47 protein-coding genes and 1 other RNA gene (2 of these 48 running past the window's edge) are annotated in these 57671 nt (G+C 60.0%); 19 read left to right on the top strand and 29 right to left on the bottom strand.

The genetic code is table 11. The annotated features are described in order from the left end of the window. A protein-coding gene (locus tag INT12_RS03280; RefSeq protein ID WP_102617623.1) for a protein NO VEIN domain-containing protein crosses the window boundary here: on the bottom strand, positions 1-410 show its beginning. The gene continues 580 nt to the left of window position 1, outside the view; the window shows 410 of its 990 coding nt (coding positions 1-410); the start codon lies at positions 408-410; its stop codon lies off the left edge, out of view. Between the two features lie 286 nt (positions 411-696). Between INT12_RS03280 and INT12_RS03275 the strand changes: the two genes are divergently transcribed. Continuing rightward, positions 697-1269 carry a recombinase family protein gene (locus INT12_RS03275; protein ID WP_102617622.1) on the top strand — a complete coding sequence of 191 codons (573 nt, stop codon included), beginning with the start codon at positions 697-699 and terminating at the stop codon, positions 1267-1269. A gap of 50 nt (positions 1270-1319) precedes the next feature. Here INT12_RS03275 and INT12_RS03270 read toward each other — a convergent pair whose 3' ends face one another. The 9 genes from INT12_RS03270 to INT12_RS03230 all read right to left on the bottom strand — a co-directional run bounded on the left by INT12_RS03270 (position 1320) and on the right by INT12_RS03230 (position 14483). Beyond that, a complete protein-coding gene (locus INT12_RS03270) occupies positions 1320-2306 on the bottom strand; it encodes a DNA-processing protein DprA (RefSeq protein ID WP_226925972.1) in 987 nt (328 codons plus the stop codon). A 2-nt stretch (positions 2307-2308) separates the two neighbouring features. Then, positions 2309-3562 (bottom strand): HAD hydrolase-like protein, encoded by a 1254-nt coding sequence (locus INT12_RS03265; RefSeq protein WP_102617620.1) that lies wholly within the window; start codon positions 3560-3562, stop codon positions 2309-2311. A gap of 73 nt (positions 3563-3635) precedes the next feature. Then, a complete protein-coding gene (locus INT12_RS03260) occupies positions 3636-4778 on the bottom strand; it encodes a protein kinase family protein (RefSeq protein WP_102617619.1) in 1143 nt (380 codons plus the stop codon). A 461-nt stretch (positions 4779-5239) separates the two neighbouring features. After that, positions 5240-5336: signal recognition particle sRNA small type (ffs, locus tag INT12_RS03255), an RNA gene on the bottom strand. Between the two features lie 133 nt (positions 5337-5469). Beyond that, positions 5470-6639, bottom strand: coding sequence for a putative zinc-binding metallopeptidase (locus INT12_RS03250; protein ID WP_193039806.1), 1170 nt, complete (start codon positions 6637-6639; stop codon positions 5470-5472). A 117-nt stretch (positions 6640-6756) separates the two neighbouring features. Then, positions 6757-9123: an NAD-dependent DNA ligase LigA gene (gene ligA / locus INT12_RS03245; protein WP_193058758.1), complete on the bottom strand. Its 2367-nt coding sequence runs from the start codon at positions 9121-9123 to the stop codon at positions 6757-6759. 86 nt (positions 9124-9209) lie between these two features. Beyond that, the gene (zipA, locus tag INT12_RS03240) at positions 9210-10073 is read right to left on the bottom strand and encodes a cell division protein ZipA (protein WP_017845234.1); all 864 of its coding nucleotides are present in this window, start codon (positions 10071-10073) and stop codon (positions 9210-9212) included. Between the two features lie 259 nt (positions 10074-10332). Further along, positions 10333-13821, bottom strand: a complete 3489-nt coding sequence (smc, locus tag INT12_RS03235) for a chromosome segregation protein SMC (RefSeq protein ID WP_126585495.1) — start codon at positions 13819-13821, stop codon at positions 10333-10335. Positions 13822-13823: 2 nt separating this feature from the next. After that, positions 13824-14483 carry a GntR family transcriptional regulator gene (locus INT12_RS03230; RefSeq protein WP_017845232.1) on the bottom strand — a complete coding sequence of 220 codons (660 nt, stop codon included), beginning with the start codon at positions 14481-14483 and terminating at the stop codon, positions 13824-13826. 280 nt (positions 14484-14763) lie between these two features. Here INT12_RS03230 and xdhA point away from each other — a divergent pair, with 280 nt between their 5' ends. The 4 genes from xdhA to guaD all read left to right on the top strand — a co-directional run bounded on the left by xdhA (position 14764) and on the right by guaD (position 20933). Beyond that, the gene (gene xdhA / locus INT12_RS03225; protein ID WP_017845231.1) at positions 14764-16209 is read left to right on the top strand and encodes a xanthine dehydrogenase small subunit; all 1446 of its coding nucleotides are present in this window, start codon (positions 14764-14766) and stop codon (positions 16207-16209) included. Beyond that, positions 16202-18601 (top strand): xanthine dehydrogenase molybdopterin binding subunit, encoded by a 2400-nt coding sequence (gene xdhB / locus INT12_RS03220; protein WP_193058757.1) that lies wholly within the window; start codon positions 16202-16204, stop codon positions 18599-18601. Before xdhA ends, xdhB begins: the two co-directional genes overlap by 8 nt. A gap of 175 nt (positions 18602-18776) precedes the next feature. Beyond that, positions 18777-19616, top strand: coding sequence for a xanthine dehydrogenase accessory protein XdhC (xdhC, locus tag INT12_RS03215; RefSeq protein WP_017845229.1), 840 nt, complete (start codon positions 18777-18779; stop codon positions 19614-19616). A gap of 12 nt (positions 19617-19628) precedes the next feature. After that, positions 19629-20933 carry a guanine deaminase gene (gene guaD / locus INT12_RS03210; RefSeq protein WP_193039803.1) on the top strand — a complete coding sequence of 435 codons (1305 nt, stop codon included), beginning with the start codon at positions 19629-19631 and terminating at the stop codon, positions 20931-20933. Positions 20934-21061: 128 nt separating this feature from the next. Here guaD and INT12_RS03205 read toward each other — a convergent pair whose 3' ends face one another. Continuing rightward, entirely contained in the window at positions 21062-21826 is a 765-nt protein-coding gene (locus INT12_RS03205) for a GntR family transcriptional regulator (RefSeq protein ID WP_046382440.1), read from the bottom strand. Between the two features lie 226 nt (positions 21827-22052). Between INT12_RS03205 and INT12_RS03200 the strand changes: the two genes are divergently transcribed. Further along, positions 22053-23243 carry a benzoate/H(+) symporter BenE family transporter gene (locus INT12_RS03200; RefSeq protein ID WP_046489409.1) on the top strand — a complete coding sequence of 397 codons (1191 nt, stop codon included), beginning with the start codon at positions 22053-22055 and terminating at the stop codon, positions 23241-23243. Positions 23244-23280: 37 nt separating this feature from the next. On the opposite strand, the gene INT12_RS03195 is transcribed toward INT12_RS03200, so the two are convergent. Beyond that, positions 23281-23625, bottom strand: coding sequence for a YggL family protein (locus INT12_RS03195; RefSeq protein WP_017845225.1), 345 nt, complete (start codon positions 23623-23625; stop codon positions 23281-23283). A gap of 237 nt (positions 23626-23862) precedes the next feature. Here INT12_RS03195 and dacB point away from each other — a divergent pair, with 237 nt between their 5' ends. Next, on the top strand, positions 23863-25323 hold the full coding sequence (gene dacB / locus INT12_RS03190) for a D-alanyl-D-alanine carboxypeptidase/D-alanyl-D-alanine-endopeptidase (RefSeq protein ID WP_017845224.1): 1461 nt from the start codon (positions 23863-23865) through the stop codon (positions 25321-25323). 57 nt (positions 25324-25380) lie between these two features. On the opposite strand, the gene INT12_RS03185 is transcribed toward dacB, so the two are convergent. Then, positions 25381-27765, bottom strand: coding sequence for a diguanylate cyclase (locus INT12_RS03185; RefSeq protein WP_193039802.1), 2385 nt, complete (start codon positions 27763-27765; stop codon positions 25381-25383). 139 nt (positions 27766-27904) lie between these two features. Continuing rightward, complete coding sequence (rlmKL, locus tag INT12_RS03180; RefSeq protein WP_017845222.1) at positions 27905-30175, bottom strand: bifunctional 23S rRNA (guanine(2069)-N(7))-methyltransferase RlmK/23S rRNA (guanine(2445)-N(2))-methyltransferase RlmL; 2271 nt, start codon at positions 30173-30175, stop codon at positions 27905-27907. 530 nt (positions 30176-30705) lie between these two features. Between rlmKL and rmf the strand changes: the two genes are divergently transcribed. Further along, positions 30706-30921, top strand: coding sequence for a ribosome modulation factor (rmf, locus tag INT12_RS03175; protein WP_002553055.1), 216 nt, complete (start codon positions 30706-30708; stop codon positions 30919-30921). Between the two features lie 124 nt (positions 30922-31045). Here rmf and INT12_RS03170 read toward each other — a convergent pair whose 3' ends face one another. The 5 genes from INT12_RS03170 to sctC all read right to left on the bottom strand — a co-directional run bounded on the left by INT12_RS03170 (position 31046) and on the right by sctC (position 34872). After that, entirely contained in the window at positions 31046-32074 is a 1029-nt protein-coding gene (locus INT12_RS03170) for a quinone-dependent dihydroorotate dehydrogenase (protein ID WP_017845221.1), read from the bottom strand. 86 nt (positions 32075-32160) lie between these two features. Continuing rightward, on the bottom strand, positions 32161-32622 hold the full coding sequence (locus INT12_RS03165) for a transglycosylase SLT domain-containing protein (RefSeq protein ID WP_193039801.1): 462 nt from the start codon (positions 32620-32622) through the stop codon (positions 32161-32163). 7 nt (positions 32623-32629) lie between these two features. Continuing rightward, a complete protein-coding gene (locus tag INT12_RS03160; RefSeq protein WP_026139810.1) occupies positions 32630-33007 on the bottom strand; it encodes a winged helix-turn-helix domain-containing protein in 378 nt (125 codons plus the stop codon). Positions 33008-33175: 168 nt separating this feature from the next. After that, positions 33176-33391 carry a FliM/FliN family flagellar motor switch protein gene (locus INT12_RS03155; RefSeq protein WP_017845218.1) on the bottom strand — a complete coding sequence of 72 codons (216 nt, stop codon included), beginning with the start codon at positions 33389-33391 and terminating at the stop codon, positions 33176-33178. 14 nt (positions 33392-33405) lie between these two features. Beyond that, positions 33406-34872, bottom strand: coding sequence for a type III secretion system outer membrane ring subunit SctC (gene sctC, locus INT12_RS03150; RefSeq protein ID WP_193058768.1), 1467 nt, complete (start codon positions 34870-34872; stop codon positions 33406-33408). A 273-nt stretch (positions 34873-35145) separates the two neighbouring features. Between sctC and INT12_RS03145 the strand changes: the two genes are divergently transcribed. The 5 genes from INT12_RS03145 (at position 35146) to cobA (ending at position 40848) form a co-directional block, all read left to right on the top strand. Further along, positions 35146-36372, top strand: a complete 1227-nt coding sequence (locus INT12_RS03145; protein WP_079444505.1) for a CmpA/NrtA family ABC transporter substrate-binding protein — start codon at positions 35146-35148, stop codon at positions 36370-36372. A 13-nt stretch (positions 36373-36385) separates the two neighbouring features. Next, complete coding sequence (locus INT12_RS03140) at positions 36386-36961, top strand: ANTAR domain-containing response regulator (RefSeq protein ID WP_017845215.1); 576 nt, start codon at positions 36386-36388, stop codon at positions 36959-36961. A 235-nt stretch (positions 36962-37196) separates the two neighbouring features. Next, positions 37197-38408, top strand: coding sequence for a nitrate/nitrite transporter (locus tag INT12_RS03135; RefSeq protein ID WP_017845214.1), 1212 nt, complete (start codon positions 37197-37199; stop codon positions 38406-38408). Continuing rightward, positions 38408-40078 (top strand): bifunctional protein-serine/threonine kinase/phosphatase, encoded by a 1671-nt coding sequence (locus tag INT12_RS03130; RefSeq protein WP_108524765.1) that lies wholly within the window; start codon positions 38408-38410, stop codon positions 40076-40078. The genes INT12_RS03135 and INT12_RS03130 overlap by 1 nt, the downstream gene beginning before the upstream one ends. A gap of 26 nt (positions 40079-40104) precedes the next feature. Continuing rightward, complete coding sequence (cobA, locus tag INT12_RS03125) at positions 40105-40848, top strand: uroporphyrinogen-III C-methyltransferase (RefSeq protein ID WP_017845212.1); 744 nt, start codon at positions 40105-40107, stop codon at positions 40846-40848. A 60-nt stretch (positions 40849-40908) separates the two neighbouring features. Here the strand turns inward: cobA and INT12_RS03120 are convergent, their stop codons facing one another. The 8 genes from INT12_RS03120 to ppsA form a co-directional block, all read right to left on the bottom strand. Beyond that, the gene (locus INT12_RS03120; protein WP_017845211.1) at positions 40909-41892 is read right to left on the bottom strand and encodes an OmpA family protein; all 984 of its coding nucleotides are present in this window, start codon (positions 41890-41892) and stop codon (positions 40909-40911) included. Positions 41893-41999: 107 nt separating this feature from the next. Further along, positions 42000-42590, bottom strand: coding sequence for an RNA polymerase sigma factor SigX (sigX, locus tag INT12_RS03115; RefSeq protein WP_017845210.1), 591 nt, complete (start codon positions 42588-42590; stop codon positions 42000-42002). Between the two features lie 87 nt (positions 42591-42677). Continuing rightward, a complete protein-coding gene (locus INT12_RS03110; protein ID WP_017845209.1) occupies positions 42678-43502 on the bottom strand; it encodes a mechanosensitive ion channel family protein in 825 nt (274 codons plus the stop codon). Positions 43503-43504: 2 nt separating this feature from the next. Next, positions 43505-43750: a hypothetical protein gene (locus tag INT12_RS03105; protein WP_005790375.1), complete on the bottom strand. Its 246-nt coding sequence runs from the start codon at positions 43748-43750 to the stop codon at positions 43505-43507. Between the two features lie 86 nt (positions 43751-43836). Beyond that, positions 43837-44832, bottom strand: coding sequence for a zinc transporter ZntB (locus INT12_RS03100; protein ID WP_102617606.1), 996 nt, complete (start codon positions 44830-44832; stop codon positions 43837-43839). 25 nt (positions 44833-44857) lie between these two features. After that, the gene (rraA, locus tag INT12_RS03095; RefSeq protein ID WP_193039800.1) at positions 44858-45349 is read right to left on the bottom strand and encodes a ribonuclease E activity regulator RraA; all 492 of its coding nucleotides are present in this window, start codon (positions 45347-45349) and stop codon (positions 44858-44860) included. Between the two features lie 188 nt (positions 45350-45537). Further along, positions 45538-46527, bottom strand: coding sequence for an alpha/beta fold hydrolase (locus INT12_RS03090; protein WP_126585503.1), 990 nt, complete (start codon positions 46525-46527; stop codon positions 45538-45540). Positions 46528-46632: 105 nt separating this feature from the next. Continuing rightward, entirely contained in the window at positions 46633-49008 is a 2376-nt protein-coding gene (ppsA, locus tag INT12_RS03085; protein WP_026139809.1) for a phosphoenolpyruvate synthase, read from the bottom strand. Positions 49009-49186: 178 nt separating this feature from the next. On the opposite strand from ppsA, the gene INT12_RS03080 reads away from it, so the two are divergent. After that, on the top strand, positions 49187-50005 hold the full coding sequence (locus INT12_RS03080; RefSeq protein ID WP_017845204.1) for a pyruvate, water dikinase regulatory protein: 819 nt from the start codon (positions 49187-49189) through the stop codon (positions 50003-50005). Positions 50006-50115: 110 nt separating this feature from the next. Here the strand turns inward: INT12_RS03080 and INT12_RS03075 are convergent, their stop codons facing one another. After that, positions 50116-51540: a PLP-dependent aminotransferase family protein gene (locus INT12_RS03075; protein WP_046489386.1), complete on the bottom strand. Its 1425-nt coding sequence runs from the start codon at positions 51538-51540 to the stop codon at positions 50116-50118. 160 nt (positions 51541-51700) lie between these two features. On the opposite strand from INT12_RS03075, the gene INT12_RS03070 reads away from it, so the two are divergent. The 5 genes from INT12_RS03070 to INT12_RS03050 are packed head-to-tail and all read left to right on the top strand — an operon-like array spanning position 51701 to position 57179. Further along, a complete protein-coding gene (locus tag INT12_RS03070; protein WP_162231523.1) occupies positions 51701-52594 on the top strand; it encodes a DMT family transporter in 894 nt (297 codons plus the stop codon). Between the two features lie 23 nt (positions 52595-52617). After that, positions 52618-54480 (top strand): molybdopterin-synthase adenylyltransferase MoeB, encoded by a 1863-nt coding sequence (gene moeB / locus INT12_RS03065; RefSeq protein ID WP_193039799.1) that lies wholly within the window; start codon positions 52618-52620, stop codon positions 54478-54480. Between the two features lie 23 nt (positions 54481-54503). After that, positions 54504-55418: a PLP-dependent cysteine synthase family protein gene (locus INT12_RS03060; protein ID WP_017845200.1), complete on the top strand. Its 915-nt coding sequence runs from the start codon at positions 54504-54506 to the stop codon at positions 55416-55418. 37 nt (positions 55419-55455) lie between these two features. Then, on the top strand, positions 55456-56448 hold the full coding sequence (locus INT12_RS03055) for a serine O-acetyltransferase (RefSeq protein WP_017845199.1): 993 nt from the start codon (positions 55456-55458) through the stop codon (positions 56446-56448). Between the two features lie 2 nt (positions 56449-56450). After that, entirely contained in the window at positions 56451-57179 is a 729-nt protein-coding gene (locus tag INT12_RS03050) for an alanyl-tRNA editing protein (protein WP_104902640.1), read from the top strand. A 73-nt stretch (positions 57180-57252) separates the two neighbouring features. Here the strand turns inward: INT12_RS03050 and INT12_RS03045 are convergent, their stop codons facing one another. After that, positions 57253-57671, bottom strand: partial view of a DUF4200 domain-containing protein gene (locus INT12_RS03045; protein WP_193039798.1) — the 3' end only. Its footprint extends 553 nt past the window's final position; only the last 419 of its 972 coding nucleotides appear in the window; the start codon falls outside the window, past its right edge; its stop codon occupies positions 57253-57255.

The raw sequence follows: 57671 nt of genomic DNA, 5'->3' as shown, positions 1-57671 counted from the left end.
TGATCCGGAGCTAGCAGCCTCGCCTTACTAAGCGGCGCCTGAATTTGATACTCCACGACTTGATCGGTCGAACGCGAAATCTTGAAATGGTTGCATTCACGGTGAACTAAGGCATTCCGATACCAGCCCGCCACGTATGTCACTCCATCACGGGGATTTCGAGCGACCCACACGACAGTAACACCAGCCAACTTCTCATCTTTATTAGTAGCGCCAAGCCTTCTCAAGTCGATACGTGCCGACCGTGGTACGTACCCATATAGTTTTCCCCTGTGCGGGAGGAAGTTCCAAGCCTCATGCCCATAATCATGGGTCTTTAGCCAGCCGTGTCCCCCGATAGTGGGATCGTTATCTAACCCTTGGTAGGACACCATCCATCCAACGTTTACAAACAACAGAGGTTCTTCCATTGGACTTGCCTTTTATTGATTGATGGTGACGGATTGGTCGTAAATAGCGGAAGCGCGCTGAAAGGTAGCTTAAAGCCATCATGACGTCCATGCCTGCAGTTGATCTCGGTAGCCTTCATCTACCGAATAAAGGCCATCGCTACGCGTCGTAAGCAAACGCATCACCAAACGACCGTTTAGTGATGCGCAGAATTAGTGCTCGTAAAAGTATCAACAAAATAAGGTTGAGGATATAGCGATACCAAGCTACAGTGATACCACGTTTAATGATACGTGAGCGCACCCCATGTCCCGCACATTCCTATACTGTCGTGTTTCAACTTCCAATCAGTTCACTGCAAACCAAGTGCAAGAAGTGAGAGCAGCCGGATTCGACGTACAGGCAAGCAGGGTAATTGAAGAAGTCATATCGGGTAGCATCGCGGCTAGTGAACGCCAAGGGTTTCAAAAACTATTGGATCGTATGGAAACAGGTGACGTACTGATCGTGACCAAGCTGGACCGTTTGGGCCGAAACGCAATGGATGTGCGTCAAACCGTTGAACACCTAGCTGGAATTGGAATTCGCGTCCATTGTCTAGCATTAGGCGGCGTAGACCTGACAAGTCCGGCAGGCAAGATGACGATGCAGGTTTTGAGCGCTGTAGCAGAGTTTGAACGTGACCTGCTGATAGAGCGCACACAGCAAGGGTTGAAACGTGCCAAAGCTGAAGGAAAGAAGCTTGGTCGTCCCATAGCTGTGAAAACTACGGTTGAAGTCCAGAAATTGAAAGCCAGGGGGTACATTCAAACACAGGCTGCAGCGGAATTAGGGATCGGCATTGCAACGGTTAAACGTCACTGGAACACTGAAGCCTGAAGCCTTTCCCACACAACTAGACTATTAGTTTGCCGAAAATTAAAAACTCACTAATCAAGAAAGTCAAGACCATACTTTGAAGTACCACCAACGTACTTTTCCAGCTCAATTATTTTCGGATAATCTTCTTTACTTTCAACAATATGAAGTCTTTGCAAATCCGCAGCATCACAGTTCAACAAAGAAGCTTTTTCATTAGTATCATTTGACGCAAATAACATATTTGCTTGAATTTTAGGCTCTGCCGCTTGCCTATCAAGCTCGGTAGGAAAAGGAACAGCTAACCAGCGACCATATTGAAGTGCGGCACGAGAAGCATGTAGACTGCCCCCTTTTATATCCGACTGAATCATAACGACACCCTGTGCCAAGCCAGCTTGGGTCCTATCTCGCTTTACAAAATGTGCAGGAATTGCTGCACTCCCAAACCCATACTCGCTGATTAGTGCACCGCCAGACTCAAGTATTTCAGAGGCGAGCTTCTTGTTGCTACCTGGTGATATTGTCTGGAGCCCATGAGCCAAAACCGCAATGGTGTGTCCCCGCGCAGCTACCGCAGTTTGATGAGCAATAGTGTCGCACCCCAGTGCTAGGCCGCTTACAATACTCCAATCATTCTTGACAAAGAAACTTGTAATCCTTTCGGTGATTAATGACCCATGACGCGTTGGATGCCGAGTCCCGATTATCGCAACAGACTTCTCAGGACTTTGATGCAGTGTTCCTTTAACATAAATTATATACGGGGCATCCTTTGTAAACCTTAGCAGTGATGGATAATCAGAATCAAGGACGCTCAAAATACGGCAATTTGATTCTTCGGCTTGACTTACCTGATAACGAACTTGCTCTAAAGCCATCTTCCAAGAGCCTGAGACTTCAAGAGATTTTTTTAATTTCGACAAAGAGTTTGCAATAACACCGACATCTTCCTCCAAAAAACTTGGAAACTTTGAAATCTGATGCAAGGAAGCAGGCCCTATACCCTTTAGCAACGATAGGGCCAACATTCTTTCTGTCTTTTGAGAAATCACCATTATTAAACTGAAACCGCCTTCGCTAAGGAAATCAGAACAACGTCTACTGCACCAGCATCTCTCAAATAATGCGAGGCATAGAACAATGTGGCCCCCGTGGTGACGACGTCGTCAATTACTATATATCGTTTTCTGTGGGGCGAATACCCCGGCCGGACAATCATGTGATCCCTTACATTGATAAATCGATCTTTTGCCCCCAGATGCTCCCCATGATTGGAACGCATCCCTTCGGTATATGCGAAGACGTCAGGAATAAACTCTAGATTAACACTACCGAAAATTCCAGTAAGCGGGGCGCTGGCATGAGACTGAGAAAGTTGTGCTAATAGATTTTCAAGACGTGGCGTTCTTCCCACGCGAGCGGGAATCACAGTTACAACCACTGGATTTCCGACTTGGACACCGATATCACTCCCTATACAAACCCGTAAGCTTTGAATCCAGTGCGGGGGAAAAATAATAGCGTTTTTATTTGCTTCAATCTCATGTGAAACCGGATGCCAGTTTCGCCTCGTAGCTAAAAGATCATCATTACGAAATCTTCTACCAAGCACTGAAACCTTCACGAACTTTTTATCATCACCAGACTTATCGAAATGATTAATAACCTCAACCCTTTGCGGTGTTCCAACAGGATTATTCGATTTATAATATTCCAGCTTTTCCAGTAATGGCCAACCGTCTACGGGATTTTCAAGGAAAATGGGTAAATGTTGGGGATCACCAATCATTGCATCGGGAAGTCGTTCGATAACGTAATAATTATCCGAAATATGCCGTTCTGGCCATGTGGTCGTATCAGCAACAGCCCACACACCTGCAGCATATGCAGCATTAATGTCTACCTTGCCATCACCTATCATTACCACTGCTGAAACGTCAGTTATACCTAAAGAAGCCATTGAACGCTGAATCCCATCAGGCGAAGGCTTAGGCCGAACACCATCATCAGCAGTCACTATAGAATCCCAATGAAAATCAGGATAAAACAACGACAATAACGTATGAGTGTAAACTTTAGGAGCACGTGTAAAAACACCAAATTTCAGAAGCGGATATTTCTCCTTCAGCCAAACTAAAAACCCCAATGTATATACGACACGCTGCGGGCGCTCCAAAGCCTTTGCACGAAGTCTATTAATATAATCTAAGGGTTGTTCGCCTTTATATTCAAACCCACGAAATCCATCTTCGAGGTCATTTGTCTCGAGCAAGGTATTATCGAGATCAAAAATCAATAGCTGAAAGTGCATCCGTGCAACTCCTTATGAGAAATTAATTACAAAATAACTCTACAATAATAAAGCCACAGCAAAAACATGATAATCAGAACGGAATATCATCATCAAAAGAACTAAAGTCCGGAACAGGTCGTGACTTATATCTTTCTACCGCATCCAATTTTGCGTAGATATTGGCCTCTATGATATTTCTTTTTTCCTTTCCAGAATCATCCAAGAGCATCAAAAACTCTTCAATCACATGCACTGACATAAGACTTTTCTTACTGTAATAGTATCCACCATTCACGAAGCACTTAACCACCGCCGCATTAGAAGGCACTTGACTTTCAAGCATCACACTATTGTAGACATTCCGCAAACGCACCGAGAACTCATCTACATCGAAGTATTTTGCATCAGAAACGATTTTTGAAACTACTGACACCAAGCCACGGGAAAACGACTGATAAGTGGACTTCTCATAATCTGTGAACGTTACAGATGCTGCTGTATTCGTTAAAGCGGCCTCTCTAACACTAGCGAACGAATCAATACGATCATCCTGCAATCGCTTGGTCATACCCTCAACTAAAGCTGCATGCTTGAACGAGATAATTGAGTTTTCACGTACAATTTTTTCGAACAGCTTGCCTACAAAATAAACTTCGGTGGCATGAGAATATAACTTATCCCCAAACTCTGCAGGAAGTTCACACCACCAATTCAACGAAATACTTTTATCAAAGTCTACGCTTTCAAGTACTTTTTTCCCAAACCCAAAATCGATAACCTTAACAATACCTTCATTTGTAACCATCAGATTTGACGGCCGAACATCACGATGCAAAATATTGCGAGATTCCAAATGAGCAAAAGCATCAACAACCTGTAAAAACACTTCATTTATATTTTCAGGATGTTCTGTTAAGTACACTTCAACATCAACGCCTTCAACATACTCCATGAATATGAAGCCACTGAATTTTTCCGGATACAGCATATAATTAAAAACACGCACAACATTAAGGTGATGGAGAGAATAAAGGAGCTTTATCTCACCAACAAAACCTTTATATAAAACCTCTTTCCACTCGATAAACATTGGTGAATATTTTTTACATACAAAATATTCATCAATCACATCATCGTGCAATAAAACCGTCCTACCACACGCCCCCTGACCCAACTCTTTCCGAAGGATAAAACTCCGACCTAATGGAAACTGAATTCTTTTATCAATATCCATAGGACTTACCGTTAGCAGAGCTACCAGAGTATCTTATTGATTGCTTTAACTTGCATGGACTCTTACTTGCACATCGTAAACGACATACACCGTAGGGCAAGATTCCAAGTAGAAACCTTATTAAGACTTTTATGCTGATACAAACATCACAACCAAAAAATTTGGGGATAAGTGACACGTTTCGCATTCAGCAGTCCTCGCCAAATGAATATCGAAGGGTGGATCAGTGGAAGCGAGATATGCCGGAAATACCCGTTCCCAATGCGTCTAGAGATTAACAGCATCCGAAAGATAACGAAATGCCATCACGGCTTCGAGTCAGCTTAAATCAACGTACTTGTTTTTTGGCTCAGGTATTATGACGAGCAGCGCACCAAATTGGTGTGCTTAAACGCTGTCACACTTCGAGATTTTTAACTGACAAATCCTTGTAGAATCAAGGATTTAGAGATAGGAGGCAACCCCACCAGCCACACCCCGGCACACAATGTTCCCGCTGTGGCTGCTGCCTTCCGGCTCTGACCAGGTTCACGGGTAATCGTTGCGGGGGGACCGATGGGGTCACCATAACGACGCTGGCCTCTCGGCAAGCCGCGCCATTGTACCGATCTGATCGGAAGTTACAACCGTTAGTACGGGATTAAAAAATGAAGAGGTTCAAGCACTTGCCCTAACCGTCCGGATCTCTCCTTCATGCCTGTGCCTGCAGGGCCTCATCTGCCCTGCCGCCCTCTTCCTGGATGACCAGGTGAATGAAGTGCAGCTTGGCGATCACTGCCGGTGGCAGTATGAAGGGGTAGAAATCCGGCTGGCCCATGGCGCGGGACAGTTCGTTGAGCATGCCGGCCAGTTCGATCCAGGCGTTGACGAATGACAGGAACGCCGCGCCGCCGGGGTGTTCGGGGTCGTAGAGGGTGGTGCGGGGGAACGGCTGGTAATCCAGGTCCATTTCGCGGGCGCTCATGCCGAAGCCCAGGGCGGTGTCGACGGCGTCCATCATGTGCAGGTAATGCGCCCAGGTTTCGGCCCAGTCTTCCCAGGGGTGCATGGTGGCGTAGGCGCTGACGCAGGTGTGGTGCCAATCCGCGCGCGGGCCGTTCTGGTAGTGCTGGTCGAGGGCGTCGGCGTAACTGGCGCGTTCGTCGCCGAACAGGTGGCGAAACGCTGGAAGCCAGTGGCTGTTGGCGATCAGCCGGTCCCAATAGTAATGGCCGACTTCATGGCGAAAGTGGCCGAGCAAGGTGCGGTACGGTTCGCGCATCTGCACGCGGATTTTTTCGCGGTGGGCATCGTCGGCTTCCTTGATGTCGAGGGTGATCAGGCCGTTGGCATGGCCGGTGGTCGGCGCGTTGCCTTCCAGGTCGATGCCAACGAAGTCGAAGGCCAGGCCGTTGTCTTCGTCGACGCTTTTGGGCACGACCTGCAAACCCAGGCTGATCAGTTGCGCCACCAGCCGGCGTTTGGCGGTCTCGACCTTGCCCCAGCGCTCGGGGTTTTCTGCGATCGACAGGTCGGGAATGGTGCGATTCAGACTGCACGCCACGCACAGCGCGGCGGTGCTGTGGGCGGGAATCAGCCAGTTGCAGGCGGCCGGGCTGTCGAGGTTGGCGCAGCGGCGGAAAGCGCCGGCGTCGGGGTTGTCGTCCAGCAGCCAAGTGTCGGCGACCGGGCCCGCGTGCAATGAAGACAGGCGGCTTTGTTGCGGTGGGTAGCCGAGCAGCGCCGAGCAGGCCAGGCATTGGCTGTTGCGAAAGAACAACGACTGGCCACACCGGCACTGCCAGACCTTGCTGTTGCGCGAGGATTCGGCCATGAACGGTGCGGCGATGCGCGAACTGAGTTGCTCGAAGAAGCGGTACATGGCGATCTCTCCCGGGGTGACGAAGACTAGATCATTTCGCGCCCGGGATCGTTCCACTTTCTTCGAAGGGCCGCTTCGCAGCCCAGCGGGAACAAGCGCCCGCGCCACAGGAAGTTGTCAGACAGTGATGTTGTGCCGAGCCAGAAAGTCCACGAAGGCGTCTTCGTCCAGAACCTTCAGGCCCAGTTCGCCGGCCTTGGCCAACTTCGAACCGGCACCCGGCCCGGCCACCACGCAATAGGTTTTCGCCGACACCGAACCGGCCACCTTGGCGCCGAGGCTTTCGAGCTTGTCCTTGGCCACGTCGCGGCTCATCCGCTCCAGCGAGCCGGTCAGCACCCAGGTGTGCCCCGCCTCCGGCAAACCTTCGATCACTGTTTTCGCGCTCTGCCAGTGCATGCCGAATTCCTCGAGTTGCTGCTCGATGGCCAGGGCACACTGGGCGTGGTCGGGGTTATCGAAGAACTCGCGCACGGCCTTGGCCTGCTTCTCGGGCAGCGCCTGGCGCATATCGAGCCAGTCGGCCTTGATCACGCCTTCGAGGGAGCCGAACTTGTCCGCCAGTTTCTGCGCGGCGCCGGGGCCGACGCTGGGCACGTTGAGTTTGTCGAGCAAACCGCCGAGGGTGGTGCTGGCGGCGAACTCCGCGGCCAGGTCGCCTTGGTCCTGCAGTTGCAGGCCGCACTTGTCCGGCGCCAACAGCGCGCCGATCACGTCCTGGTTGTGGCGGTCTTCAAAGAAGCTGTGGATCTCGTGCGCCACTTCCAGGCCCACGTCCGGCAGGTACGTCAGCACTTCCGGCAAAGCGCGCTGCACGCGCTCCAGGGACGCCAGGGAGCGCGCCAGCACCTTGGCGGTCTCCTCGCCCACGTCGGGAATGCCCAGGGCGTAGATGAAACGTGCCAGGGTCGGCGTCTTGCTGTGTTCGATGGCGCTGATCAGCTTCTTGCTGGAGACATCGGCAAAGCCTTCCAGGTCGATGATCTGTTCGTACTTGAGCATGTACAAATCCGCCGGCGAGGCGATGAGTTTTTCGTCGACCAGTTGCTCGATGGTCTTGTCGCCCAGGCCGTCGATGTCCATCGCCCGGCGCGAGACGAAATGGATGATCGCCTGCTTGAGCTGCGCCCCGCAGGCCAGGCGACCGACGCAGCGGTACACCGCGCCTTCGCTGACGGTTTCCTTGCCCTTGCTGCGCTTGACCAGTTGCGTGCGCTCGACGTGGGAGCCGCACACCGGGCAGCTTTCCGGGATATGCACCGCGCGGGCGTGTGCCGGGCGGCGCTCGGTGACCACCGAGACGACCTGCGGGATCACGTCCCCGGCGCGGCGGATGATCACCGTGTCGCCGATCATCAGGCCCAGGCGCGCCACTTCATCCATGTTGTGCAGGGTGGCGTTGGACACGGTCACACCCGCGACCTTGACCGGTTTCAGCCGCGCCACCGGGGTGACGGCGCCGGTGCGGCCGACCTGGAATTCCACGTCGAGCAACTCGGTCAACTCTTCCATGGCCGGGAATTTGTGCGCGATCGCCCACCGCGGCTCGCGAGCGCGGAAACCCAGTTCGCGCTGGGAGGCAATGCTGTTGACCTTGAACACCACGCCGTCGATTTCATAGGGCAGGTTGCTACGCCGCTCGCCGATATCGCGGTAGTAGTCCAGGCATTCCTGGATGCCCTTGGCCAGTTTCAGCTCATGGCTGATCGGCATGCCCCACTTCTGCAACTGCTGCAAATTGCCGATGTGGGTGTCGCTGATATCCGCCGTCACCTGGCCAATGCCGTAGCAGCAGAACTCCAGCGGGCGGCTGGCGGTGATTTTCGAATCCAGCTGGCGCAGGCTGCCGGCGGCGGCGTTGCGCGGGTTGGCGAAGGTCTTGCCGCCGACTTCCAGTTGCGAGGCGTTCAGGCGCTCGAAACCGGCCTTGGACATGAACACCTCGCCGCGCACTTCCAGGGTCGCCGGCCAGCCGCTGCCGTGCAGCTTCAACGGGATATTGCGCACGGTACGCACATTCACGCTGATGTCTTCGCCGGTGGTGCCGTCGCCCCGGGTGGCGCCGCGCACCAGTTCGCCGTTCAGATACAGCAGGCTGACCGCCAGGCCATCCAACTTCGGCTCGCAGCTGTATTCCACCGCAGCACCGCCGCCAAACAGGTCACCGGCCGGCAGGTCGAGGCCTTCGGTCACCCGGCGATCGAACTCGAGCATGGTGGTTTCATCGAAGGCGTTGCCCAGGCTGAGCATCGGAATCTCATGCTTGACCTGAGTGAACGCCGACAACGCCGCACCGCCGACCCGCTGCGTCGGCGAATCACGCGTGACCAGCTCCGGATGCTCGGCCTCCAGGGCCTTGAGTTCCTGGAACAAGCGATCGTACTCGGCGTCCGGAATGCTCGGCTCGTCGAGGACGTAATAACGGTAGTCGTGCTGATCCAGTTCAGCGCGCAATTCGAGGATGCGGGTGTGGGCGGCGGTCATGGGTGTTCTCTCATAAAGCAAAAGAGCAGCCGAAGCTGCTCAAATGTTGGTGCGCTTATTCTATCGACAACGCTTGAGGCCAAACCTCAGCGTTTCTGTGTCAGGGCGCGACGCTCGAACTCGACGATGCGCTGACGGTAGTGTTCGATGGTCTGGGCGGTCAGGACGCTGCGCTGATCGTCCTTCAGTTCGCCGTTGAGCTCCTGGGACAGTTTGCGCGCTGCGGCAACCATCACGTCGAAGGCCTGTTTCGGATGACGCGGACCCGGCAGGCCGAGGAAGAAGCTCACCGCCGGGGTGCTGAACAGGTCGATATCGTCCAGGTCGAAGGTGCCCGGCTTGACCGCGTTGGCCATCGAGAACAGCACTTCGCCATTACCGGCCATGCTTTCGTGGCGGTGGAAGATATCCATCTCGCCAAAGCGCAGGCCGCTTTCCAGGATGTTCTGCAACAGTGCCGGGCCCTTGAAGCCAGCGGCGTCGCGGCAGATCACGCTGATCACCAGGACTTCTTCGGCGGCCGGCTGATCGTTCACCGACTGGCGCGGCGCACTCTTGGCCGGGCTCTCGTCAGGGAAATCGTCATCGCGGCTGCTGAAGCTCGGGCCGTCGTCCACGCCCAGGTTCAGGTCGCCCTGATGCGGCTCGGCGGCGGCGGCACTGCCACGTTTGCCACGCTTGGAGGACGGCTCGCGGGCTTCGCGCACAGGGGCGCTCATGGACGGCAAGTCATGTTCGTCCAGTTGCGGTTCCTTGTGGGTATCCAGCACACGGGGCGGCCCCAGCAGCTCGGCGCTGCCGTCGTCGTCGGGCAAGTTGGACAGGTTGCGGTCCAGACGGAACTTGAGCTTGCCCTTGCCGCCGCGCATACGGCGCCAGCCATCAAAAAGAATACCGGCAATGACAATAATGCCGATGACGATCAGCCACTCGCGCAGACCGATTTCCATGTAATCCCGTGCCTCTAATAAAAAATGCTGAAAAATAAGGGGTTTAGCACCGTGCAAACCGCTTTAAAACGTGGCGCCAACTCTATGTTCTGACTGACGTTTTGCCCACGCATACGAAAAATTGACATTAAACTAGCACGACCAAAGATAACTTTACACCGTCTGTCAAAATGCCTTGAACAAATATGCCAATTTGCCACTTTCGTCAGACCGGTAAACCGCCCTACATCGCGCTGATAATCTTCGCTGCCGGCATGGCTCAGGAATCCACCATCGCCATCGCCTCTTCGACATCCACCGCCACCAATCGCGAACAGCCCGGCTCGTGCATCGTCACCCCCATCAACTGATCCGCCATTTCCATGGCGATCTTGTTGTGGGTGATATAGATGAACTGCACGGTCTGGGACATCTCTTTGACCAGGCGTGCGTAACGTCCAACGTTAGCGTCATCCAGTGGCGCGTCAACTTCATCGAGCATGCAGAACGGCGCCGGGTTCAACTTGAAGATGGCAAACACCAGGGCCAATGCGGTCAGGGCTTTTTCGCCGCCGGACAACAAATGGATGGTGCTGTTCTTCTTGCCCGGAGGCCGCGCCATGATCGTTACCCCTGTATCGAGTAGATCTTCGCCCGTCAGTTCCAAGTAAGCGCTGCCGCCACCGAAAACTTTTGGGAATAACGCCTGTAAACCGCCGTTAATCTGATCAAAGGTATCTTTGAAGCGGTTGCGGGTTTCCTTGTCGATCTTGCGGATCACGTTTTCCAGGGTGTCCAGGGCTTCCACCAGATCGGCGTCCTGAGCATCCAGATAACGTTTACGCTCGGACTGTTGCTGGTATTCGTCGATGGCGGCGAGGTTGATCGCACCGAGTCGCTGGATACGCGCGGCAATCCGCTCAAGTTCTTCTTCGGCGTCTTTCTCGTTGGCCTGGGCGGTCAGGGTGTTGAGCACGCCGTGCAGGTCGTAGCCGTCTTCGAGCAGTTGGTCCTGCAGGGTTTTGCGGCGCACGGTCAGGGCTTGCCATTCCATGCGCTGTTGTTCGAGCTGGCCGCGAATCAGTTGGGATTGCTGCTCGGCCTGGGTGCGGCGTTTTTCCGCGTCGCGCAGTTCGCGGTCGGCGTCTTCCAGGGCGATTTGTGCGGTCTTGAGTTCTTCGTCGACGGTCATGCGCTTGTCGAGCAGCTCTTCGAGCTTGAGCCGCAACTCTTCCAGGGGCGCTTCACCCTCCTCCAGGTTGAGGCTCAGTTGCTCACGCTTTTCGGTCAGGCGCTCGGACTGCATCTCCAGGCGCTCCAGGGCCTGGCGCGTGGAATCGTGCTGGGCGCGCAGGGAGCCGAGGCGCACCGCCAACTGGTGGGCGTGGTCCTTGTGCTGGCGCGCTTCCTGGCGGACCCGGTCGAGGCGTTCGCGCAGGCTGTCGCGCTGGGCCAGCAGCAATTCGCGCTGCTCGGTGTCGACGGCCATGCTGTCGAGGGCTTCCTGCAATTGCAGGCGCGCCTCGCCGATCTGTTCGTGTTCGAGGGCGCGCTGCTCGCCCATCTCGGCCACTTCTTCGTCGAGGCGTGTGCGGCGCAGGGTCAGTTGCTCGACCTTGGCCTTGCTCGCCGACAACTGGGCTTTCAATTCGCCCTGCTGGCGCGCTTCGTCCTGCAACAGGCGGCGCAGGTGTTCGCGGCCGGTCTCTTGCTGGCGCTGGGTGGCGCGCAGGGTCTGCAGTTCGGTTTCCAGGCTTTCCAGGGTGGCTTCGCGCTCTTCACGCTCGGCGATCAGCTTGACGATTTCCTGGCCACGGGCCAATACGCCACTTTCCGCCTCACTGGCGCGGCGCACCCGCAGGAAGTGGCGGCCGACCCAATAGCCGTCGCGGCTGATCAGGCTTTCGCCGGCGCCCAGTTGACCGCGCTGGGCCAGCGCCTGCTCCAGGGATTCCACCGGTTTGACCTGGCCCAGCCACGGCGCCAGGTCAAGCGCGGCCTCGACTTTATCCAGCAGGCTGCCCGGCACACGCGCGCCATCGGCGGCGGGGCTGAGCAAGCGCAGATCGCCCTGGGCAAAACCGGCCAGGTCGAAGCCGGCAAAATCATCCACCAGCACCGCTTGCAGGTCGGCGCCGAGCACGGTTTCCACCGCCAGTTCCCAACCGGCCTCGACCTTCAAGCCCTCCGCCAGACGCGGGCGTTCGGCCAAGTGCTGGTCACGCAGCCATTCGGCGGTGCCGGTGCCAGGGTCCAACGCGGCCTGCTGCAAGGCTTCGAGGGACGCCAGGCGCCCGTTGAGCCGCTGCAGATCGCCCTGGGCCTGTTGCTGGGCCTGGGTCGCCTGTTGCAGTTGCTGACGCAATTGCTCCAGGCGCTCCACTTGCTGTTCTTCGCTGGCTTCCAGCTCTTCGAGGGTCATTTCGCTTTCGGCGAGTTGCTCGCTCAGCTCCAGGATCGCCGCGTCTTCCGGGTCGGCGGCGAGCAGCACACGCTCTTCCTGCAAGCGACGCTGGCGCTCGGCCAGGCGCTCCATGCTGGTTTCCAGTTGCTGGATGCGCGACTGCTGCACCTCAGCCTGGCGGCGCGGTTCGGCGGAGCGCAGGTTGAAGGTGTCCCACTGCTCCTGCCAACCGTGCATGGTGGTCTCGGATTCTTCCAGGGTGGCGGCAGCTTCTTCGGCAGCGGCGCTGGTGACTTCCTGTTCGGGGGTGAGCATGTCCAGCTCTTCGCCGAGGGTCAGCAGCAAGGTGCGGTCGTGGCCGAGGTGGGACTCGGTCTCCAGGCGCGCGCGCTCGGCTTCCTTCAGATCGTCCTGCAACTGGCGCAGACGTTGCTGGCCGTGCTGGATGCTCTGCTCGACCCGGGCGATGTCGCCGCCCACCGAATAGAAGCGGCCCTGCACCAGATTGAAGCGCTCGGACAGATCATGATGCCCGTCGCGCAGGCGCTCGATGCTGGCGTCGGCGTTGCGTTGTTCGGCCACCAGGGCTTCGAAGCTGATTTCCTGGGTGCCGATGATCGCTTCGCGCTGGCCGACCTGATCGTTCAGCGCCTGCCAGCGCAAGGCCGACAGTTGTGCCTTGAGCTGACGTTCTTCGCCCTTGTATTCCTGATACTTCTCGGCGGCCTGGGCCTGACGGTGCAGGCGCTCCAACTGGCGCTCCAGCTCTTCGCGCAGGTCGGTCAGGCGGGCGAGGTTTTCATGGGTGCGGCGGATACGGTTTTCGGTCTCGCGACGGCGTTCCTTGTACTTGGAGATGCCGGCAGCTTCTTCGATAAAGTTACGCAGGTCTTCGGGCTTGGCTTCGATCAGCTTGGAGATCATGCCCTGTTCGATGATCGAGTAGCTGCGCGGGCCAAGGCCGGTGCCGAGGAAGATATCGGTGATGTCCCGACGGCGACACTTGGTGCCGTTGAGGAAGTAACTGTTCTGGCTGTCGCGCGTCACTTTGCGGCGGATGGAAATTTCCGCGTAGGCCGCGTATTCGCCGACCAGGGTGCCGTCAGAGTTATCGAACACCAGTTCGATGCTGGCCTGGCTCACCGGCTTGCGGCTGGTGGAGCCGTTGAAGATGACGTCGGTCATCGACTCGCCACGCAAGTTTTTTGCCGAGCTCTCGCCCATCACCCAGCGCACGGCATCGATGATGTTCGACTTGCCGCAGCCATTGGGCCCGACCACCGCCGCCATGTTACTGGGGAAGTTCACCGTGGTCGGGTCGACGAAGGATTTGAACCCCGCCAGTTTGATGCACTTGAGCCGCACGCTTAGGCGTCCGCCAACGCAGCGATCACCAGCGAGCAACTGCGCTGGCCGTAGGCCGACAGCACCAGGCGAATCTGCGGCAAGTCACGGGCGAGCACGGCGGCGAGCAATTGCTCGAACAGCGCGAGGTATTCGCTCATGGAGGCCTTGCGTTGATCCAGGGCCAGGTAATAGGCGCGGTTCATCGCCGGCTGCAGGTTCTCGACGGTTTCCTGCAAATACGGATTGTTGGCGAAGGGGTACGCGGCACGCATCACATTGAAGCTTTCTGCGACGAAGGCGCGGATGTCCTGGCGTTCGAAATTGCTCACCAGGCGCTGCTGGATCTGCACGAACGGCGCCATGTCGGCCTGGGTCTGCCAGCCCTGCGCCACCGCATTGCCGAGCAGGATGTACAGCTCGGCCATCAACGTACACAGGCTCTGCACCTTGTGCGCGGTGAGTTCGGTGACGTGGGCGCCACGGCGCGGCAGGATCGCGATCAGGTGGCGACGTTCGAGGATCAGCAAGGCTTCACGCACGGAGCCGCGGCTGACGTTGAGTGCCAGCGTAACCTTCTGTTCCTGGATCCGTTCCCCAGGCTTGAGATCGCCGCGAATGATACGTTCGGCGAGGTGGTGAGCGATTTGCTCGGCGAGACTGTCCGGCGCCTTGAACGTCATGTTTTCCCTTCAAAATCTTCTATCGATACAAGCGCGCCAGTGTAGCGCAAATGCCCGCTGATGGCGCTCGGCCCACCTTCAAGAATTTGGCATGAAATAAGCAACGATGAACCGCCAGAAGCCCCCAAAAACGCCGGTTCCAGAAGACTGGACCATAATTGATAGGGTTGTGACCGCACTTTCTTGACCTTTAGGTCAGAAAATCATTGACCGAAAAGTCAGACATGACTAGATTCGGCGCAAAGCGGTTAACAACAATAATGAGTCTGCGAGGCCTTCCGTGATCCAGTTTTTACTTAACCAGGAACTCCGTAGCGAGCACGCCCTGGACCCCAACCTGACCGTGCTCAACTACCTGCGCGAGCATGTGGGCAAACCCGGCACCAAGGAAGGCTGTGCCAGCGGCGATTGCGGCGCCTGCACCGTGGTGGTTGGCGAACTGCACAGCGACGAGCAGGGCGAGCGGATTCGCTATCGCAGCCTGAATGCGTGCCTGACGTTCGTGTCGTCGTTGCACGGCAAACAGTTGATCAGCGTCGAAGACCTCAAGCACCAGGGCCAACTGCACAGCGTGCAACAGGCGATGGTGGAGTGCCACGGTTCGCAATGCGGCTTCTGCACCCCCGGTTTTGTGATGTCGTTGTTCGCCCTGCAAAAAAACAGCGACGCGCCCGACCGCGACAAAGCCCATGAAGCCCTGGCCGGCAACCTGTGCCGCTGCACCGGCTATCGCCCGATCCTCGCCGCCGCCGAACAGGCCTGCTGCAACAAACCCCAGGATCAGTTCGACAGCCGCGAGGCCCAGACCATCGCCCGCCTCAAGGCCATCGCGCCGACGCACACCGCTGAACTCAACAGCGGTGACAAACGCTGCCTGGTGCCGCTGACCGTCGCCGACCTGGCCGACCTCTACGACGCCTACCCCCAAGCCCGCCTGCTGGCCGGTGGCACCGACCTGGCGCTGGAAGTCACGCAGTTCCACCGCACGCTGCCGGTGATGATCTACGTCGGCAATATCGACGAGATGAAGCGCATCGAGACGTTCGACGATCGCCTGGAAATCGGCGCCGCCGCCGCCCTCTCCGATTGCTACACCGCGCTGCGCCACGAATACCCGGACTTCGGCGAACTGCTGCAGCGCTTCGCCTCCCTGCAAATCCGCAACCAGGGCACCCTGGGCGGCAACATCGGCAACGCCTCGCCGATCGGCGATTCGCCGCCGCTGCTGATCGCCCTCGGCGCGCAGATCGTGCTGTGCAAGGGCAACGTCCGTCGCACCCTGGCGCTGGAAGATTACTTCATCGACTACCGCGTCACCGCACGCCAGGACAGCGAGTTCATCGAGAAGATCATCGTGCCCAAGGGCCACACGCGGTTCCGGGCGTACAAGGTATCCAAGCGCCTGGACGACGATATTTCCGCGGTGTGCGCGGCGTTCAACCTGAAGATCGACGACGGTGTGATCAGCGACGCCCGCGTCGCCTTCGGCGGTATGGCCGCCACGCCCAAACGCGCACAGCACTGCGAAACCGTGCTGATCGGCGCGCCCTGGAATGCCGCCACCGTGGAGCACGCCTGCGCCGCCCTGGCCGAGGATTTCACCCCGCTGTCGGACTTTCGCGCCAGCAAGGAATACCGCCTGCTCAGCGCGCAGAACCTGCTGCGCAAATATTTCATCGAGCTGCAAACGCCGCACATCGAAACTCGGGTGACCGCCTATGTCTAACCATCACGCGGTGGCAAAAACCCAGGCCGAACTGGCCGAGCTGTTTTCTCAGGACCTGACCTCCGGCGTCGGCCGCAGCGTCAAGCACGACAGCGCCGCCAAGCACGTATCCGGCGAAGCGCAGTACATCGACGACCGCCTGGAATTCCCCAACCAGTTGCACCTGTATGCGCGCCTGTCCGACCGCGCCCACGCCAAAATCCTCAACATCGATACCGCGCCCTGCTACGCCTTCGACGGCGTGCGTATCGTCATCACCCACGAAGACGTGCCGGGGCTCAAAGACATCGGCCCGCTGCTGCCGGGTGATCCGCTGTTGGCCATCGACACCGTGCAGTTCGTCGGCCAGGTGGTGCTGGCCGTGGCCGCCCGCGACCTGGAAACCGCGCGTAAAGCGGCGCTGGCCGCAGTGATCGAATACGAAGACCTGGAGCCGGTGCTGGACGTGGTCGAGGCCTACCGCAACCAGCATTTCGTGCTGGACAGCCACACCCATCAACGCGGCGATTCGGCGACAGCGCTGACGGCCGCGAAGCATCGCATCCAGGGCACGCTGCATATCGGAGGCCAGGAACACTTCTACCTGGAAACCCAGATTTCCTCGGTGATGCCCACCGAAGACGGCGGCATGATCGTCTACTGCTCCACGCAAAACCCCACCGAGGTGCAGAAGCTGGTGGCCGAAGTGCTCGACGTGTCGATGAACAAGATCGTCGTCGACATGCGCCGCATGGGCGGCGGTTTCGGCGGCAAGGAGACTCAGGCCGCCAGCCCGGCGTGCCTGTGTGCGGTGGTCGCGCGCCTTACCGGGCAGCCGACCAAGATGCGTCTGCCGCGCGTCGAAGACATGCTGATGACCGGCAAGCGCCACCCCTTCTATATCGAATACGACGTCGGCTTCGACGACAGCGGGCGCTTGCACGGCATCCAGCTGGAGCTGGCGGGTAACTGCGGCTGTTCGCCAGACCTGTCGAACTCGATTGTCGACCGCGCCATGTTCCACGCCGACAACGCGTATTACCTGGGCGATGCCACGGTCAACGGCCATCGCTGCAAGACCAACACCGCGTCCAACACCGCGTACCGCGGCTTCGGCGGCCCGCAAGGGATGGTCGCCATCGAAGAAGTCATGGACGCCATCGCCCGTCATCTGGCCCTCGACCCGTTGGCGGTGCGCAAGGCCAACTATTACGGCAAGACCGAGCGCAACGTCACCCACTACTATCAGACCGTCGAGCACAACCTGCTCGAAGAGATGACCGCCGAGCTTGAGGCCAGCAGCCAATACGCCGAGCGCCGCGAAGCGATCCGCCGCTACAACGCGCACAGCCCGATCCTGAAAAAAGGCCTGGCGCTGACCCCGGTAAAATTCGGCATTTCCTTCACCGCCAGCTTCCTCAACCAGGCCGGCGCGCTGATCCATATCTACACCGATGGCAGCATTTACCTGAACCACGGCGGCACCGAGATGGGCCAGGGCTTGAACACCAAGGTCGCGCAAGTGGTGGCCGAGGTGTTCCAGGTGGACATCGACCGTGTGCAGATCACCGCCACCAACACCGACAAGGTGCCCAACACCTCGCCGACCGCCGCCTCCAGCGGTGCCGACCTGAACGGCAAGGCCGCGCAGAACGCCGCCGAAACCATCAAGCAACGCCTGGTGGAATTTGCCGCGCGCCACTACGCGGTGAGCGAAGCGGACGTGGCATTCCACAACGGCCATGTGCGCGTGCGCGAGCAGATCCTGAGCTTTGAAAGCCTGATCCAGCAGGCGTATTTCGCCCAGGTGTCGTTGTCGAGCACCGGCTTCTACAAGACCCCGAAAATCTTCTACGACCGCAGCCAGGCGCGCGGTCGGCCGTTCTACTACTTCGCGTTCGGCGCGGCCTGCTGCGAAGTGATCGTCGACACCCTGACCGGCGAATACAAGATGCTGCGCACCGACATCCTCCACGACGTCGGCGCTTCGCTGAACCCGGCCATCGACACTGGCCAGGTCGAAGGCGGCTTTATCCAGGGCATGGGCTGGCTGACCATGGAAGAGCTGGTGTGGAACGACAAGGGCAAGCTGATGACGAACGGTCCGGCCAGCTACAAGATCCCGGCCGTGGCCGACATGCCCTTGGATTTGCGCGTGAAGCTGGTGGAAAACCGTAAGAACCCGGAAGACACGGTGTTCCATTCCAAGGCCGTGGGTGAGCCGCCGTTCATGCTCGGGATTGCCTCGTGGTGCGCGATCAAGGATGCGGTGGCGAGCCTGGGTGACTATCGCCACCAGCCGAACATCGATGCGCCGGCGACGCCTGAGCGGGTGTTGTGGGGCTGTGAGCAGATGCGGCAGTTGGCTGCTGCGAAGGCGGTTGAGGCTGAAACCGAGATGGCTTCGCTGTAAATCGAGGTGCTGCCATCGGGGGCAAGCCCCCTCCCACATTTTTCACCTGTGAATACATTCAAGTATGGGAAGGGGCTTGCCCCTCCCACATTTTTGATCTGTGAATACATTCAAGTGTGGGAGGGTGCTTGCCCCCGATGACGGTAGAACTGACAACAGAAATGTTGAGGTAGACATGAACAACTGGATCAGCGCCCTCGCCAACCTGCAAAACCAGGGCGAACCCTGCGTACTGGTGACAATCATCGAAGAGCTCGGCTCCACGCCGCGCAATGCCGGTTCGAAGATGGTCATCAGTGCCGCACACACGTTCGACACCATCGGCGGCGGGCACCTGGAATACAAAGCGATGCAGATCGCCCGCGACATGCTCGCCCGCGGCCAGCAACACACCCATCTGGAGCGCTTCAGCCTCGGCGCGAGCCTGGGCCAGTGCTGCGGCGGCGCGACCGTGCTGCTGTTCGAACCCATGGGCCAGGTGCAGGCACAGATCGCCGTATTTGGCGCCGGCCACGTCGGCCGCGCCCTGGTGCCGTTGCTGGCGAGCCTGCCGTGCCGGGTGCGCTGGATCGATTCGCGCGAGCAGGAGTTCCCGGAACACATCCCACCGGGCGTGCGCAAAATCGTCAGCGAAGAACCGGTCGACGAAATTGCCGACCTGCCCGCGGGCAGTTACTGCATCGTGATGACCCACAATCACGCGCTGGACCTGGAACTCAGCGCCGCCCTGCTCAAGCGCAATGACTTTGCCTACTTCGGCCTGATCGGTTCAAAGACCAAGCGCGTCAAGTTCGAGCACCGCCTGCGGGATCGCGGCGTCGACGCCGCACAACTGCAACGCATGCGCTGTCCCATGGGCCTTAGCGAGGTGAAGGGCAAATTGCCGGTGGAAATCGCCATCTCCATCGCCGGCGAAATCATCGCCACCTATAACGCCCATTTCGGCCAACACACCGCGAGCGCCGAACCCATTGCCCAACTGCTGCCGGCTTCGCGTCGCAGCCAAGCTATCTAAATTGAGATCACCATGCCTTCGACTCGCAAAGCCTACCGCGCCGCCATCCTGCACAGCCTCGCCGACCCCGCTGAAGTGGGGATCGAGGCGTCCTATGAGTATTTCGAAGACGGCCTGCTGGTCATCGACAACGGCCAGATCAGCGCCCTGGGCCACGCCCACGACCTGCTGCCGCACCTGCCCGCCGAGGTCGAAATCACCCACTACCAGGACGCGCTGATCACCCCCGGGCTGATCGATACGCATATCCACCTGCCGCAAACCGGCATGGTCGGCGCTTATGGCGAACAGCTGCTGGACTGGCTCAACACCTACACCTTCCCCTGCGAACGCCAGTTCGCCGACAAGGCCCATGCCGAGGACGTCGCGGAGATTTTCATCAAGGAACTGCTGCGCAACGGCACCACCACCGCGCTGGTGTTCGGCAGCGTGCATCCGCAATCGGTGCAGGCATTCTTCGAGGCCGCCGAAAAACTCGACCTGCGCATGATCGCCGGCAAGGTGATGATGGACCGCAACGCCCCCGACTACCTGACCGACACCGCCGAATCCGGCTACCAGGAGAGCAAGGCGCTGATCGAACGCTGGCACGGCAAGGGCCGCCTGCACTATGCGGTGACGCCGCGCTTCGCACCCACCAGCACGCCGCAGCAATTGGCGCTGGCCGGGCAACTGCTGGGCGAATACCCCGACCTGTACATGCAGACGCACATCAGTGAGAACAAGCAGGAAGTCGAGTGGGTCAACGAGCTGTTCCCCGAGCGCAGCGGCTACCTGGATGTGTACGACCACTACCAGCTATTGGGCGAACGCTCGGTGTTTGCCCACGGCGTGCATCTGTGCGATGACGAATGCGCGCGGTTGGCGCAGACCGGCTCGGCAGTCGCATTCTGCCCGACCTCGAACCTGTTCCTCGGCAGCGGGCTGTTCAACCTGCCGATGGCCGAGAAGCACAAACTCAACGTGGGCCTGGGCACTGACGTCGGCGGCGGCACCAGCTTCTCGTTGCTGCAGACGTTGAACGAAGCCTACAAGGTCATGCAACTGCAAGGCGCGCGACTGAGCCCGTTCAAGTCGCTGTACCTGGCCACCCTGGGCGGTGCGCGGGCGTTGCGGTTGGAGGACAAGATCGGCACGTTGCAGCCGGGTACCGATGCGGACTTCCTGGTGCTGGATTACAACGCCACGCCACTGCTCAGCTATCGCATGAAGCAGGCCAAGGACATTGCCGAGAGGTTGTTTGTATTGATGACGTTGGGGGATGACCGGGCGGTGTTGCAGACCTATGCGGCCGGCAATTTAGTCCACCAACGCTAATTTCAGATATGCCACAAACCCAAATGTGGGAGGGGGCTTGCCCCCGATTGCAGTGGTTCAGTCAAAGCATCCAGTGACTGATACACCACAATCGGGGGCAAGCCCCCTCCCACATTTTTTGATCGGGCTTAGAGTTTGACCGACGAACGCCCCGGCTTCTTGCTCTGCAACAAATGCGAGAACACCGCATGCAAATCATCCGACGCGCTTTCCTCGTCGAGGTTGAGCTTGCTGTCGATATGATCCATGTGATGCATCATCAAATTCACTGCCAGCGCCGCGTCCCGAGCTTCGATCGCATCGATCAACTGGCTGTGTTCATCGTAGGAACAGTGCGAGCGGTTGCCGCTTTCGTACTGCGCGATGATCAATGAGGTCTGGGACACCAGGCTGCGCTGGAAGCTGATCAGCGGCGCGTTTTTTGCCGCTTCGGCCAGCTTCAGATGGAACTCGCCGGAAAGGCGGATACCGGCACCGCGATCGCCGCGGGAGAAGCTGTCGCGTTCGTCGTTGACCATCTGCCGCAGCTCGGCCAACTGCTCCGCCGTGGCGTGCTGCACCGCCAGTTCCGTGATCGCCCGCTCGACCAGGCGCCGGGCCAGGAACACCTGGCGCGCTTCTTCGACACTCGGGCTGGCCACTACCGCACCGCGATTGGGCCGCAGCAGTACCACGCCTTCATGGGCCAGGCGCGACAGCGCGCGGCGAATGATGGTGCGGCTCACGCCAAAGATTTCGCCGAGTGCCTCTTCGCTCAATTTGGTACCGGGTGCCAGGCGTTGTTCGAGAATCGCCTCGAAGATATGCGCGTAGACGATATCGTCCTGGGTTCCGCTGCGGCCGGTCTTGCTGGCTCGCGGTTGTTTCTTGAGAGGTTGCAACTGTTCGTTCATGGGCACTCGGATCGGGAGAACGGCGGCGAATTAACGGTAATACGGCAACAAAGAGGCGCTGGCAAGTATCAGCTAAAATCAGCGCACATTGTACACAACCCCATGCGCCAACACACTGTACGGCTGTTTGCGAGCCCGGCTGTACTGCAATGAGTCGTTACGTTTGAGTTTAGGCTTGAATCTGCGCCTTCACTGGCAAACTCCCAGGTAAAAGGAACACCTCGCCATGACCGACGCCACCCAAGCGCCCTTGCGCCCACTGGCCGACACTTCTCCCTCGGCCATCGTCGCCGGTTTCATCGCCATGATGACCGGCTATACCAGCTCCCTGGTGCTCATGTTCCAGGCCGGCCAAGCCGCCGGTTTGACCAGCGCGCAGATTTCCTCGTGGATCTGGGCGATTTCCATCGGCATGGCGGTGTGCAGCATCGGCCTGTCCCTGCGCTACCGCACACCGATCACCATTGCCTGGTCGACACCCGGCGCAGCGCTGTTGATCACCAGCCTCGGTGGCGTCAGTTACGGCGAAGCCATCGGCGCCTACATCACCTGCGCGGTGCTGGTGACGCTCTGCGGGCTGACCGGCAGCTTCGAAAAACTGGTCAGACGCATTCCGGCGTCGCTGGCGGCGGCGTTGCTGGCGGGGATTCTGTTCAAGATCGGCAGCGAGATTTTCGTCGCCGCGCAGCATCGCACCGGCCTGGTGCTGGGGATGTTTTTCACCTACTTGCTCATCAAACGCCTGTCGCCGCGGTATGCGGTGCTCGCCGCGCTGGTGATCGGCAGCGTGCTGTCCGGGCTGATGGGGCTCCTGGATTTCAGCGGTTTTCACCTGGAAGTGGCAACCCCGGTCTGGACCACGCCGCACTTCTCGCTGGCGGCGACCATCAGCATCGGCATCCCGCTGTTCGTGGTGGCGATGACCTCGCAGAACATGCCGGGCGTCGCAGTGTTGCGCGCCGATGGCTACAACGTGCCAGCATCGCCGCTGATCACCGCCACCGGCCTGGCCTCGCTGGTGCTGGCGCCGTTCGGCTCCCACGGCATCAACCTGGCGGCAATCAGTGCGGCGATCTGCACCGGGCCCCACGCCCATGAAGACCGTAACAAGCGCTACACGGCGGCAGTCTGGTGCGGCGTGTTCTACGGCATTGCCGGGGTGTTCGGCGCCACATTGGCGGCCTTGTTCGCAGCATTGCCCAAGGAACTGGTGCTGTCGATTGCGGCGTTGGCGTTGTTTGGCTCGATCATCAATGGCTTGAGCATCGCCATGAATGAGCCGAAGGAACGGGAAGCGGCGCTGATCACCTTTATGGTCACCGCGTCAGGCTTGACGTTGTTTTCCATCGGGTCGGCGTTCTGGGGGATCGTGGCGGGGGTGTTGACGCTGCTGATTCTGAACTGGCGCAAGGCATAAAAAAACGGCGACCCTCAGGTCGCCGTTTTGTTTAGTATCACTTAGCCGCGTTGATCGGCTTTTCCGGATACCACACGTCCATCAACGGGCTGACTTCAGCCTTGGTCAGCTCGGAACGGGTTTTCAGCCAGGCGTCAACGGCAGCACGCTGCTCTTCGGAGACCGAGCCACGCTTCTGCAGGCAAACCAGACCGTAGTCATCGCCGCCGACATAGCCCAGACCGTTGGCTTCCATGGCTTCTTTGATGAATGCTTCGAGGAAAGCGTCGATAGCTTCTTCACTCAGGCCTTCGTTGAAGTCCAGGTTCAGTTCGAAACCCAGCTCTTGAAATTCATCAACGCACAGTTTTTTGCGCAGACGCTGGGAACGGTTAGTCGCCATTGGAACAATCCTCATAAGTAATAACGGGCGGCACTTTAGCAGCTTAAGGCAGCGATTGCCCGACTCTCTGGGACAGGCGGCGAAATGCCTGGAAAAAAAACCCCGATTAGCAGCTATCGTTCAGCTACAAGTGGTTCCAGCTTGGGGCATAATGCCGACACTTTCATGACTACTGAGGGATTTTCTTACATACCCCTCGCCTTTTTCACCCTCCTCAGCAGTAGGGTTTTATTCCTTATGATCAAATCTTTGCGTCCATTGCTCCTTGCCGGCGTTCTCCTGCCGCTGGCTTTTTCCGCCACCGCCGCCCCGATCAATAACACCCTGCCACCCAACGTCGCACAGGCCCTGCAGAAGGCCAAGTTGCAGAACACCGCATTGTCCCTGGTGATGCTGCCGTTGAACGGCCCCGGCACCCCCACCGTCTTCAATGCCGACGTCTCGGTGAACCCGGCCTCCACCATGAAGCTGGTCACCACCTACGCAGCCCTGGAAATGCTCGGCCCCAACCACCAGTGGAAGACCGAGTTCTACACCGACGGCACCCTCAGCGGTGGTGTATTGCGCGGCAACCTGTACCTCAAGGGCGGCGGCGATCCCAAGCTGAACATGGAAAAACTCTGGCTGCTGATGCGCGACCTGCGGGCCAATGGCGTGCAGCAAGTCACCGGCGATCTGGTGCTGGACCGTGGCTTCTTTATCCCGCCGCAACTGCCGGAGTTCAATGACGACGGCAATGACGAGAACAAACCGTTCCTGGTCAAGCCCGATGCCTTGCTGGTCAACCTCAAGGCCCTGCGCTTCGTGACCCGCAACGATTCCGGACGCGTGATCGTGTCGGTCGAGCCGCCGATCGCCAGCATTCGCATCGACAATCAGGTCAAGGCGTCCAACGCCAAGCAATGTACCGGCGACGTGCGCTACAACCCGGTGACGGCGGCGGATGGCAGCATCACCGTGACCGTCAGCGGCCAGTTGGGCGATGGCTGCAGCTCGCAGACCTACTTGTCGTTGCTCGATCACGCCACGTATACCGCCGGCGCCGTGCGGGCGATCTGGCAGGAATTGGGCGGTACCATCCAGGGCCGTGACATCCAGGCACCGGTGCCCAAGGACGCCAAGGTACTAGCGCGGGCCTTCTCGCCGGACCTGGCGGAAATCATCCGCGACATCAACAAATACAGTAACAACACCATGGCCCAGCAGTTGTTCCTGAGCCTGGGCGCGCAGTTCCGCAACGACGCCGACGGCGACGATGCCAAGGCCGCGCAACGCGTGGTACGCCAGTGGCTGGCGAAAAAAGGCATCACCTCACCGCACCTTGTGATGGAGAACGGTTCGGGCCTGTCCCGTGCCGAACGCGTCAGCGCGCGCGAGATGGCGGCCATGTTGCAAGCCGCGTGGAGAAGCCCCTACGCCGCGGAATACATCAGCTCGATGCCAATCGCCGGCACCGACGGCACCATGCGTAAACGCCTGAAGACCACCGCCATGCGCGGTGAAGCCCACGTCAAGACCGGCACCTTGAACACCGTGCGCGCCATCGCCGGGTTCAGCCGCGACAACAACGGCAATACCTGGGTGGTGGTGGCGATCCTCAACGATCCGAAGCCGTGGGGTGCGTCGTCGGTGCTCGACCAGGTGCTGCTGGACCTGTACCGCCAGCCAAAGCTGGCGGCAGCGGCGCCAGTCCTCTAGACACCGCCACAACCTGTGGGCAAGCCCGCGCCCACAGGTTGTGTACGACGTCGACATTCACACCGGCAAGCGTTCCGCTTCGACCCGATCCCTGCCCGCCTGCTTGGCCACGTACACCGCCGAATCCGCGCGCAGCAGTAACCCGTCGATCCCCTCATCGACCCGCCAACTGGCCACCCCGAAGCTGGCGGTGACGACTCCCACCGTCCCCATCGGCGCATCGCGCAGCGCCCGCCAAAGCTCCATCGCCAAACCGTAGGCCTGGGCGCCGTCGGTGTTGGGGCACAACACCATGAACTCCTCGCCACCCAGGCGACAGAACACATCGGTGCGGCGCAAGCGCTGGCTGATGCGCTTGCACAGTTCCTGCAACACCGCGTCGCCAACCGCATGGCCGTACTGGTCGTTGATACGCTTGAAGTGATCGATATCCAGCATGATCACCGACAACGCCCCCGAGGTGCGATTGAGGCGGACCATCTCAGCCTTGAGACGATCCTGGAAATACCGACGGTTATGGATTCCGGTGAGGGCATCGGTGATGGACAGCGCGCGCAGTTCTTCTTCCACGCGCTTGAGATCGGAAATGTCCGACACATAGCCATGCCACAGCGTACCGCCGCCCGGCAGTTCTTCCGGCGTGGCCTCACCGCGAATCCAGCGCAGGCCCCGTTGCGGCAGTTGCACGCGGTACTCTTCGCGCCAGTGGCTCAATTGCAGCGCGGATAAGCGGATCGACGCACGCACCCGCTCGACATCCAGCGGGTGGATGCGCTCCAAGACCTGCGTTGCATCCCGTTGCAGCACCCCTGTGTCGATCTCATAGATATCGCGCATGCCATCGCTGGCGTAGACAAACCGCCACTTGTCCTGGGGTTCCAGAGTGAATTGGAAGATCCCGCCCGGGACATGGGCGCTGAGCTTTTTCAGCAGACGGTCGCGCACGGCCAGGGCCTCATAGGCGCGTTTTTGCTCGGTGACATCCAGGTACATCGCCAGGTGCCCGACCCATAAGCCATGGTCATCCAGCAACACGGTGCCCAACATATTCACCGTCAACCGGCTGCCATCCTCGCGCACCAAGGTCCACTCGCGCGCCTCGTGCGGGCTGCCCGGGCTCTCCACCAGCATCGCCTGGCTCGGCGGGATTCGCCGGCCCAACGCAATGCTCAGACTCGCCGCACGCACATCCAGCTCCGCCGCCACATGCAGGCTCTCCAGGGTCGAGCGGCCGAGTATGTGCTCGGCCTTGAACCCCAGCATCTGCTCGGCACCGGCGTTGAAGGTGTTGATCACGCCGTGCAAGTCGGTGGCAATGATCGCAACCTGCGTCGCGGCGTTCAGCACACTGCGTAACTGGCCATGGGCGCCGCGCAGTTCCTGCTCGCGCAGGCGTAGCTGCACGGTACGCTGCTCCACCAGTTTCAAGGCGCGCTGACGCTGGCTGACCAACATATAGAGCAAGACACTGAGCAACAGGCTGAAGAGCCCGCCCACGGCCAGGATCGGGACCAACGACGAGCCGTTGCCCTGTTCGAACACCTGGCTGGGGCGCAGGTTCAGGGCGTAGACATGATCGCCGAGGGTGAGGCGACGCGCGGCGATCAGATCGCTGTCGGCCAGGGCATTGCTGGATTCGTACAACAGGCGCCCTTGCTGGTCGGAAGTGTCGACGATCTGCGTCACCAGATTATCGCGGTCCGACTTGGGCAAGCCGTCGGCCATCAACTGGCGCATGCTGATCACGGCCATCACAAAGCCGTAGGGTTCTGTTCCGCCCGGGGAGACGACCGGCGCGACCAATAACACGCCGGTGGCATAGGCCGGCTCCACCCCCACCAACTGCATGGGCTGGGACACGGCCAGCTTGCCGCTCGCTTGTGCGCGCTCCAGGGTCGAGCGTCGCAAAGGCTGGGCCAGCAGGTCAAAGCCCAGCGGCGAACCGAGCAGGCTTCGGGTCTGGCTGTACAGGACCGGCACGTATTCATCGCGCTCCACCGCCGGGGCCAACTCACCGTGTGAATTCAGTTCCCGTATGCTGAACGGCAGACCACGCTGGCGCGATACGTCCTGTTCAAACTGAGCGCGCTGATCACGCATAACCCGCGGCGCCCAGGCATAGGCCCGGGAACGCAGCAGCAAAGGCTGGGCGAAACCGTCGAACTCGTCGCGGGACACATCATTGGAATTGACGAAAAAGCGTTGCAGGCTGGTCAGGCGTTGCTCCTGGTCCTCGAAACGCTCCTGCAGACGGGTGAATCGCTCATTGACCAACAGCTGGAAACGCTGGCGCCCCTGCTGTTGATAGAGGTCGGATGTCGCCCAGGCGACGATGATCGTCAAGGCGCTACCGCCCAGAAACACCACCAATGCCATCAACCAAGCCGATACCTGCTCATTGATAAAACCTAGGATCTTCGGGCGAACGGCTTGCAACGGCATAGGCAACACTCACAACGCCAGCGTGTGGGGGGATCACTTTGGCCGGACATTTAGTTATAGCGAGCGGCCCTCCGTTTGACCAGCGTAAAAAAGCCGCAAGACCGGATAATTCCAGGCTTGCGGCTGATGGGTGGAGCAATCAGCGAGCAGTGATTTTCCAGGCCCGATGGATCTTCGCGTTACGCGCAAAATCCGGGTCGAGGGTCTTGTCGCTGATCTCCTCGACCGCGTAGCGTTCGCTGAGGTTGTCCTCAAGCACGAACTTGCGGAAGTTGTTCGAGAAGTACAGCACGCCGCCCGGTGCCAGGCGCGCCATGGCGAGGTCGAGCAGTTGCACATGGTCGCGCTGCACGTCGAAGATCCCTTCCATGCGCTTGGAGTTGGAGAAGGTCGGCGGGTCGATGAAGATCAGGTCGAACTCATCGCGACTGGCTTCCAGCCACGCCATCACATCACCCTGCTCCAGGCGGTTCTTGTCGGAGAAACCGTTGAGGGAGAAGTTGCGGCGCGCCCAGTCCAGGTAGGTCTTGGACAGGTCGACGCTGGTCGTGGTGCGCGCGCCGCCCTTGGCCGCATGCACGCTGGCGGTGGCGGTGTAGCAATACAGGTTGAGGAAACGCTTGCCGGCCGCCTCTTTCTGGATACGCATACGCATCGGCCGGTGGTCGAGGAACAGGCCGGTGTCAAGGTAGTCGGTGAGGTTGACCAGCAGCTTCACGCCGCCTTCGCTGACCTCGGTGAACTTGCCCTGGGCGCTCTGGCGTTCGTACTGCTTGGTGCCGCTCTGACGCTCGCGGCGCTTGACCACCACGCGGCTCTTGTCGATGTTCAGCGCCTGGGGAATGGCCGCCAATGCGTCGAACATGCGCGCGGAGGCTTTTTCCGGGTCGATGGATTTCGGCGCGGCGTATTCCTGCACGTGGACCCAATCGTGATACAGGTCGATGGCCATGGAATATTCCGGCATGTCGGCATCGTAGACGCGGTAGCAATCCACGCCCTCACGCTTGGCCCACTTGCCCAGTTGCTTGAGGTTCTTTTGCAGGCGGTTGGCAAACATCTGCCCGCCTTCGCTCAGGCGCGCCTGTTCGACCACGGGGGCCGGCGCCGGTGCAGGTTTGATCGGGTTGCCGTTCTTGTTGTACTGACGCTCTTGCGGCTCGGTCGGGGCCTGGTCGTAGGCCGCTTGTTCACGTTCGGCCTGGCGCTGCTCCGGGGTGCGGCGCTCGCCGGTGACGAACTGGTCCGGGTTGACCTTGATCAGCAGCAATTTGCACGGCAAGGCGCCGTTCCAGAACGAATACTGCTTGTGACTGCGGATGCCCATGCGCTTGCCCAGGTCCGGCGCGCCGGTGAACACCGCCGCCTCCCAGCCCATGCATGCCTGGCGCAGACGCTCGCCGAGGTTCTGGTAGAGGTACAACAGGCTCGCTTCGTCGCCCAGACGCTCGCCGTAGGGCGGGTTACAGATCACCAGGCCTTTCTGGTTCTGGTCCGGACGCGGCTCGAACGTGCCGACTTCGCCCTGGTACACCTTGATCCAATGGCTGAGACCGGCACGCTCGATGTTGTTGCGAGCAGGCTGGATCAAGCGCGGATCGGCTTCGTAGCCACGAATCCACAACGGCGGCTTGTTCATGCCGATGGCAGCGCGCTCGCTGGCCTCGGTGTGAAGTTTCTTCCACAACGCCGGGACGTGACCGAGCCAGGTGGTGAAACCCCACAGTTCGCGATTGAGGTTGGGCGCCATATCGGCGGCGATCATCGCGCCTTCCACCAGGAAGGTGCCGACGCCGCACATCGGGTCGGTCAACGCGCCGCCTTCCGCAGCGATGCGCGGCCAGCCGGCACGGATCAGGATGGCTGCAGCGAGGTTTTCCTTCAATGGTGCGGCGCCCTGCTGCAGGCGGTAACCGCGCTGGTGCAGGCTGTGGCCGGACAGGTCGAGGGAGAGAATCGCTTCGCCACGGTCCAGGCGCAGGTGGATGCGCAGGTCCGGGTTGATCTTGTCGATGGACGGACGCTCGCCGGTCGGGGTGCGCAGCTTGTCGACAATCGCATCCTTGACCTTCAGCGCGCCGAAGTGGGTGTTGTCGATGCCCGAGCCGTGACCGCTGAACTCCACCGCCAGGCTGCCGTCCGGGACCATGTGATCGGCCCAGTCGATATCCAGCACGCCATGGTAGAGGTCTTCGGCGTCCTTCATCGGGAAGCGCTTGAGGACCAGCAACACGCGGTTGGCCAGGCGCGACCAGAGGCACAGGCGGTAGGCGGTTTCCATGTCGGCCATGCCGCGCACGGCCGAGGTGTGCTCGCGGGCTTCCTCAAGGCCAAGCCCGACGGCTTCCTCGATCAGCAGGCCTTCGAGGCCCTTGGGGCAGGTGAGGAAGAGTTCAAAACGGTCCGACATGGGCAATCCAGGCTTTTCAGCAATAAATGAACGGGCGACGCATCGCCGGCTCGGTTTTCAATCAAGCACTTTTCTTGAAGAGTGCCCGCGTGGCACGAATGTGCCGTCCCACCCCGTCTGGCGGGCCTGTGGGCCTTGATTGACGGGGCAGAGAGATAAGTGATGCAACAAAAAGAAATATTCAGACCCTTCGTCGAATAATAACCGACTGCAACGGGCGGGCTTTTTCAGCAAGGGATTAAGCCATTCTCTTCGTAAGGCACATCATAGCCGGCTTTGCCCAATAAAAGGGGCGAAAAGCCATCCCAGCTTATGGCTATAACATCGTTATTGTTACGTGCTTATGACAAAACGATCATTGAATCCATGTGACCTATTGGTTAGAACTCAACACAGGTCAGCGCCACAACGACGCTGGCACATTGGCTCGCCACGCCGGCAGCGGGCCGCACCAACGGCAGAAAAACTCTGCCCGGCCTCAGACGAGGCCGAAGGATATCAAGACAGTCAACAAGTGAGGGAAACACCCTATGAGAAGACTTAAGCGTGATCCGTTGGAAAGAGCATTTTTACGCGGATATCAATACGGCGTTCATGGCAAATCCCGTGAGCTTTGCCCATTTACTCTACCGTCGGTACGCCAAGCCTGGATCAACGGCTGGCGAGAAGGACGCGGCGACAACTGGGACGGTATGACAGGCACTGCGGGCATCCACAGACTCAACGAACTTCACGCGGTCGGCTAATCAAGGGCATTCAATTCCGACACCAGCACGAATATAGCTAACGACTTAACCACGCACGCCCTATCCAGGCGGCGGGCTTCGGCCCAGGGGCTCCTCTTGAGGAGCCCTTTTTATTGGACGTGTGTCAGGCCTTTTTGGGCAATGCCGCGATCGCGTCCACCGCCTCGCGAATCAGCGCCGGGCCTTTGTAGATAAAGCCGGAATACAGCTGCACCAGGCTCGCGCCAGCGGCGATCTTCTCGGCCGCGTGCTTGCCTTCGGTGATACCGCCGACCGCGATGATCGGCAAGCGCCCGGCCAGCTCGGCGGCCAGCACCTTGACGATGTGCGTGCTTTTGTCACGCACCGGAGCGCCCGACAAGCCGCCCGTTTCGTCACCATGGGCCAGGCCTTCAACACCGACACGGCTGAGGGTGGTGTTGGTGGCAATCACCGCATCCATGCCTGACTCCACCAGGGCCTGGGCGACCAGCACGGTTTCTTCATCCGTCATGTCCGGGGCGATCTTGATCGCCAACGGCACACGCTTGCCATGGCGCACGGCGAGGTCTTCTTGGCGCAAGCGCAAGGCTTCGAGCAATTGCTTGAGGGAATCACCGAACTGCAGGCTGCGCAGACCCGGGGTGTTGGGCGAGCTGACGTTCACCGTGACGTAGCTGGCGTGGGCGTAGACCTTGTCCAGGCAGATCAGGTAGTCATCCACCGCGCGCTCCACCGGCGTGTCGAAATTCTTGCCGATATTGATCCCGAGGACGCCCTTGTACTTCGCCGCCTGGACCCGCGACAGCAGGTGATCGACACCGAGGTTGTTGAAGCCCATGCGGTTGATGATCGCCTCAGCCTCCGGCAGGCGAAAGATGCGCGGCTTGGGGTTGCCTGGTTGAGGGCGCGGGGTCACGGTGCCGATTTCGACGAAACCAAAACCCAACTGCGCAAAGCCATCGATGGCCGTACCGTTCTTGTCCAGGCCGGCAGCCAGCCCGACAGGGTTGGGAAAGTCGAGCCCCATCACCGAAACCGGCATTTTCGCCGGCGCCTTGCATACCAGGCCATTGAGCCCCAGGCGGCCACCGGCACCGATCAGGTCCAGGGACAGATCATGGGAAGTCTCCGGGGAGAGTTTGAACAACAGCTGGCGGGCCAGGGTATACATGGGCGGGCTAGACTCGGATGGCGGCGATAAGTGGCGGCGATTATAGCCGGGCTGGCGGCCTGCGTGCGAGGCGTGCCGCCCAATCGTCAGTAGCGATGCGCGACCAACGCTTCATAGCGGGCCCAGACCTTCTGTGCGTACTGCAAGCGCAACGCCTCACGCTGTGGACCAGGCCCCGGGCCTGCGTTGTAGGCGCCGATGGCCGTCCAGTTATAGCCGAAGCGCTGAACGAACTCGGCAAGAATCGAGGCCCCGACCTCTACTGACAGGCACGGCTCACTCAACAGCCGGTCTTCGGTGATGCCTAATTTGAGCAAGCGGGGCAAGTGAATGCTGTTGATCTGCATCAGACCGATATCGCGGGTGCCGTTGCGATTGTTGTAATTCATCGCGCCCGCACGGTAACCCGACTCTACGGCGGCAATGGCCTGCAGCAATTCCGGCTCAAGATCGTAGCGACTGGCCACCTCATCCCAACAATACGCCAGCGCCTTATTGCTGCCCATCAGCACCACCAGCAACAGGCCCTTGCGCCACGCATTGCGCATCACGGGGCTACCTGCCACAGGCCGAACAAACGGCGATGGGCGGCAATGAGGCGCGCTCGGCTGGCCGCACCGGGCATGTAAAGCGATAGCCCCTGCCATAGATCGTCTTGATAAACCCTTTGTCGGCGCGCAGATGTTTACGCAACGAATAAATGCAGCGTGTCAGCGATTCCTCCGACACCTCCCCCTGGCGCCAAGCCATTTCAAGCAAACAGTCTTTGGTCATCAGCGCACCACCGGACACCAACAACAAGCGCAGCACTTGCCATTCCTTGGGCGGCAACTGGATATCCACGCCCTCGCCGGTCAAGCGTCCATCGCCATGCAGGGTCCAGCGGCCAAAGACCAGGGAAATCGTCATCCCTCCATCATTCACCACGGCCATACACACCTCTGCATCCAACCACTGACATTGAAATCCTGATTTCCAGAAATGGCGCATACGCCGACTGCACGACTATAAAAAAAGCCTCCCCGAGCCACCCTAGGAGAAAGCCCATATCAGCAGGGCTTTCCGGAATCGCCTTGTAAGAAATCTCACTGGAACTGATAACTAAGGCGATACCCACTCCTGGTAGACCTCAAGCAGCTCAACCCCCAGGCGGTCTTCCAACTGCACCAATTCGCCCAGAGCCAGTAACTGGCCGTTGACGCGCACTTCCACGCAATGGATGACCTCCGGTGCCAGCGGCAGCACTTTCCCCGGTGCAAACAACGCCAGCCGCTTGCGCGTGATCAGTTGTTCCTGCAAAAGAATTTCCAGATGCATGACGAGCGCCTACCTCATTGATCGACATCGCGAATCGACCGCACAAACGCACGTTGCACCCGTTCGTATTGCGGCTGAGTCAGCGGTGGCGGCCCGACGGTGCCATCCAGGGTCTTGAGCTCGTTGCCCACGGCCCGGGCCTGAATCACAAACAGCCGTACTTCGGCACGCTGGCCACGCGCAGTGGCACGCCCCTGCGCATCAACATCCCGGCGAAACCCGCCCAACCACAGGCGTTTCCCCTGCGGCATCCGAACGACACTGCTGACGCTGACCCGCCCGACCGCGGTCATTTTCTGACGCCGCCCCGCCTCGCCCATCTGGCGGTCATCCTCAAGGCTCAGCAGCATCTCGATCTCGTTCGCCTCGGCAAACCGCGGCAACGCGCTGACCTGGGTGCCATAGCGTATGGGTTTCCAGTCGGTGCGAGCGGCGGCGGGCCCCGGCACGTAGAGTGTGTGGTTATCCTGGAACACCGCAGGAACGTTCTCCTGGGTGAGAATCACCGGCAGTGTCACCACCCGCGCGCGCCGTCGTCGCTCCAGCACGGCGATCTGCGCCATCAGGCGATTGTCCTCCAACGGCTCCAGCACCCGGGTCGCCGAAGTTGATGTGTGGGTTTCCTCGGCCCAGGCCTGGTCGATTTTCTTCAGTTCGTCACGGTCCACGTCCACCAGCCACAGCGAAACCTCGATCGCGCGCTTGGGCACATCCAGCTCCGCCACCAATTGCTCGATAAAACGCACCTGAGCAGGCTTGCCCTTGATCAGCAGGCTGTTGGTATCCGGGTAAGGAATCACGGCCAGGCTCTGGTCGGCCAGCAAGCCGGGCGGCCGTTGCGCGGGGGCCTGTTGTTCGCGGGAAAGCACGGTCTCGATCAGCGACGCCATGCCCGGCACATTGACCTTTTCCTCGCCCATGACGTACTCGCGGTCCGCCACATGGGTATTGAGCACCTGCACCACGCCAAACGCCTGCTGGCCCACACGGAGCGCGGCCCGCTGGCGGTCCATCAATTGCGTAAGGTGCAGCACCTGGTCGACATAGTTCGCCGGCCCGGACACATAGAACATCCGGCCCCCGCTCTCCCGCAGCGGGTAGCGGGACTCATCGAGCCCCGAGCGACGCATGAACTCGCGCAGCCTTGAGACGGAAATATGCCGCAGCGTCACCGCCGAGCTCTTCGCTTCATCTGCTGCGTAGAGGTAGAGCACCTGCCCGTCGCTGTACCAGATCAGGTGATGCTGCTCGGCTACCGCCTCCAGCACCTGCTGTGCCCGGCTGAAATCGTAGGTTCCGTCAACGCGTTGCCGAGCCGCCGACCGGCTGACAACGACCGGCAGGCCAAGAGGCAGCGACAACGCGCTGAAAAACGTGTGCAGGCTTTCGTCCCGCGCCTGGTAAGTCTCACCCCGGGCAGACGCACAGCCCAGCATCAACACCGCGTAAAACAGCCAGCGGCACAGCCGATGGGCGGCCATCGTTGTCGGAGAATCAGCGTACACCGTGGGGTTTCCTGGGCAGTCTGGCATAGGGAAGCGGCCATACTGAAAGCCTGTGGCGTTTCAATCTTGATGGAAAGTTGACGGCGTAACACGCCGTTCCGCCCGTGGCATGTGCCTTGCTATGCACTCTGTATCAGAGCGCGCGCCAACGTCGGAGCGGGCTTACGGACAAAGGCGTCGTTACCCGCAATGGCTCGCGCCGCCATCTGAGGGAGCGACGCTTTTTTTTGAACGAAAAGGTAGGTGTTGATGAACGATTCGGACGGCAACAGCCCGATAAACGACCCGCTGGCTTGGGTCAACGGCAGTGACGCCCCGGAAAAGAGCAGCCTCGACCTGGGCTTCATGGCCTTGAGCGATTGCGCCTCGCTGGTGGTCGCGGCCACCCAGGGCTTCGCGCAACCCTATGGCTTGACACTGAACCTCAAGCGTCAATCGTCGTGGGCCAACCTGCGCGACAAACTGGTCAGCGGCGAACTGGATGCCGCCCACAGCCTGTATGGGCTGATCTACGCCGTACACCTGGGCATCGGCGGCGTGGCCGCCACCGATATGGCGGTACTGATGGGGCTGAACCAGAACGGGCAGAGCATCAACCTGTCCCACGACCTGCAACAGCAAGGGGTGGTCACTCCTGAGGCACTGGATCGCCACGTGCACCAAAGCCGAACAAAACTGACCTTCGCCCAGACGTTTCCCACAGGCACCCACGCCATGTGGCTGTATTACTGGCTGGCGAGCCAAGGTATCCATCCATTGCAGGATGTGAACAGTGTGGTGGTACCGCCGCCGCAAATGGTGGCGCACCTATTGGCCGGGCGCATCGACGGTTTTTGTGTCGGCGAACCCTGGAGCGCCAGTGCAGTGAAGCAGAACCAGGGCTTCACCCTGGCGACCAGCCAGGCGATCTGGCCGGACCACCCGGAAAAGGTGCTCGGCTGCACCCAAGCGTTCGTCGACCAATACCCCAACACCGCCCGCGTACTGGTGATGGCGATTCTGGAGGCCAGCCGCTTTATCGAGGCGAGCCACGAAAACCGCCGTTCCACCGCGCAGCTGCTCAGCGCCCGCGAGTACCTCGACGCGCCACTCGACTGCATCGAGCCGCGTCTGCTCGGGACTTACGACGATGGGCTTGGCAACCAGTGGCAAGATCCCCACGCACTGCGCTTTTTCGCCGATGGCGAGGTGAACGTGCCCTACCTCTCCGACGGCATGTGGTTCATGACCCAGTTTCGCCGCTGGGGCCTGTTGCGCGAAGACCCGGACTACCTCGGCATTGCCCGCCAAGTGCAGCAACTGGAGCTGTATCGCCAGGCAGCCGATGCCGTCGGTGTCACCGCGAACGCCCAGGACATGCGCAGCAGCCAACTGATCGACGGCAAGATCTGGGATGGCTCCGCCCCCGCCGCCTACGCCCGCAGCTTCCGCCTCCATGCCCTGGCCGACCACACCAGCCGCCACGCCTTGCGCTGACAGGAGGACCGATATGTTGCGAATCCTGTTGATCAACGACACACCGCGCAAGGTCGGGCGCCTCAAGGCGGCACTGACCGAGGCCGGGTTTGAGGTGATCGATGAGTCGGGCCTGACCATCGATCTGCCTGCGCGCGTCGAAACGGTGCGGCCGGACGTAATCCTGATCGATACCGAGTCACCCGGCCGCGATGTGATGGAGCAAGTGGTGCTGGTCAGCCGCGACCGACCGCGTCCGATCGTGATGTTTACCGACGAACACGACCCGGACGTCATGCGCCAGGCCATCAAATCCGGCGTCAGCGCCTACATTGTCGAAGGTATCCAGGCCCAACGCCTGCAGCCGATCCTCGACGTGGCCATGGCCCGCTTCGAAAGCGACCAGGCTCTACGCGCCCAGCTGCAGGCCCGCGATCAACAGCTGGCCGAGCGCAAGCGCATCGAACTGGCCAAAGGCATGCTGATGAAAATGAAGAACTGCAACGAGGAAGAGGCCTACACCCTGATGCGCCGCCAGGCCATGAGCCGCCAGCAGAAACTGATCCAGGTGGCGGAGCAGATCATCGCCATGAGCGAGTTGCTGGGCTAACCCTCCTCGACAGCGGCTACGGCAGATTGGCCCAGGACTTGCTAAGTATTCAACACAGGTAACCAACGGCGGTTGCCCCTTCACGACAAAGACGTCGCACACCCGGTTTGCCCTCGCGGACCCGGTGGCGGCGTTTTTTTGTTTTGGCCCTTTGACACGGGGCCGGTGGGGCGGCCGTAGCCGGCTGTTCCATCACCAGGCCTTCTTACAAGACTCCCAACCGTTGAGGTGCGTGATGAAATCAAGCTTCTGGAAATCCGGGCACACCCCGACCCTGTTTGCCGCGTTCCTGTATTTCGACCTGAGCTTCATGGTCTGGTACCTACTGGGCCCGCTGGCGGTGCAGATCGCCGCCGACCTGCACCTGACCACGCAACAACGCGGCCTGGTGGTGGCGACCCCCATCCTGGCAGGCGCGGTGCTGCGTTTTCTGATGGGCATGCTGGCGGACAGACTCTCGCCCAAGACCGCCGGGCTGATCGGCCAGGTGATTGTGATCGCCGCACTCTTCGGCGCCTGGAAACTCGGCATCCACAGCTATGAACAAGCCCTGTTGCTGGGGCTGTGCCTGGGGATGGCCGGAGCGTCCTTCGCGGTCGCCCTACCGTTGGCGTCCCAGTGGTATCCCGCGGAGCACCAGGGCAAAGCCATGGGCATCGCCGGCGCTGGCAACTCGGGCACTGTGTTCGCAGCCATACTGGCACCGGTGCTTGCAGCGGCGTTCGGCTGGAGCAATGTGTTCGGTTTCGCCCTGATTCCGTTGATCCTGACCCTGATCATCTTCGCCTGGCTTGCGCGCAATGCCCCCGAACGCCCGAAGGCCAAATCCATGGCCGACTACTTCAAGGCCCTCGGCGACCGTGACAGCTGGTGGTTCATGTTTTTCTACAGCGTGACCTTCGGCGGCTTCATCGGCCTGGCCAGCGCCCTGCCCGGCTACTTCAACGACCAATACGGCCTGAGCCCGGTGACCGCCGGCTACTACACCGCCGCCTGCGTGTTCGGCGGTAGCCTGATGCGCCCACTCGGCGGCGCCCTGGCCGACCGTTTCGGCGGGATTCGCACGTTGCTGGGCATGTACAGCGTGGCGGCGATCTGCATCGCTGCGGTGGGTTTCAACTTGCCCAGCTCCTACGCGGCCCTGGCACTGTTCGTCTGCACCATGCTCGGCCTTGGCGCCGGTAATGGTGCGGTGTTCCAGTTGGTGCCCCAGCGTTTCCGCCGTGAGATCGGCGTAATGACCGGCCTGATCGGCATGGCCGGCGGTATCGGCGGCTTCGCCCTGGCGGCGGGCATGGGTGCGATCAAACAAAGCACCGGCAGCTATCAACTGGCCCTGTGGTTGTTCGCCAGCCTCGGCGTACTGGCCTGGTTCGGCCTGCACGGCGTCAAGCGCCGCTGGAGAACCACCTGGGGCTCGGCTGCCGTGACCGCCGCGCGCGTCTGATGAGCCTGCACCTGAGCGTCGCCCAGGCCAGCGCCATCGGCCCGCGCGCCGAGAACCAGGACGCCCTGCGCGTGGTCACGCCCCTGGCAGAGCTGGCCGCGAGCAAGGGTTACCTGTGCGCCATCGCCGACGGTGTCAGCCAATGCGCCGACGGCGGTCTGGCCGCACGCTCGACCTTGCAGGCGTTGGCCCTGGACTACTACGCCACACCGCAAACCTGGGGCGTGGCCCAGGCGCTCGAACGTCTATTGCTGGCGCAGAATCGCTGGCTGCGGGCCAATGGCGGTGGCCAGCCGTTGCTGACCACCCTCAGTGCCCTGGTGTTTCGCGGGCAACGCTTCACCTTGGCCCACGTCGGCGACTGCCGGGCGTATCGCTGGCTGGACGGCGAATTGCAGCGCATCAGCGAAGATCATGTATGGGAACAGCCGGGTATGCAGCATGTGCTCAAGCGCGCGCTCGGCCTGGATCAACACCTGGTGCTGGATTTTCTCGACGGCCAATTGCGCGAGGGCGAATGCTTCCTGCTGCTCAGCGATGGGGTGTGGGCGACTTTGGGTGATCACAGCATCAGTGCGATCCTGCGCGAGCAGACCGACCTCGATCTGGCGGTACACACCCTGGTCACCGCCGCACACCTGGCCGGCAGCCAGGACAACGCCAGTGCCCTACTGGTACGCATCGATAAACTCGGCGCCGCGACCCTGGGCGACGCGCTGGTGCAATTGCAGCAATGGCCGCTGCCACCCGCGCTGAAAGCCGGGCAACAGTTCGAAGGCTGGCAGGTGGAAAGCGTATTGGCGCAAAGCCGCCAATCGTTGCTGTACCGGGTCCGCGATGCCCAGCAGCAACCCTGGTTGCTGAAAACCCTGCCCCTCAGCCGTGACGATGACAACGACGCCGGTCAAGCCTTGCTGTCGGAGGAATGGTTTCTGCGGCGGGTGGCCGGGCGCGCGTTTCCTGAAGTCCACGCGGCCAGCGGGCGTCAGCACTTGTACTACGTGATGCGTGAATATCCGGGGCAAACCCTGGCGCAATTATTCCTGCAACAGGGCCCATTGCCCCTGGCGCAATGGCAATTCGTGGCCGAACGCTTGCTGCGGGCGGTGGGCCTGTTGCATCGTCGGCAAATACTGCACCGTGACATCAAACCGGAGAACCTGCTGCTGGGTGACGATGGTGAGTTGCGCGTACTGGATTTCGGCCTGGCCTACTGCCCGGGTCTCTCCGAGGATCGCGCGCATGTACTGCCCGGCACACCAAGCTTTATCGCGCCCGAAGCGTTCCAGGGCGACCGTCCCACAGCCCAACAAGACTTATACAGCGTAGGTGTCAGCCTGTATTACTTGCTGACTGGGCATTACCCCTACGGTGAAATTGAGGCTTTCCAACGGCCCAGATTCACCCAACCGGTCAGCGCCAGCCGCTACCGCCCCGACCTGCCGGACTGGTTACCACTCAGCCTCGAGCGCGCGGTGGCGGCTCAACCTGCACAACGTTATGAAACCGCCGAAGAATGGCTGCTGGTGCTGGAGCAGGCAGACCGACGGGAACTGAGTGTCCGCCCCCGGCCGTTGCTGGAGCGGGAACCCTTGAAGGTCTGGCGCACCCTGGGGTTGCTCTCGATGCTGATCAATCTGGCGCTTCTTTACTTACTCTTTCACCGCTGACGTCATCTCTAGACGAGGGAAAACACATGAACGCAAAAGTCTGGCTGGTGGGCGCGGGCCCTGGCGACCCGGAGCTGTTGACCCTCAAGGCGGTTCGGGCGATGAACTGCGCCGATGTGGTGCTGATCGATGATCTGGTCAACCCGCAGGTACTGGAACACTGCACGGCAGCGCGGGTGATCACCGTCGGCAAGCGTGGGGGCTGCCGCTCAACGCCGCAGGACTTCATCCACCGCCTGATGTTGCGCTACGCCCGCCAGGGCAAGTGCGTGGTACGGCTCAAGGGCGGCGACCCGTGCATTTTCGGGCGCGGTGGCGAAGAGGCGATGTGGCTGCGCGAACGCGGCGTCGAAGTCGAGTTGGTCAACGGGATCACAGCCGGGCTGGCGGGCGCGACGAACTGCGCGATTCCACTGACCTTGCGTGGTGTCAGCCGCGGCGTGACGCTGGTCACAGCGCACACCCAGGACGACAGCAGCCTTAATTGGCGCGCGCTGGCGGAAGGCGGGACGACGCTGGTGATCTATATGGGAGTGGCGAAGCTGGAAGAGCTTCGTCAGCAGTTGCTGGAAGGCGGGATGGCCGCGGATATGCCCGTGGCGATGATCGAAAATGCCTCATTGCCGCAGCAGCGGGAGTGCCGTAGCCATTTGTCGCAGATGCACGAGGATGCGCAGGCGTTCGCCCTGAAGAGCCCGGCGATCCTGGTGATCGGCAGTGTCGCCGCCACCTCGCAAGCAGCGAGCGTCGCAGCGGCAGCCAGCGCCTGAGGCAAACTCCAGGCGAAAAAAAACCCGGCCGAAGCCGGGTTTTTTTCTACTACTCAGTAATTACTGAGCAGCTTGAGCTTCAACAGCAGCTTCTACGCGACGGTTGATAGCGCGACCAGCTTCAGTTGCGTTGTCAGCAACTGGGCGGGATTCGCCGTAACCTACCGAGGTGATGCGGCTAGGTGCTACGCCGTCTTTAACCAGAACTTGCTTAACAGCGTCAGCACGACGCTGGGACAGCTTCTGGTTGTAGGCGTCTGGACCCACGGAGTCAGTGTGACCAGCCACTTCTACGTGGGTAGCTGGGTACTGAGCCATGAAGTCAGCCAGGTTTTTCACGTCGCTGTAGCTGTTAGGCTTAACAACCGACTTGTCGAAGTCGAACTTAACGTCCAGCTCAACACGAACAACCTGAGCAACCGGAGCTTCTGGCTCTGCAACTGGCTCTGGAGCTGGTGCTGGGGTAGGAGCTGGAGCAACTGCGCCAGCGTTACCGCCGAAGTTCACACCCAGGCCGACCAGTGCGGAGTAATCCCACTTGCCGTTGTCCAGTGCGTAGTCAGCTTCAACACCGGCACGAGCGTACAGGTTGTTGGTGAAGTAGTACTTCACGCCAGTACCAGCGATGAGCTGGGTAGTTTGGTCGCGACCGCTGTGGCCATCAGCACGAACGTTGCCACGGCTCTGGTGACCGACACCGCCTTCTACGTATGGACGCAGGGAGTCGACGCCAGCTTGACCGAAGTGATACTGGGCCACGAGGCTGCTGGTATCGCCTTTGATCTTCTGGCTACCGGTACCGTCGTTCGAACGGGTGTGGTTGGTCTTGTCGTAGGACAAGTTCAACGACAGGTCGTCGGTCAGGAAATAACCAATGCGAGCGCCTGGGTTGAAGCCGTCTTCGATATGTTTGACGCTATCGTTGTACTGCTTCTTGTAGAACAGCTCGCCTTCAACTGCGCCTTGGCCTTGTGCCAGAACGCCGAAAGAAGTAGCGGCAATAAGAGAACCAATGGCCAAGCCCAAGGTGTTTTTCAGTTTCATCCGTTAAATCCCCATCTGGTGATTGTAAAGCAGTCCCACAAACCGGGGGACAACTCGGCGACAAGTCTAACAGAACTTGCCTACACGTAAGAGATATTTGCCACGCACTAAGTTTCAGTCTCGCCCGCAAATTTCTCACGTAATTTATCAAGAGCACGTTTGTAACGCATTTTTGTAGCACTCAAACCCATATGCATGATGTCAGCGATTTCCTGAAATTCCAGCTCTGCGACAAAACGTAGCACCAGAATTTCGCGGTCAATCGGGTTCACATGCACCAACCAGCGATCAAGTCCGCCCTTCTCCTCGGGTGCCGGCGTCTTTTCTTCAGACGCCTCCTCAAGGGGGTCCAGACTCAAGGCGTCCATCAAGCGACGCTTTCGCCGTTCCTTACGATACTGCGTGATGCACTCGTTGTACGTGATGCTGTAGAGCCATGTCTTGAACTTCGATTTGCCCTCGAAGTTCTTCAGGCCATACAACACCTTGAGCATCACTTCCTGACAGACATCATCAGCATCTCTATCGTTCCCTAAATACCTTGAACAAACGTTGAACAGAGTGCGTTGATATCTGCGCATCAATTCTTCGTACGCGCGTGTTACGTGAAACAGCTCCGTGTGTGCGCGCGCGACCAACTCCTCATCAGAGAGCTCACGGGGGTCATAGCGCGTGGACAGCGTTTGGGCTTTATTCAAAACAAGTCGTGCCGACAGTCAGGTCAATGTCCGCCACAGCCCGGTCACCCGGGTTCGCGGCGGCGTACATTAGCAGGGTTTGCCGGGTTAGCGGCTACTGACCTGCTGCTCCAGGAGAATCCGATTGGACAGCGACACCAGGTCGCCGTCATCGGTCAGCACAGTTGTCTTGACCGTACCGATCTCCTCGATTTGCCCCTCGACCTCGCCCACACGCACGTGCTGCCCTACCTGATACAACTCACGCACATAGATTCCCGCCAGAATCTGACCGGCAATTTCCCGACTTCCCAGACCCATGGCCAGCGCAACGGCCAGACCAACGGTAATCAAAACAATCACAATCACGTGGTTGAGCAGGTCAGTCTTGACCTCCAACTGGCTGATCGCGACGGAAATACTGATGATGATCACCAGCCCCTGAGCGATTCGCCCCAGGCCTGCTGCGTAGTCCAGCCCGACGCCTTCAGCGGCCCCGCGTACCAGCCCGTTGGCCAATTGCGCAAGCAGAACGCCGACGAGAAGCACCAGCGCGCCGCCGAATACTTTCGGTAGATACAGTGCCAGCATGTCCAGCGTAGCTGAAACTCGCTCAAGGCCAAGGGATTGAGCCGCAGAAACCAGAAAAATCAACAAAACGAACCAGTAAACGATCTTGCCGATCAAGGTCGAGATCGGCACCTGCAGCCCGGCGCGGCCGAGCAGCTTGGTCAGGCCGGTGCCTGCCATCAAGCGGTCCAGACCGAGTTTGGCGAGCAGCTTGGACAGCAGGGTGTCGAGCAGCTTGGCCACGACAAAACCCAGCAATACCAGGACCAGCGCCCCAAACAGGTTGGGAATGAAATTCGCCACCTTGGTCCACAATGCGGTCATCGCGGTGACCAGGCTCTGGGTCCAGAGATCAAGTTCCATATTCAATCAGCCTTATCAGCAGTGCGAGCGAGAGGTTTACGACGGGAAACCGGCGAGACGTGGGCCGAACCATTGTTCAGGGCCATCATCAACGCCGGCAGCCAACGACCGAGCAGACCGAACAGATCCCCCGCCCCGACCTGACGGTTGGCGGTTTTCAACACGCGGCCCAGGCAGGCATCGTCATCCCGGTTGGATGGCGAAGCATTGAGCATGTCACGCAAAGACTGTTCGAACGGATCGTGCATAAAGACCTCTCGCAAGTGTTTTAAAAGACGAGGGTTAAATTCCTGAGGTCACATCGGCCCCTTCCTACGTTCAGGTCATATTCAGCTCAAACCCAGCGCAATCGTCGAAATAGCCACCATTGTCCGAGCGCCACCGAGACCATCAACAGGCAGGCAATCACAAATCCATAAGGACTGGCGGAGAACGGTATGCCCCCCACATTGATACCTAACAAGCCGGTCAGAAAACTCATCGGCAGGAAGATCCCGGTGATGATCCCGAAGCGGTACATTGTACGGTTCATGCGTATGCTCAAGCGCCGATCTTCGGCCTCCAGCACAAGCCCCACGCGCTCCCGGGTCAATTCGAGTTCTTCCAGGTAGCGGGTCAGGCTGTTGTTCAATTCGTTCCAATAGTCGGCATCGTCATCACAGAACCACGACAATTTGATCCGCGTCAGTTGGGCAAAGATATCCCGCTGCGGCGCCAGGAATCGCTTGAGCCCGGCCGCTCGCCGACGGATCTGCAAAATGCTGCCATGCTCCGGGGTATACCGTTCGTCGGTATCGAGTTTTTCTTCCTCTACGTCGACGATTTCAGACAGGTCGGACACCAGGTCCTGGACTTTGTGCGTCAGGTACTGCGCCATATACAGGATGAGTTCAGACGCGGTTTTTGGCCCCTTGCCATCCGCCAACTGCACCAGCAGCTCATCGGTGGCGCGCAGCGGGCGCAAACGCAGGGAAATCACCCGGCTGGCAGCGGCGAAGATACGCACCGAAACCATGTCTTCCGGCTCAGCGCCAGGGTTGAGGTTGACCCCGCGCAGGAACAGCAGGAGTTCCGCGTCCGGCAACGGCAACAGGCGCGGGCGGGTGTTCTCCTCCAGCAGCAGGTCACAGGCGAACTCACTCAAGCCACTGGCCTTGCGCAGCCAGGTCTGGGTTTGCGGGTGGCTGCGATCCCAATGCAGCCACAGGCTTTCCTGGGGCTGCAGTTGCAATTGGTCAAGCTCAGTTCGGGCAATCGAACGCGCACCGCCTTTACCATCCAGCACCAGGGCATGCACCAGACCCCACTGCGCGTTTTCTTCCTCGAACATCCTCACCCCTGTCGGTTATTGCGGTTTATTCGGGCATTTTCAGCGGGCTGGGCGACACGATCACGCCATTATTGTCGGCGTAGATGTATTCACCCGGACGGAATGTCACACCGGCAAAGGTCACTGCCACGTTCAAGTCGCCAATGCCGCGCTTGTCAGTCTTCATCGGGTGGCTGGCCAACGCCTGCACGCCGAGGTCGGTCTGGGCGACGACGTCGACATCCCGGATGCAACCGTAGATCACCAGCCCTTCCCAACCGTTTTTCGCGGCTTTCTCGGCGATCATGTCGCCCAGCAGCGCGCGACGCAGGGAGCCACCACCGTCGACCACCAGCACCCTGCCGGCGCCTGGCTGGTCGGCCTGCTCCTTGACCAGGGAGTTATCTTCGAAGCATTTGATGGTGACGATCTCGCCGCCAAAGGAATCGCGGCCGCCGAAGTTGCTGAACATCGGCTCGGCCACCTGCACCAGTTCCGGGTAGGCGTCGCAAAGATCGGGAGTGACGTAGTGGTTCATTGAAAATTTCCTTTCTGTCAAAGACGTGTCTTTCGAAAGAGGCGCCGGCCGAAGCAGCAGCAAAACATCCCATCCGTTTCGCCGTTACGCAATAGCCACTGCGCGACTGAATATGACCAGAAGCATTTAACGCGTCATATCTTAGCCGCAACCAAAGACGAGCGAAACGCCCTTGGCAGAGCGCTGCGTCAAACTACGACCAATGCATCAGCCTGAGCACCCAACAATGGTGTCAGCGGATCTTTCAGCCATTGCGCCACCAACGGCCAGACCTCGGCCTGGGCCGCTTTGCTGACCAACATCTCCACATGCCCGAAATCCCCGGTAAAACCTTGTTGGCGCCCCAGGCGCAGGTATTGCCGCGGCGCCGAGCCGACTTGTTCGTACAGCTTGCGGCAGGCCCAGTCCGGGTCCTGCTGGTCGCCGGCGGCACTGACGACCAGCAGCGGCACGTCGACTTCCGCCAGGCCTTTCCACCAATCACGGCCGGCCTCGCCAAACCGGCCGAAGAGGCCATGCCAGCGCATGCTCTCGATCATCACGCCCACCGGCTCGTCCTCGGGGCCGCGCTTGAGCCGCGGGCCGGACAACTGGCCAAAGCGCTTCAGGAGCAAGCGAGCGCCCCACTCCAGCGGTGGAATTTTCAACGGCCAGTAGGTGCGACTGACCTGGCTGCCGAACAGCGCCACTGAAGCCACCGCCGGCGCACCGAGGTACTGGCCACCCAAGGCCGCCGCCAGGGTGGTGCCGCCAAGGGAATGCCCGATCCAGTGGGGAATCTGCGTGCTCTGTTCGCGCACGAACGCACCGATGGCCGGCAAATCGTAGCGGGCGTAGTCCGCGACCCGATTGCGGGTGTAGTCCTGGTTGCGCTTGGACAGGCCGTGGCCGCGCATTTCCGGTATCCACACATCGAACCCCTGGCGTGCCAGGTAGGCGCCCAGGCCGACACCCTTGGGCGAGTACCAGAAGCGCCGGTTGGAAAAGCTGCCATGTAACAAAATCACAGGGATGCCGCGGTTTTGCGCGACATCGGCCAGGCCCAGACGCGTCACGGCCAGCTCGACGGTGCCGTCGGGACTGTTGCCGGGTTTGAGCCGGTACACATCTTCACTCAGGTCGCCACGACGTTCAGCGCTGATCAGGGCGACGGGAAACAGGTTGCTGCTGCTTTGCATAATGCTCTTGCACAAAAAAGGGCGGCGTCCGGAAGGAGTTCCGCCCTGTACAGATAAGAATGCCGGCCAACCTGACGATTGACCGGCACTTTTGACGCGTCGACCTTAGGCGGACGCTTGGCCTTCCGCCAGGAAGAACCAGGTTTCCAGCACCGAATCGGGGTTCAGCGAGACGCTTTCGATGCCCTGCTCCATCAGCCATTTGGCCAGGTCAGGGTGATCGGAAGGGCCTTGGCCGCAAATGCCGATGTACTTGCCGGCCTTGTTACAGGCCTGAATGGCGTTGGCCAGCAGCTTCTTGACCGCAGGGTTACGCTCATCGAACAGATGCGCGATGATCCCCGAGTCGCGGTCCAGGCCCAGGGTCAGCTGGGTCAGGTCGTTGGAGCCGATGGAGAAACCGTCGAAGAACTCCAGGAACTCTTCGGCCAGAATGGCGTTGGATGGCAGCTCGCACATCATGATCACGCGCAGGCCGTTTTCACCACGGGACAAGCCGTTTTCGGCCAACAGGTCCACCACCTGGCTCGCTTCGCCCAGGGTACGGACGAACGGCACCATGATCTCGACGTTGGTCAGGCCCATCTCGTTGCGCACGCGCTTGAGGGCGCGGCACTCGAGTTCGAAGCAATCACGGAACGCTTCGCTGATGTAACGCGAGGCGCCACGGAAGCCCAGCATCGGGTTTTCTTCTTCCGGCTCGTAAAGCTTGCCGCCGATCAGGTTGGCGTATTCGTTGGACTTGAAGTCCGACAGACGCACGATGACCTTTTTCGGGTAGAACGCCGCGGCCAGGGTGCTGATGCCTTCCACCAGCTTCTCGACATAGAAGCCCACCGGGTCGTTGTAGCCAGCGATGCGCTTGTCGACGCTGTCCTTGATTTCCGGCGGCAGGCCGTCGTAGTTCAACAGGGCCTTGGGGTGGACGCCGATCATGCGGTTGATGATGAATTCCAGGCGAGCCAGGCCCACACCGGCGTTCGGCAGTTGCGCGAAGTCGAAGGCACGGTCCGGGTTGCCGACGTTCATCATGATCTTGAACGGCAGGTCAGGCATCGCATCGATGGAGTTTTGCTTGATGTCGAAGCCCAACTCGCCTTCGAAGATAAAGCCGGTATCGCCTTCGGCGCAGGATACGGTCACACCCTGGCCATCCTTGAGCAGTTGGGTGGCGTTGCCGCAACCGACTACCGCAGGAATCCCCAGTTCACGGGCGATGATCGCCGCGTGGCAGGTGCGCCCGCCACGGTTGGTGACGATGGCGCTGGCGCGCTTCATCACGGGTTCCCAGTCCGGGTCGGTCATGTCGGAGACCAGTACGTCACCGGGCTGGACCTTGTCCATCTCGGACACGTCCTTGATGATCCGCACCTTGCCGGCGCCGATGCGCTGACCGATGGCGCGGCCTTCCACCAGCACAGTGCCGGTTTCCTTGAGCAGGTAGCGCTCCATGACGTTGGCCGAAGTGCGGCTCTTCACGGTTTCCGGACGCGCCTGCACGATGTACAGCTTGCCGTCGTCGCCGTCTTTGGCCCACTCGATGTCCATCGGGCACTGGTAGTGCTTCTCGATGATCATCGCCTGTTTCGCCAGCTCGCTGACTTCAGCGTCGGTCAGGCAGAAGCGCGCGCGCTCGGCCTTATCCACGTCGACGGTTTTCACCGAGCGACCGGCCTTGGCCTCGTCGCCGTAAATCATCTTGATGGCCTTGCTGCCCAGGTTACGGCGCAGGATGGCCGGGCGACCCGCTGCGAGGGTGCCCTTGTGTACGTAGAATTCGTCCGGGTTTACCGCGCCTTGTACGACGGTTTCGCCGAGGCCGTAGGCGCCGGTGATGAACACTACGTCACGAAAGCCCGATTCGGTATCCAGGGTGAACATCACACCGGCGGTGCCGGTTTCCGAACGCACCATGCGCTGCACGCCGGCAGACAGGGCCACCAGCTTGTGGTCGAAACCTTGGTGTACGCGGTAGGAAATGGCGCGATCGTTGAACAGCGAAGCGAACACTTCCTTGGCTGCGCGGATCACGTTTTCCACGCCGCGGATGTTGAGGAAGGTCTCCTGCTGGCCCGCGAAAGAGGCATCGGGCAAGTCTTCGGCGGTGGCCGAGGAGCGCACGGCGACAGCCATGTCCGGGTTGCCGGCCGACAGCGTGGCGAACGCCGTGCGGATTTCTTCGTTGAGTTTCTCGGGGAACTCGGCTTCCATGATCCACTGACGGATCTGGGCGCCGGTCTTGGCCAGGGCGTTGACGTCATCGACGTCCAGAGCGTCCAGCGCGGCGTGGATCTGGGCGTTGAGGCCGCTCAGTTCGAGAAAATCACGGTAAGCCTGGGCGGTGGTGGCAAAACCACCTGGCACCGAGACGCCAGCGCCTGCAAGATTACTGATCATCTCGCCGAGGGATGCGTTCTTGCCCCCTACGTGCTCCACATCATGGACGCCGAGCTTATCGAGGGAAACTACGTACTCTACCAAGGTGATCTCTCCACTTTCTGTATTGGAAAAGCTCAGGACGCCGGCTGCTCAGTAGGAGCATTCGCCAGCGCTTGTGGCCTGGACCTGGAAAATAAGTGAGAATGCGGCCCACAGAGGGACGGCAAAATCGCGCCTATCATATCCAAGATTCGCCATCAGCTTAAGGCCCAGGGCTCAAATGAAACGATCTGCTTTCTTTATTTCCGACGGCACCGGCATCACAGCCGAAACACTGGGCCAAAGCCTGCTCGCGCAGTTCGAAAACGTTACTTTCGCCAAATTCACGCGGCCGTATATCGACAACGCGGATAAAGCGCGGGCCATGGTACAACAAATCAATCTGGCGGCAGAAAAAGACGGCTTTCGTCCGATCATTTTCGACACCATCGTCAATCAAGACATTCGTGAGATCCTTGCTACGTCCAATGGTTTCATGATCGACATTTTCTCGAGCTTCCTGGCGCCGCTGGAACAAGAGTTGAGTGAACACTCCTCCTATTCCGTCGGAAAGTCCCATTCCATTGGGCATAACTCCAACTACATGGAGCGTATCGAGGCGGTGAACTTCGCCCTCGACAACGACGACGGAGCCCGCACCCACTACTACGACAAGGCCGATATCATCCTGGTGGGCGTGTCGCGCTGCGGCAAGACCCCGACTTGTCTGTACATGGCCATGCAATTCGGCATCCGCGCGGCCAACTACCCGCTGACCGAAGACGACATGGAACACCTGACGCTGCCGACCGCCCTGCGCACGCATTCGCACAAGCTGTTCGGGCTGACCATAGACCCGGACCGCCTGACGGCCATCCGCAACGAGCGCAAGCCCAACAGCCGCTACTCCAGCTATGCCCAGTGCGAATTCGAGGTGCGCGAAGTGGAAAATCTGTTCCGTCGAGAGAACATTGCGCACATCAATTCCACGCATTTCTCGGTGGAAGAGATCTCGGCGAAAATTCTGGTGGAGAAAGGCGTCGAACGCCGCTTTAAATAATCTGCTTATCTGAACCGACGCCATCGCGAGCAAGCCCGCGCCCACAGGAAAATGCATTCCAAAGGTGGGAGCGGGCTTGCTCACGATGAACGATAATTCGGTGAACCCGCCTAAAGGTGGAAGCGCCCACCGCCCTGCCCCAACGCAGTGGCCAGCGCATCAAACCCCGCCCGCAACAACTGATCATCTCCCGACGTATTGCAGATACTCGCCCGGATAAACTGCGGCACTGCGGTCTGCCCCACGGCAAACGCCTCGGCGGTGGCGATCAGGTAATTATTCTGCTTGAGTTCGGCCTCGATTTCCGACGCGCGCCAAGGCTCCGGGACTTCAATCCAGAAGTGCGGGCTATTGAGGTGCGTGCGGTATTCCAGGCCGGCCAACAGGTCCTGCACCAACGCCTTGCGCCGGCTGATCTCGTTGATCTGCTGGCGCAGCAGGTATTCCGCCGTGCCGTTCTCGATCCACTGGGTCGCCAGCTCCAAGGTCACCGGCGTGGCCATCCAGCAGGTCGAACGCAGCGCCGCTGAAATACGGCTGACCAATGCCGGCGGCGCATGCACATAGCCGACACGCAGCCCCGCCGACACGGCCTTGCTCAAGCTGCTGATCAAAATCGTACGCTCGGGCGCGAAATAGCTCAGGGGCGGCGGCCGGTCTTCCACCAACACACCGTGGGCTTCATCCTCAAGAATCAGCAGGTTGTGCTCACGACAGACTTTGACCAGCGCCTCGCGGCGTGCGACCGATAACACGGCAGTGGTCGGGTTCTGGATGGTGGGCGTGCAGTACAACGCCGAAACCCGGTGATTGCGACAGACTTCATCGAGTGCCCCGGGCAGCACACCTTCTTCATCCATCTCCAGGCCGATCAGGCGCACACCGAGCATGCGCGCGGCGGTGATCAGTCCTGGATACGTCAATTGTTCGGTGACCACCGTATCGCCGGCGCGCAGCAGCGCCATCATCGCGCAGAGCAACCCGTGCTGGCCGCCGTTGACGCAAATGACCTGCTCGGGGATGGGATGAAAATCGCGCTGCACCAGCCACTGCGCGCCCGCTTCGCGGTAACGCGGCAGGCCGGCGTCCGGCGTGTAGGCACTGATGTCCTGGAGAAACTTGGCGTTGGTCGACAGGGTCTGGAAACTCTGCGCCAGGAACACCGTCTCCTGCCCCGGAATATGCATGTTGCGGCTCATGTCGAAGTATTGGCGCGGCTCCTCGCTGAAGTTGCGGAAACCTTCATCCCGTTGGCGCTCCATCCCACGCTTGCGCACGAACGTGCCGTCACCTACCCGTGCCACCACCAACCCCAGGCGTTCCAGCTCGCCGTAGGCCCGGCTGATGGTGCCGATGGTCACCCCCAGATTGTCGGAAAGTACCCGATGGGGCGGCAGTTTCCGTCCCGGTTCAATCAGGCCCTCGAGGATGCCCCGTTCCATGACATCGGACAGACGCTTGTACTTGACGCCCTGCCCATTGGACAACCCCTCACGCATAATTGACACCATGTCAATATTTGTTTTGACAGCCATCTTTAGCCCTAATAGTGTGCTTTTACGGGTTCAATCGCCGAAAAAAATAACTCATTACAAGTTCAATATAGAGTTCAATTCCGGCTCAGGGAAGCAATAAACGATGCCAATGTCCGCCGTTCTCGAAAACGCTGCAAAAACCAAAACTCAAAAACAGTGGTTGGCCGGCCTGGTGACCAGTGTGATGTTTCTCATCGTTTGCCTGAGTTGGGGTACCACTTGGCTCGGCATCAAAATCGCCGTGGAGAGCGTGCCGCCGCTGACCTCCGCCGGCTTGCGCTTCCTGATCGCGTTCCCGCTGTTCCTGTGTTTTGCCATGGTGCGCCGCGAGCCGATCCTGTTCCCCCGGGAAAGCCGTTGGTTCTTCGTGTTCGTGACCCTGTCCTACTTCAGCGTGCCCTATTACCTGCTCAACTACGGCGAAATGCATGTTTCGTCCGGCCTCACCGCGCTGCTGTTCAGTTGCATGCCGGTGTTCATCCTGATTTTCTCCGCGCTGTTCCTGCGCGAGCGCATCTACTTTTCCCAGGTGGTCGGCATCGGTATCGGCTTCGGCAGCCTTTACATGATCATCAGGAGCCAGGGCCTGCACCTGGACCATGCCGAGTTCTTCGGGGTACTGGCGATTCTGAGCGCCGCGATCATGCATGCCTTGTGCTACGTCATTACCAAGCAAAAAGGCAGCGCGATCAGCGTGATCACTTACAACACACTGCCCATCGGGATCGCCGGGCTGATGCTGTTCGTCGCCGGCCTGTGGTTTGAAACACCGACTTTCGAAGCCATCACCCTGCGTTCGTGGGGCGCCCTGTTCTACCTGGGCCTGGTCGCATCGGTGGGCGGGTTCATCGTGTATTTCATGCTGCTCAAGCGCCTGAGCCCGATCATCCTCTCGTTCGTGTTCATCATCTTCCCGGTGTTCGCGGTGATCATCGGCGCCTGGTACGAAGGCGTGGCGATTTCCCGCGACCTCATGCTGTATTCGGCCATTCTGCTGGCCGGTTTTGCGATCACCAAGTTGCCCATCGAAAAACTCATGGCCAAGAAAAATTGAGCCTCTTTGAACGCGAGAGAAACATGGACGTCCTCCGCCCAGAAGCCCTGGAACAGATCTATGCCCACGCCAGCCGCAGCTACCCCGAGGAATGCTGTGGCTTCGTCTTCGCCGACGGCAGCGTGTACCTGGGCCGCAATATCCAGAACGAGCTGCACCGCAAGAACCCCGAGATGTATCCGCGCAGCGCGGCCAATGGCTACACCTTTTCCGTGGCCGACACGCTGCTGCTGAACAAGGCACTTCGCAGCGACAACCCGGTGGTGGTGATCTACCACTCCCACCCCGACGTCGGTGCCTATTTCAGCGACGAAGACCAGGACAAGGCGCTGTTCATGGGCGAGCCGATCTACCCCGTCAGCTACCTGGTGGTGGATGTTCGCCAGGGCCAGGCCCTGGGCTCGAAGCTGTTTGCCTGGGATGGCAAGCATTTCGCCCTTCAACCCCTCAACGACCTGCACACGGAGTTGTCCATGAACGCTGTCTCTTTCCCCGACATTCTGGTTCGCGTGGCCAAGCTGCCGGAATCGACCCTTGAGGGCACCGGATCGACATTGCGCGAAGTCATTGAAAACCTCTGCGACAGCCACCCGCAGTTGCGTATGCACCTGTTCCACGAGAACAACAACCAGCTCAAGGAACACTTCCTGTTTACCGCCGAGGAAGCATTGATCGAGGCGGACGACCGGCTACCGGAAAAGGCCAGGATTGAAGTGTTGCTCGCCACCTCCGGCGGCATCGACGTCGACAGCCTGAGCAATGAAGAAGTGCAGCGTTACGTGCGCCATATCACCCTGCCCGGCGTCGGTCGCGAAGGCCAGTTGAACCTGAAAAAAGCCAAGGTGCTGATCATCGGCACCGGCGGCCTGGGCTCGCCCATCAGCCTGTACCTGGCGGCAGCCGGCATCGGCACCCTGGGGCTGGTGGATTTCGATGTGGTCGAAAGCAGCAACCTGCAACGCCAGATCGTCCACGGCAACAGCACCCTGGGCATGTCCAAGGTCGCGTCCGCCAAGCAACGCTTGCAAGACCTCAACAGCCACATCCAGATCAATGCCCACGACACCGCGCTGACCGCCGACAACGCCCTGGAACTGGTCGGCGCCTACGACCTGGTGATCGACGGCACCGACAATTTCGACACGCGCTACCTGGTCAACGACGCCTGCGTGCAGTTGGGCAAACCCCTGGTGTTCGGCGCCATCTACCGTTTCGACGGGCAGATCAGCGTGCTCAATTACAAAGGCGGGCCCTGCTACCGCTGCCTGTTCCCCAAGGCACCACCAGCGGAACTGGCGCCCAATTGCAGCGCTGGCGGAGTGATCGGCGTGCTGCCGGGGGTAGTCGGGATGATCCAGGCGACCGAGGCGATCAAGTTGCTGATCGGCATCGGCGAACCCTTGTCCGGCCGCTTGATGCGCTTCGATGCGCTGGCGATGAAATTCAGCGAGATCCGCTTCAAGCGCCGCGCCGACTGCCCATGCTGTTCGGAACTGCGCCACAGCGCCCCCCTCGCGCCGACAGTCTGCGCCGACGCCGCACCGAGCAAGCCCAGCCTGGCCGAAGAGCGCTACATCAAGCCGCGGGTACTCAAACAACTGCTCGAACGCCACAGCAGCGCCGACGTACTGCTGGACGTGCGCGACGCCAGCGAACTGGAGGTCTGCAAGTTGCCGGGCGTGGTGCATATCCCCCTCGCCGAACTGGACGGTCAGCTCGACAGCCTCAGCCGAGACAACACCCACTACCTGATCTGCTACGCCGGAACCCGCGCCGAGCAAGCGGCCAGCACCCTGCTGGCGGCCGGCTTCGCCAACACCAAAGTTCTGCAAGGCGGCATGAAACATTGGGTTCGCGACGTCGAACCCGATATGCCTTTGTACTGATCACGGCCCTGGGTAACGACCTGATGCTGCATAACTCAATTCTCGACGCCATCGGCCACACACCGATCGTGCGCCTGGCGCAGTTTTCCGAAGACCTCGGCATCGAGGTCTACGCCAAACTGGAATCGCTCAACCCCGGCGGCAGCCACAAGGCGCGCATCGCCTTGGGCATGATCCTCGACGCCGAGCGTCGCGGCGTGCTGATGCGCGACTCCGGGCAAACCATTATCGAACCCAGCGGCGGCAACACCGGCATTGGCCTGGTGATGGCTGGCAACGTGCTCGGCTACAAAGTGGTGCTGGTGATCCCGGATAACTACAGCCCCGAAAAGCAGAAACTGCTGCGCCTGTATGGCGCCAAGGTGGTGCTGTCGGACAGCCGCCTCGGCAACAATTCCCATGGCGAGAAATGCATGGAGTTGCAGTTGGAAAACCCCAGCTACGTGATGCTCAACCAGCAACGCAACGGCGCCAACCCGCAGACGCACCGCGACACCACCGCGCCGGAGATCCTCAGCGCCTTCGGTGAGCAGCGCGTGGATTACTTCGTCAGCGGCATCGGCACCGGCGGCCATATCACCGGCATCGGCGAAACCCTCAAGGCCGCCTGGCCGGCCCTGCGCGTGATGGGCGTGGAACCGGAGGAATGCGACCTGCTGAAAAACCAGCACGCCCCCCACCATATCCAGGGCCTGTCGATCGGCTTGATCCCGAGCATCCTCAACCTGGACGTGCTGGACGGCATGCTCAAGGTGTCGCGCGTGGAATGCCTCGACATGATGAAACGCATCATGCGTACCGATGCCATCAGCCTGGGCCTGTCCTCGGCCGCCAATATGGTGGCCATCGCCAAGCTCGCCCCGGAGTTACCGCCCGAAACGGTGGTGTTGACCATGGTCTACGACAATGCCGACAGCTACCTGCCCAGTTTTGAATAACCGGTTATCCAACCATCCAGAATGCGGGGGTGCCTCCATGGGCGGCTTTATCGACATGCAACATCTGCACGATGAATTGCTTACCCACCTCATCAAGACCCTGACGCCCACGCAGATGAAGCAGCTGGAGCCGCACTTGGCGCCATTGGTCCAGAGCGCCGCCCAGGCGGTGGCCGAGGACCTGATTGCCTACGCCTACCGCGACCCGGCGTCGCGCGGACGCGGCGAGTTGATCCTGGAATCCTATGCCTCGTTCAAGGCGGTGCTGTTCTACCGGCTGGCGCACCGGGTGTGGCATTTTCCCGACCAGACCAACGGGATGTTTTCGCGCATTGCCCTCAAGCTCAGCAACCAGGGCAAGATCCTCTCCGGCGCGGAGATTCACCCGGCAGCACGCATCGGTCGGCGCTTTGTGCTCGACCATGGCTACGGCACGGTGATCGGTGAAACCTGCGAGATCGGCAACGACTGCTACATCCTTTGCGGCGTGACCCTCGGTGCTCGCGGCATCGCCAACAACCCCGACGGCAAGCGCCACCCGCGCCTGGGCAACAACGTCGAGATCGGCTCCGGCGCCCGCGTGCTGGGCTACGTGCAGATCGGCGACAACGTGTTCATCAGCCCAGCGTGCGTGATCACCCAGGACGTACCGGCGGGGACCAAGGTCAAGGTGGTCAACCAGATCCAATTGCAAAAGAACGACGAATCGGAGCACAGCAGCTACCTCGGCGCCTTCGCTCTCGATGAGCGCCTGCACGTGGTCGGCGAGATCAATGCCAGCCACAAGGTCACGGTGCTGGACGCCGACTTTCACCCGTTGCAGGGGCTGATGCTCGAACCCACGGTGAAAGAACGCCATCACCTGCAATTTCGCCTGCGCCACATCGAAATGGGCGACCGTCTGCCACGTCTGCCGCTGAACCTGAAAGTCTGCGGGCCGGAATTTGAAATCACCCTGCTCTCCCCCCCTGGCTTGAGCGCAATGGTGCGTCACCTGCTGCAAGCCAGCCCATTGATTGTCGGAGGTTGAACATGTCTGTGCATACCATGGAAACCCTGGCGCTGTTTGACAGCGCGCCCTACCAGAACGCCTTCAGCGCCCGGGTGATTGCCGTCAGCGAACACGGCATCGCCCTGGAGCACACGCTGTTCTACCCTACCGGCGGCGGGCAACCCGGCGACAGCGGCCACTTCACCCTGGACGACGGCACGCGCGTGGACATCCTCGGCACGGTGCGCGACCCGGTGCAGCGCTCGATCATCTGGCACCAGGTGGAACACTGTCCCGAGCAGTTGAGCGCCGGGGTCCAGGTGGATGCCAGCCTCGATTGGGAGCGGCGCTACCAGCACATGAAAATGCACACCTGCCTGCACCTGCTGTGTTCGCTCATCGACGCCCCGGTCACCGGCTGCAGCATCAGCGCCGACAAAGGGCGACTGGATTTCGACCTGCCGGAAATGACCCTGGACAAAGACAGCATCACCCGCGATATCAACGCACTGATCGAACAGGCTCATCAGGTGAAAACCCTGTCGATGCCCGCGTCGGAGTACGCAACCCTGCTGCAGATCACCCGCACCCAAGCGGTAGCTCCGCCCGTGATCCAGGGCTCGGTGCGCGTAATTGAAATTGCCGGAATCGATATCCAGCCATGCGGCGGCACCCATGTGATCAACACCGAAGAAATCGGCCGGGTGTTTTGCGAGAAGATCGAGAAGAAGAGCAAGCATAACCGTCGGGTTATTTTGCGCTTTGAATGAATGTTCAGCAGAACGGGGTCGATGCAGGTGCGGGCTTACCGCCCCACATTGACCCGTTTTTCTATCGCTGAACTTAACCCTTCAGCGCTTTGATCTGGTTATTCAGCTGCTCGATTTGCTTCTGCAGTTCGGAAATCACCTTGGAAAATTCAGCCATCATCTGGTCGATGCGTGTGCGAAGTTGCTCATTGTCGCGTGCGAGATCCTCGAGGGTACGAGGCGCCTGGTTTGATTCATCGGACCGGGCCGACGGGTTGCTTTCGTTGGACTGCGCCGCACCTTGCTTGCCTTGACCGGAAGAAGCACCCTGATTGGCCTGCCCCTGACCCTGACCCTGCGCTGCGCCTTGCTTGCCCTGGCCGGAAGAAGCACCCTGATTGGCCTGACCCTGACCCTGCGCTGCGCCTTGCTTGCCTTGACCGGAAGAAGCACCCTGATTGGCCTGCCCCTGACCCTGCCCCTGCGCTGCGGGAGGCATCCGGGTCTGGGGAG

Source organism: Pseudomonas sp. K8 (assembly GCF_014889455.1).
In the GTDB taxonomy this organism is placed as follows: domain Bacteria; phylum Pseudomonadota; class Gammaproteobacteria; order Pseudomonadales; family Pseudomonadaceae; genus Aquipseudomonas; species Aquipseudomonas veronii.
This window is presented reverse-complemented; position numbering and strand designations above follow the sequence as displayed.

Excerpts from the sequence above, each read along its gene's own strand:
- INT12_RS03275 (WP_102617622.1), top strand. The coding sequence starts at position 697 with ATGTCCCGCACATTCCTATACTGTCGTGTTTCAACTTCCAATCAGTTC.
- INT12_RS03270 (WP_226925972.1), bottom strand. The coding sequence starts at position 2,306 with ATGGTGATTTCTCAAAAGACAGAAAGAATGTTGGCCCTATCGTTGCTA.
- INT12_RS03265 (WP_102617620.1), bottom strand. The coding sequence starts at position 3,562 with ATGCACTTTCAGCTATTGATTTTTGATCTCGATAATACCTTGCTCGAG.
- INT12_RS03260 (WP_102617619.1), bottom strand. The coding sequence starts at position 4,778 with ATGGATATTGATAAAAGAATTCAGTTTCCATTAGGTCGGAGTTTTATC.
- INT12_RS03250 (WP_193039806.1), bottom strand. The coding sequence starts at position 6,639 with ATGTACCGCTTCTTCGAGCAACTCAGTTCGCGCATCGCCGCACCGTTC.
- ligA (WP_193058758.1), bottom strand. The coding sequence starts at position 9,123 with ATGACCGCCGCCCACACCCGCATCCTCGAATTGCGCGCTGAACTGGAT.
- zipA (WP_017845234.1), bottom strand. The coding sequence starts at position 10,073 with ATGGAAATCGGTCTGCGCGAGTGGCTGATCGTCATCGGCATTATTGTC.
- INT12_RS03230 (WP_017845232.1), bottom strand. The coding sequence starts at position 14,483 with ATGACGTTCAAGGCGCCGGACAGTCTCGCCGAGCAAATCGCTCACCAC.
- xdhB (WP_193058757.1), top strand. The coding sequence starts at position 16,202 with ATGTCTAACCATCACGCGGTGGCAAAAACCCAGGCCGAACTGGCCGAG.
- xdhC (WP_017845229.1), top strand. The coding sequence starts at position 18,777 with ATGAACAACTGGATCAGCGCCCTCGCCAACCTGCAAAACCAGGGCGAA.
- guaD (WP_193039803.1), top strand. The coding sequence starts at position 19,629 with ATGCCTTCGACTCGCAAAGCCTACCGCGCCGCCATCCTGCACAGCCTC.
- INT12_RS03205 (WP_046382440.1), bottom strand. The coding sequence starts at position 21,826 with ATGAACGAACAGTTGCAACCTCTCAAGAAACAACCGCGAGCCAGCAAG.
- INT12_RS03200 (WP_046489409.1), top strand. The coding sequence starts at position 22,053 with ATGACCGACGCCACCCAAGCGCCCTTGCGCCCACTGGCCGACACTTCT.
- INT12_RS03195 (WP_017845225.1), bottom strand. The coding sequence starts at position 23,625 with ATGGCGACTAACCGTTCCCAGCGTCTGCGCAAAAAACTGTGCGTTGAT.
- dacB (WP_017845224.1), top strand. The coding sequence starts at position 23,863 with ATGATCAAATCTTTGCGTCCATTGCTCCTTGCCGGCGTTCTCCTGCCG.
- INT12_RS03185 (WP_193039802.1), bottom strand. The coding sequence starts at position 27,765 with ATGCCGTTGCAAGCCGTTCGCCCGAAGATCCTAGGTTTTATCAATGAG.
- rlmKL (WP_017845222.1), bottom strand. The coding sequence starts at position 30,175 with ATGTCGGACCGTTTTGAACTCTTCCTCACCTGCCCCAAGGGCCTCGAA.
- rmf (WP_002553055.1), top strand. The coding sequence starts at position 30,706 with ATGAGAAGACTTAAGCGTGATCCGTTGGAAAGAGCATTTTTACGCGGA.
- INT12_RS03170 (WP_017845221.1), bottom strand. The coding sequence starts at position 32,074 with ATGTATACCCTGGCCCGCCAGCTGTTGTTCAAACTCTCCCCGGAGACT.
- INT12_RS03165 (WP_193039801.1), bottom strand. The coding sequence starts at position 32,622 with ATGCGCAATGCGTGGCGCAAGGGCCTGTTGCTGGTGGTGCTGATGGGC.
- INT12_RS03160 (WP_026139810.1), bottom strand. The coding sequence starts at position 33,007 with ATGGCCGTGGTGAATGATGGAGGGATGACGATTTCCCTGGTCTTTGGC.
- INT12_RS03155 (WP_017845218.1), bottom strand. The coding sequence starts at position 33,391 with ATGCATCTGGAAATTCTTTTGCAGGAACAACTGATCACGCGCAAGCGG.
- sctC (WP_193058768.1), bottom strand. The coding sequence starts at position 34,872 with ATGGCCGCCCATCGGCTGTGCCGCTGGCTGTTTTACGCGGTGTTGATG.
- INT12_RS03145 (WP_079444505.1), top strand. The coding sequence starts at position 35,146 with ATGAACGATTCGGACGGCAACAGCCCGATAAACGACCCGCTGGCTTGG.
- INT12_RS03140 (WP_017845215.1), top strand. The coding sequence starts at position 36,386 with ATGTTGCGAATCCTGTTGATCAACGACACACCGCGCAAGGTCGGGCGC.
- INT12_RS03135 (WP_017845214.1), top strand. The coding sequence starts at position 37,197 with ATGAAATCAAGCTTCTGGAAATCCGGGCACACCCCGACCCTGTTTGCC.
- INT12_RS03130 (WP_108524765.1), top strand. The coding sequence starts at position 38,408 with ATGAGCCTGCACCTGAGCGTCGCCCAGGCCAGCGCCATCGGCCCGCGC.
- cobA (WP_017845212.1), top strand. The coding sequence starts at position 40,105 with ATGAACGCAAAAGTCTGGCTGGTGGGCGCGGGCCCTGGCGACCCGGAG.
- INT12_RS03120 (WP_017845211.1), bottom strand. The coding sequence starts at position 41,892 with ATGAAACTGAAAAACACCTTGGGCTTGGCCATTGGTTCTCTTATTGCC.
- INT12_RS03110 (WP_017845209.1), bottom strand. The coding sequence starts at position 43,502 with ATGGAACTTGATCTCTGGACCCAGAGCCTGGTCACCGCGATGACCGCA.
- INT12_RS03105 (WP_005790375.1), bottom strand. The coding sequence starts at position 43,750 with ATGCACGATCCGTTCGAACAGTCTTTGCGTGACATGCTCAATGCTTCG.
- INT12_RS03100 (WP_102617606.1), bottom strand. The coding sequence starts at position 44,832 with ATGTTCGAGGAAGAAAACGCGCAGTGGGGTCTGGTGCATGCCCTGGTG.
- rraA (WP_193039800.1), bottom strand. The coding sequence starts at position 45,349 with ATGAACCACTACGTCACTCCCGATCTTTGCGACGCCTACCCGGAACTG.
- INT12_RS03090 (WP_126585503.1), bottom strand. The coding sequence starts at position 46,527 with ATGCAAAGCAGCAGCAACCTGTTTCCCGTCGCCCTGATCAGCGCTGAA.
- INT12_RS03080 (WP_017845204.1), top strand. The coding sequence starts at position 49,187 with ATGAAACGATCTGCTTTCTTTATTTCCGACGGCACCGGCATCACAGCC.
- INT12_RS03075 (WP_046489386.1), bottom strand. The coding sequence starts at position 51,540 with ATGGCTGTCAAAACAAATATTGACATGGTGTCAATTATGCGTGAGGGG.
- moeB (WP_193039799.1), top strand. The coding sequence starts at position 52,618 with ATGGACGTCCTCCGCCCAGAAGCCCTGGAACAGATCTATGCCCACGCC.
- INT12_RS03060 (WP_017845200.1), top strand. The coding sequence starts at position 54,504 with ATGCTGCATAACTCAATTCTCGACGCCATCGGCCACACACCGATCGTG.
- INT12_RS03055 (WP_017845199.1), top strand. The coding sequence starts at position 55,456 with ATGGGCGGCTTTATCGACATGCAACATCTGCACGATGAATTGCTTACC.
- INT12_RS03050 (WP_104902640.1), top strand. The coding sequence starts at position 56,451 with ATGTCTGTGCATACCATGGAAACCCTGGCGCTGTTTGACAGCGCGCCC.